At 51.5% G+C, this 57,671-nt stretch carries 40 protein-coding genes, 1 tRNA gene, 1 pseudogene and 1 riboswitch (1 of these 43 only partly in view); of the genes and pseudogenes, 19 read left to right on the top strand and 23 right to left on the bottom strand.

The window, feature by feature from the left end; translation table 11 throughout:
* The 4 genes from GEI7105_RS0125840 to GEI7105_RS40650 form a co-directional block, all read right to left on the bottom strand.
* A protein-coding gene (locus GEI7105_RS0125840) for a hybrid sensor histidine kinase/response regulator (RefSeq protein ID WP_017663266.1) crosses the window boundary here: on the bottom strand, nucleotides 1–3,200 show its 5' portion. The gene continues 2,821 nt to the left of window position 1, outside the view; the window shows 3,200 of its 6,021 coding nt (coding positions 1–3,200); its start codon is at nucleotides 3,198–3,200; its stop codon lies beyond the left edge, outside the window.
* A gap of 50 nt (nucleotides 3,201–3,250) precedes the next feature.
* Complete coding sequence (locus tag GEI7105_RS0125835; RefSeq protein WP_245555502.1) at nucleotides 3,251–9,271, bottom strand: hybrid sensor histidine kinase/response regulator; 6,021 nt, start codon at nucleotides 9,269–9,271, stop codon at nucleotides 3,251–3,253.
* A complete protein-coding gene (locus GEI7105_RS0125830) occupies nucleotides 9,268–15,273 on the bottom strand; it encodes a hybrid sensor histidine kinase/response regulator (protein WP_017663264.1) in 6,006 nt (2,001 codons plus the stop codon). Before GEI7105_RS0125830 ends, GEI7105_RS0125835 begins: the two co-directional genes overlap by 4 nt.
* Before the next feature lie 102 nt (nucleotides 15,274–15,375).
* The gene (locus tag GEI7105_RS40650) at nucleotides 15,376–15,501 is read right to left on the bottom strand and encodes a hypothetical protein (protein ID WP_281167041.1); all 126 of its coding nucleotides are present in this window, start codon (nucleotides 15,499–15,501) and stop codon (nucleotides 15,376–15,378) included.
* An 885-nt stretch (nucleotides 15,502–16,386) separates the two neighbouring features.
* Between GEI7105_RS40650 and GEI7105_RS0125825 the strand changes: the two genes are divergently transcribed.
* Nucleotides 16,387–16,962 carry a DUF924 family protein gene (locus GEI7105_RS0125825; RefSeq protein ID WP_017663263.1) on the top strand — a complete coding sequence of 192 codons (576 nt, stop codon included), beginning with the start codon at nucleotides 16,387–16,389 and terminating at the stop codon, nucleotides 16,960–16,962.
* Here GEI7105_RS0125825 and GEI7105_RS0125820 read toward each other — a convergent pair.
* On the bottom strand, nucleotides 16,959–17,594 hold the full coding sequence (locus GEI7105_RS0125820; RefSeq protein ID WP_017663262.1) for a chorismate lyase: 636 nt from the start codon (nucleotides 17,592–17,594) through the stop codon (nucleotides 16,959–16,961). The genes GEI7105_RS0125825 and GEI7105_RS0125820 overlap by 4 nt on opposite strands.
* A gap of 238 nt (nucleotides 17,595–17,832) precedes the next feature.
* On the opposite strand from GEI7105_RS0125820, the gene GEI7105_RS33985 reads away from it, so the two are divergent.
* From GEI7105_RS33985 to GEI7105_RS0125805, 3 genes are all read left to right on the top strand, one after another.
* Nucleotides 17,833–19,404 (top strand): CheR family methyltransferase, encoded by a 1,572-nt coding sequence (locus GEI7105_RS33985; RefSeq protein ID WP_017663261.1) that lies wholly within the window; start codon nucleotides 17,833–17,835, stop codon nucleotides 19,402–19,404.
* A gap of 21 nt (nucleotides 19,405–19,425) precedes the next feature.
* Nucleotides 19,426–20,499 carry a chemotaxis protein CheW gene (locus GEI7105_RS0125810; protein WP_017663260.1) on the top strand — a complete coding sequence of 358 codons (1,074 nt, stop codon included), beginning with the start codon at nucleotides 19,426–19,428 and terminating at the stop codon, nucleotides 20,497–20,499.
* 153 nt (nucleotides 20,500–20,652) lie between these two features.
* A complete protein-coding gene (locus tag GEI7105_RS0125805) occupies nucleotides 20,653–21,291 on the top strand; it encodes an L-threonylcarbamoyladenylate synthase (RefSeq protein WP_017663259.1) in 639 nt (212 codons plus the stop codon).
* Between the two features lie 94 nt (nucleotides 21,292–21,385).
* On the opposite strand, the gene GEI7105_RS0125800 is transcribed toward GEI7105_RS0125805, so the two are convergent.
* The 5 genes from GEI7105_RS0125800 to speB all read right to left on the bottom strand — a co-directional run bounded on the left by GEI7105_RS0125800 (nucleotide 21,386) and on the right by speB (nucleotide 25,772).
* Entirely contained in the window at nucleotides 21,386–22,513 is a 1,128-nt protein-coding gene (locus tag GEI7105_RS0125800; protein ID WP_026097972.1) for a geranylgeranyl reductase family protein, read from the bottom strand.
* 110 nt (nucleotides 22,514–22,623) lie between these two features.
* The gene (gene frr / locus GEI7105_RS0125795; RefSeq protein ID WP_017663257.1) at nucleotides 22,624–23,169 is read right to left on the bottom strand and encodes a ribosome recycling factor; all 546 of its coding nucleotides are present in this window, start codon (nucleotides 23,167–23,169) and stop codon (nucleotides 22,624–22,626) included.
* The gene (gene pyrH, locus GEI7105_RS0125790; RefSeq protein ID WP_026097970.1) at nucleotides 23,159–23,887 is read right to left on the bottom strand and encodes a UMP kinase; all 729 of its coding nucleotides are present in this window, start codon (nucleotides 23,885–23,887) and stop codon (nucleotides 23,159–23,161) included. Before pyrH ends, frr begins: the two co-directional genes overlap by 11 nt.
* Nucleotides 23,888–24,241: 354 nt before the next feature.
* The gene (locus tag GEI7105_RS0125785; RefSeq protein ID WP_017663255.1) at nucleotides 24,242–24,787 is read right to left on the bottom strand and encodes a thioredoxin family protein; all 546 of its coding nucleotides are present in this window, start codon (nucleotides 24,785–24,787) and stop codon (nucleotides 24,242–24,244) included.
* A gap of 10 nt (nucleotides 24,788–24,797) precedes the next feature.
* Nucleotides 24,798–25,772, bottom strand: a complete 975-nt coding sequence (speB, locus tag GEI7105_RS32535; RefSeq protein ID WP_017663254.1) for an agmatinase — start codon at nucleotides 25,770–25,772, stop codon at nucleotides 24,798–24,800.
* A 332-nt stretch (nucleotides 25,773–26,104) separates the two neighbouring features.
* Between speB and GEI7105_RS0125775 the strand changes: the two genes are divergently transcribed.
* The 7 genes from GEI7105_RS0125775 to GEI7105_RS0125745 all read left to right on the top strand — a co-directional run bounded on the left by GEI7105_RS0125775 (nucleotide 26,105) and on the right by GEI7105_RS0125745 (nucleotide 35,543).
* A complete protein-coding gene (locus tag GEI7105_RS0125775; protein ID WP_051044239.1) occupies nucleotides 26,105–27,520 on the top strand; it encodes a PP2C family protein-serine/threonine phosphatase in 1,416 nt (471 codons plus the stop codon).
* Nucleotides 27,521–27,578: 58 nt separating this feature from the next.
* Nucleotides 27,579–28,970 carry an argininosuccinate lyase gene (argH, locus tag GEI7105_RS0125770; protein ID WP_017663251.1) on the top strand — a complete coding sequence of 464 codons (1,392 nt, stop codon included), beginning with the start codon at nucleotides 27,579–27,581 and terminating at the stop codon, nucleotides 28,968–28,970.
* A gap of 10 nt (nucleotides 28,971–28,980) precedes the next feature.
* Nucleotides 28,981–29,352: a hypothetical protein gene (locus GEI7105_RS0125765; protein ID WP_017663250.1), complete on the top strand. Its 372-nt coding sequence runs from the start codon at nucleotides 28,981–28,983 to the stop codon at nucleotides 29,350–29,352.
* A gap of 126 nt (nucleotides 29,353–29,478) precedes the next feature.
* Nucleotides 29,479–33,162: a HEAT repeat domain-containing protein gene (locus tag GEI7105_RS0125760; RefSeq protein WP_017663249.1), complete on the top strand. Its 3,684-nt coding sequence runs from the start codon at nucleotides 29,479–29,481 to the stop codon at nucleotides 33,160–33,162.
* A 126-nt stretch (nucleotides 33,163–33,288) separates the two neighbouring features.
* The gene (ygfZ, locus tag GEI7105_RS0125755; protein WP_017663248.1) at nucleotides 33,289–34,356 is read left to right on the top strand and encodes a CAF17-like 4Fe-4S cluster assembly/insertion protein YgfZ; all 1,068 of its coding nucleotides are present in this window, start codon (nucleotides 33,289–33,291) and stop codon (nucleotides 34,354–34,356) included.
* Nucleotides 34,357–34,419: 63 nt separating this feature from the next.
* A complete protein-coding gene (gene cofG, locus GEI7105_RS0125750) occupies nucleotides 34,420–35,430 on the top strand; it encodes a 7,8-didemethyl-8-hydroxy-5-deazariboflavin synthase subunit CofG (RefSeq protein WP_017663247.1) in 1,011 nt (336 codons plus the stop codon).
* A 41-nt stretch (nucleotides 35,431–35,471) separates the two neighbouring features.
* Nucleotides 35,472–35,543, top strand: a tRNA-Cys gene (locus GEI7105_RS0125745).
* 9 nt (nucleotides 35,544–35,552) lie between these two features.
* Here GEI7105_RS0125745 and GEI7105_RS0125740 read toward each other — a convergent pair.
* A complete protein-coding gene (locus GEI7105_RS0125740) occupies nucleotides 35,553–36,614 on the bottom strand; it encodes a glycosyltransferase family 4 protein (protein WP_017663246.1) in 1,062 nt (353 codons plus the stop codon).
* 172 nt (nucleotides 36,615–36,786) lie between these two features.
* Complete coding sequence (gene glyA, locus GEI7105_RS0125735; RefSeq protein WP_017663245.1) at nucleotides 36,787–38,070, bottom strand: serine hydroxymethyltransferase; 1,284 nt, start codon at nucleotides 38,068–38,070, stop codon at nucleotides 36,787–36,789.
* A 367-nt stretch (nucleotides 38,071–38,437) separates the two neighbouring features.
* On the opposite strand from glyA, the gene GEI7105_RS0125730 reads away from it, so the two are divergent.
* The gene (locus GEI7105_RS0125730) at nucleotides 38,438–38,635 is read left to right on the top strand and encodes a hypothetical protein (RefSeq protein ID WP_017663244.1); all 198 of its coding nucleotides are present in this window, start codon (nucleotides 38,438–38,440) and stop codon (nucleotides 38,633–38,635) included.
* Between the two features lie 125 nt (nucleotides 38,636–38,760).
* Here the strand turns inward: GEI7105_RS0125730 and GEI7105_RS0125725 are convergent, their stop codons facing one another.
* Entirely contained in the window at nucleotides 38,761–39,951 is a 1,191-nt protein-coding gene (locus GEI7105_RS0125725; protein WP_026097967.1) for an RNA-guided endonuclease InsQ/TnpB family protein, read from the bottom strand.
* Between the two features lie 723 nt (nucleotides 39,952–40,674).
* Here GEI7105_RS0125725 and GEI7105_RS0125720 point away from each other — a divergent pair.
* Complete coding sequence (locus GEI7105_RS0125720) at nucleotides 40,675–42,288, top strand: NAD(P)H-quinone oxidoreductase subunit 4 (protein ID WP_017663242.1); 1,614 nt, start codon at nucleotides 40,675–40,677, stop codon at nucleotides 42,286–42,288.
* A gap of 107 nt (nucleotides 42,289–42,395) precedes the next feature.
* On the opposite strand, the gene GEI7105_RS0125715 is transcribed toward GEI7105_RS0125720, so the two are convergent.
* From GEI7105_RS0125715 to GEI7105_RS0125680, 8 genes are all read right to left on the bottom strand, one after another.
* Nucleotides 42,396–42,809: a DUF1636 domain-containing protein gene (locus tag GEI7105_RS0125715; protein ID WP_017663241.1), complete on the bottom strand. Its 414-nt coding sequence runs from the start codon at nucleotides 42,807–42,809 to the stop codon at nucleotides 42,396–42,398.
* A gap of 22 nt (nucleotides 42,810–42,831) precedes the next feature.
* Nucleotides 42,832–42,974: riboswitch (cobalamin riboswitch) on the bottom strand.
* Nucleotides 42,975–43,062: 88 nt separating this feature from the next.
* Nucleotides 43,063–44,247 carry a transposase gene (locus GEI7105_RS32530; protein ID WP_071591958.1) on the bottom strand — a complete coding sequence of 395 codons (1,185 nt, stop codon included), beginning with the start codon at nucleotides 44,245–44,247 and terminating at the stop codon, nucleotides 43,063–43,065.
* A gap of 119 nt (nucleotides 44,248–44,366) precedes the next feature.
* Complete coding sequence (locus GEI7105_RS0125705) at nucleotides 44,367–46,034, bottom strand: serine/threonine phosphatase (protein ID WP_017663240.1); 1,668 nt, start codon at nucleotides 46,032–46,034, stop codon at nucleotides 44,367–44,369.
* Nucleotides 46,035–46,055: 21 nt separating this feature from the next.
* Nucleotides 46,056–46,688 carry a pseudouridine synthase gene (locus GEI7105_RS32525; RefSeq protein ID WP_071592160.1) on the bottom strand — a complete coding sequence of 211 codons (633 nt, stop codon included), beginning with the start codon at nucleotides 46,686–46,688 and terminating at the stop codon, nucleotides 46,056–46,058.
* 132 nt (nucleotides 46,689–46,820) lie between these two features.
* Nucleotides 46,821–47,177, bottom strand: coding sequence for a DUF760 domain-containing protein (locus GEI7105_RS0125695; protein ID WP_026097966.1), 357 nt, complete (start codon nucleotides 47,175–47,177; stop codon nucleotides 46,821–46,823).
* 387 nt (nucleotides 47,178–47,564) lie between these two features.
* A complete protein-coding gene (locus GEI7105_RS39155; protein WP_017663236.1) occupies nucleotides 47,565–47,717 on the bottom strand; it encodes a hypothetical protein in 153 nt (50 codons plus the stop codon).
* A 292-nt stretch (nucleotides 47,718–48,009) separates the two neighbouring features.
* On the bottom strand, nucleotides 48,010–48,606 hold the full coding sequence (locus GEI7105_RS0125685) for a DUF4178 domain-containing protein (RefSeq protein ID WP_017663235.1): 597 nt from the start codon (nucleotides 48,604–48,606) through the stop codon (nucleotides 48,010–48,012).
* Nucleotides 48,607–48,831: 225 nt separating this feature from the next.
* Nucleotides 48,832–50,373, bottom strand: coding sequence for a polyamine aminopropyltransferase (locus tag GEI7105_RS0125680; RefSeq protein ID WP_017663234.1), 1,542 nt, complete (start codon nucleotides 50,371–50,373; stop codon nucleotides 48,832–48,834).
* Between the two features lie 171 nt (nucleotides 50,374–50,544).
* Here GEI7105_RS0125680 and pedR point away from each other — a divergent pair, with 171 nt between their 5' ends.
* The 3 genes from pedR to hisS all read left to right on the top strand — a co-directional run bounded on the left by pedR (nucleotide 50,545) and on the right by hisS (nucleotide 52,835).
* Nucleotides 50,545–50,880: a photosynthetic electron transport-dependent transcriptional regulator PedR gene (gene pedR, locus GEI7105_RS32520; protein ID WP_017663232.1), complete on the top strand. Its 336-nt coding sequence runs from the start codon at nucleotides 50,545–50,547 to the stop codon at nucleotides 50,878–50,880.
* Between the two features lie 362 nt (nucleotides 50,881–51,242).
* Entirely contained in the window at nucleotides 51,243–51,518 is a 276-nt protein-coding gene (locus tag GEI7105_RS0125655) for a hypothetical protein (RefSeq protein ID WP_017663230.1), read from the top strand.
* A gap of 48 nt (nucleotides 51,519–51,566) precedes the next feature.
* Complete coding sequence (gene hisS, locus GEI7105_RS0125650; protein WP_017663229.1) at nucleotides 51,567–52,835, top strand: histidine--tRNA ligase; 1,269 nt, start codon at nucleotides 51,567–51,569, stop codon at nucleotides 52,833–52,835.
* A 140-nt stretch (nucleotides 52,836–52,975) separates the two neighbouring features.
* Here the strand turns inward: hisS and GEI7105_RS0125645 are convergent, their stop codons facing one another.
* Nucleotides 52,976–54,598 carry a hypothetical protein gene (locus tag GEI7105_RS0125645; RefSeq protein ID WP_017663228.1) on the bottom strand — a complete coding sequence of 541 codons (1,623 nt, stop codon included), beginning with the start codon at nucleotides 54,596–54,598 and terminating at the stop codon, nucleotides 52,976–52,978.
* A 117-nt stretch (nucleotides 54,599–54,715) separates the two neighbouring features.
* Between GEI7105_RS0125645 and GEI7105_RS32515 the strand changes: the two genes are divergently transcribed.
* On the top strand, nucleotides 54,716–56,410 hold the full coding sequence (locus GEI7105_RS32515; protein ID WP_017663227.1) for an ArnT family glycosyltransferase: 1,695 nt from the start codon (nucleotides 54,716–54,718) through the stop codon (nucleotides 56,408–56,410).
* A gap of 49 nt (nucleotides 56,411–56,459) precedes the next feature.
* On the opposite strand, the gene GEI7105_RS32510 is transcribed toward GEI7105_RS32515, so the two are convergent.
* Nucleotides 56,460–56,951, bottom strand: a complete 492-nt coding sequence (locus GEI7105_RS32510) for a hypothetical protein (protein WP_017663226.1) — start codon at nucleotides 56,949–56,951, stop codon at nucleotides 56,460–56,462.
* A gap of 194 nt (nucleotides 56,952–57,145) precedes the next feature.
* Here GEI7105_RS32510 and GEI7105_RS0125630 point away from each other — a divergent pair, with 194 nt between their 5' ends.
* Together GEI7105_RS0125630 and GEI7105_RS0125625 are read left to right on the top strand one after the other, a co-directional pair.
* Nucleotides 57,146–57,427, top strand: coding sequence for an SWIM zinc finger family protein (locus tag GEI7105_RS0125630; RefSeq protein WP_017663225.1), 282 nt, complete (start codon nucleotides 57,146–57,148; stop codon nucleotides 57,425–57,427).
* Between the two features lie 67 nt (nucleotides 57,428–57,494).
* Nucleotides 57,495–57,671, top strand: a pseudogene (locus GEI7105_RS0125625) (IS701 family transposase); the annotation flags it as partial.

The raw sequence follows: 57,671 nt of genomic DNA, 5'->3' as shown, positions 1-57,671 counted from the left end.
TTTTCGACGATCGCCCAATATTTGTCGAGATCGGCGAGGATCGTGTCTAAGTTCTCTCCTTGAAAGAGTCGATTGTAGATATTAGCGCCTAGATTATATCCGGCATATTGAATTTCTCCAGAATCCATCCCCGCTAAGAAACCTTCATAGTTTTTCTGAGCGGCACCTTGGATGGGTTTAGCCCAAACCTGAATCCAACCTCCAAGTAAAAAACAAACGCTCGATCGCTGAAATTTGCTATTGGGCTTATAGCTGAGTTGTAGGGCGAGATTTGCAAACTCCATTCCTCGTTGGTACTCACCTTTTGTTAAAGTCGACCAAAAGAAACCATAAGCCGTATAACTCACAATAGATTCTGGGATATTTCCATGCTCGATAGACAAATGTACATTTCTCGACGCGATAAAACCGTAGAGATCGACATCTGAGGCAATGTAGGCCGCAGGTAATATATTGGCAAACAACTCGATCGTGACTTTGACTTCCGGATCGGTCACTTCAGGTAAATCTAGCAAAGAGATAATCGGACGATCTCGTAATATCTTTTCGATTTCCTCAGCCTCTTCTCGAATAAGGGTTTTGAGATCGTCTCGCTCGATTTGAATCCCGAGATCTCGCAAGCCAACATACCCAACTTGAATAGCTTGGCTGTACAAACCTTGCATCGTGTATTGAATTGCTTTGAGAACGTAAGATTTCGCGCGATCGACGGCTGAGTTCGCAAAAGAAAGTAAGATGTCGATCGTCTGGTCTAACGCAACAAAATCTGCGATCGTGAGCTGAGTTTTCGCTAACTCAACATGAAATTGAAACGTCAGATCGTAGTCTGTCGTCCAACAGTTTTGACCGAGCAAGTCAATGCCGATCTGAAAATAGCTTTTTGCAGCATCACAAGCAGTCGCCTGCTTAGCTTTCTGTCCGGCATTTAAATTCAGGTCAACGAGCTGTTCGATCTCAGCTTCTTCTTCAATTGCCGTGCGCCCGATATTGAGTTGATTGACAATATCGAAAAGGCGATCGCTTTGCTCTTGAGGCGATAAATTCGATAAAAGTTTACGACCGATCGCATAGTGAGTAGCGGGTTTCTTCGTATCGGCGATCGAAGCATAAGCGGCTTGTTGAACGCGATCGTGCAAAAACTTATAGCCCACTGAGATGTTCTCAGTCAACATTTTGTCTTCGCGATCGGTGCTTTGAAAAAACTTGTAGGTTTCGCTTTGAGGCAAAATCAACTCTTCTTGCAATGCCTCCCACAAACAATTTGCCACTTCAGCCTGAGACTGTTCGCTAGCAATGGCTAACGTTCCCAAATCGAACTGGTTGCCGATACAGGCTGCCAGCTTCAAGATCTGTTGAGTTTTGGCAGGTAGCTTCTGCAACCGCTTCGCCATAAACTCCACGACGTTGTTGGTTAACGCCAACTCCCGAACTTGTGCCAGATCGCACTGCCAGTAACCCAAATCGCGATCGAAGGTAATCCATCCATCTTCATGTAGTCCCTTGAGAAACTGAACTGCAAAAAATGGATTTCCCTGATTCTTCTCGTACACCAATTCGGTTAAAGGTAAGGCAAGTTCTAACTCGCAGCTCAGCGTTTCCGCCACTAAATAATTGAGATCGATTTGACTTAAAGGGTCGAGAGCGATCGTTTCAATGTTGACACCGGATTCAGCAATACGATCTAACGTCAACTGTAAGGGATGAGTCGCAAAAACTTCGTTATCTCGATACGCCCCCAACAACAACAAATAGCCTCGATCTCGGTCGTCCATCAGCACTTGCATCAACTTCAGCGAAGCTGAATCTGCCCATTGAAGGTCGTCCAAAAAGATGACTAAGGGGTGGTCTTTTGTACTAAAAACTCTAATAAATTTTTGAAACAAAAGATTAAAGCGATTTTGGGCGGCACTTCCCGACAGTGCCGGTACGCTAGGCTGTTTGCCAATAAGGATTTCCAACTCGGGAATCACATCGATGACGATCTGCGCGTTGTCTCCCAAAGCCTTGAGAATTTCAGCCTTCCAAGCCTTCAGTTGCTCGTCGCTTTCGCTTAACAACTGCTCCATTAAATTTCGGAACGCTTGGACGAACGCAGAAAACGGAACGTTCCGGTTGAACTGGTCGAATTTTCCTTTAATAAAACATCCCCGTCGGGCGACAATGGGTTTGTGAACTTCGTTGATGACGGCGGTTTTACCGATACCCGAGAAACCCGACACCAACATTAGCTCAGTTTGACCTCGTGCGACTTGCTCGAATACATTGAGGAGGGTTCGCACTTCGGCTTCTCGTCCGTAGAGCTTTTCGGGGACGGCGAAGCGATCGCACACATCTCGCTCTCCCAACTCAAAGGGTTCGATCGCTCCGGTTTCCTCCCACTGTTGCCAACATCGCTCGAGATCGTATTTCAACCCCAACGCGCTCTGATAGCGCTCCTCAGCGTTCTTGGCCATCAACTTGAGAACGATCGCCCGCACTGCCTCGGGAACCGAACTCCCGTCAGGAAACTTAGCCTCGCGAGCGATGTGACAATGCACTAACTCCATCGGATCGTTGGTAAGAAAGGGGAGCTGTCCCGTCAGCAGTTCGTAAAAGGTAACGCCGAGAGAATAGAAGTCGCTGCGGTAGTCCAGACTCCGGTTCATGCGTCCGGTTTGCTCTGGAGAAATGTAAGCGAGGGTGCCTTCGAGAACGTTGGGATTCTTTAAAACTTGGCTTTCTTTGGGTAACAAAGACGCGATCGAAAAATCGATCAGTTTGACTTGCTTGGTGTTGGGGCAAATGAGGATGTTGGCCGGTTTGATGTCTTTATGAATCACCCGATTTCGATACAGTCCCTCGAGAATCTGTGCCAAAGCTATGGCAACGGGCAAAAATTCCCCCAGACTCAAAGGTTGCTGGGCTGTATAGTCCGACAAGGAAATCGCCCCTTCGTCGGGCATCACCAAAATGCAACTGTTGCGGTAATTTTCCAACGCCAGAGGCTCGACCACACCGGGACAATCGAGGTTTTTGGCAATGGTGTACTGGTTGCGGAAATTGACCAGTTCGTGAAAGCCGGGATACTCGCTGTCGAGCAGTTTGAGAATCACCGTGCGATCGTCGGCCGTTCGTCGCCCCCGATAAACTTGCGTTCGAGAGCTAGAATGCAACAGTTCTAAATTCTCGTAGCCAGGTAAAAGGGTCGTGTTTTCAGTCATCGTTCGTTTTCTGGGTCAATTGCAATATCTGTTGTAAAACAAGTTTTGTTTTAAGACAGATATTGTTGGATAAACGTTAAAATAGCTCGGTCTTCAAAGCCGCGAGCCAAGTCTTGAAGTTTTCGGGCAAACAGACGGTATTGAGGATCGAGCTGCTCGAAATAGGCCGCGCGATCGCGAATTCGCTTCATATTGCCCATCCTCGCGAAGTCGTACAGCACCTCGATTTCCGACGGTGGCGGCGGCACGATCGGTCCGCTGACCGCCTCCTCGGACGGTTCGGTTTCCGCATCGATCGCTTCGTACACCCATTCGAGTTGCAACTGCTCCCCGAGAGCCGCCAACAACAACTCGGCGTCGATGGGTTTGGCCACGAAGGCATCGCAACGAGAAATTCGACTCTGTCCGTCGCGGTCGAGCAGACTGGCAGAAATCGCGATAATTGGGATCTCCTGAAGTTCGCTGTGACGGCGAATCTCTTGTATCGCTTCAAACCCACTCATCACCGGCATAATTAAATCGGTGATAATGGCATCGGGTCGATGCTGGAGAGCTAACTGCAATTCTTGTTGGCCGTCTTCGGCCAAAATCATCTCAAACCCTAACGGCTCCAGTAGATTCAACAACACCAAGCGACTCTCGAGTTTGTCGTCGGCGGCTAAAATACGGCGTCGTCGTCCTTGGTAGCCGACGATCCGTCCGACCCGAGATGAAGTAACTGAAGTCTTTGCCTGACTCGCTTCAAAGCTGACCTCGAACCAGAAGGTCGAACCCTCCCCAGGTCGGCTGCTCACCTGGAGCTGTCCTCCCATCAAGTCTACCAGTTGGCGGGAAATGGCTAAGCCTAACCCCGTTCCGGCCGCTCGACGCGTCGTATCTCCCACCTGCTCGAAGGGTTGGAAGATTTTTTCGAGTTGGTCGTCGCTCATCCCCACTCCCGTATCGACGATCTCAAAGCGAAGGGTGGCGATCGCCTCTCGGCGGGCAATTGGAGAAACTCGTAGTGTCACTTGTCCGGAGTCGGTAAATTTAACGGCATTTCCCAGCAGGTTGATGAGAACTTGACGCAGGCGTTTTTCGTCGGCGTGAATCCCCACGGGTAAGTTAGGAGCAGCATCGCAGTCAAAGTAAATATCTTTTTCGATCGCTCGCATCCGAATAATTCCGGCGACACTGTCGAGAAACGTCGAGAGGTTCACTGCCGACGGATACAGTTCCATCTTGCGAGCTTCGATTTTCGAGAGGTCGAGGATATCGTTAATCAACGTCAGCAAATGCCGACCACTTTGGCGGATGACGTTTAATCCTTCGCTAAAGCGAGGAGCGAGGTTGCGTTCTCGTTGGAGGATTTGCGCGTAGCCGAGGATGCCGTTGAGGGGGGTTCGTAACTCGTGGCTCATGTTGGAGAGAAACTCGCTTTTGGCCGCGTTGGCCGCATCGGCCGCTTCTTTGGCCTGTTGGAGTTCGGCGGTGCGTTCTTCAACTTTTTGTTCGAGGGTGTGAGAGTAGTCTTCCAGTTGTTGGTTGGCACGTTCTAAGTTGCGGTAGAGAGTGGCGTTTTCAATGGCGATCGCGACTTGAGCGGTAAGGAGTTTCAGAACTTCTTGCAGGCGAGGGGGAAAAGCGGCAACGGTTCGATCGTTTTCTAAGTAGAGAATACCTAAAAAGCTCTCATGTTTGAGAATGGGCAGACACAAAATACTTTTGGGTTGGTTTTTTTGAATGTAGCGATCGCTGCTCCAGCGTTCCTCTTGTGTAATATTGTCGTAGGTTAAGGCTTCGCAGAGATGGCGAACGTAACGAATCAGAGAAACGGGAACTTCAGTGCTGGTTTCGAGGGGATGTTGAGCAAACTGTTGTTGTTCTTTTAAAGTCGCCAGGGCTTCAACGCACCAGTGAGAATCAGTCGGTAACATTAAGGCGCATTTCGTCGCTCCGGCATTTTCCATTAAAACGCCAGTGAGTTTAGCAATGAGTCGATCGCGTTGTAGTTCGCTTGAGATGATGTGGCAAGTTTTGAGGAGACTGGCTGCATCGAGACCTTCGGAAGTGGTGCTACTGCTTGAAAGGTGAGATAGAGTACTTTGAGGAAAAAGTGGCGCGATGGTTTCTTGGGAAGCCAGCGGAGCATCTCGGCGATTAATAACGGGTTGGAGTAGTTGAGGATATTGGGCTAACAGTCGCTCGGTTTTAGCGGTGGCTCCCCATCGTTCGTAACCCGAGTACGCTTCTTGCATATAACTGGCGGCACTTTTCAGATTTCCTCGATCGAGGTAAAAGAGAGCGGCACGTTCGCTCGCTAGGGCTGCTTCGTGGATATAGTCGTTCGTAGTGGCCTCGGCAATGGCTCGGTCGAACAGTGCGATCGCTTCGAGGTCTTCACCTAAAATTCGATGTCGTTCTGCCTCGACTAGAGCAAATTTATGGGAATAGTTGCTGGGGGCGCAATCAGCCCAAACTTTCATTTTGTCTTGGTTTTGCTTGATTTTGTCTCGGTTTTTCAGGCGATCGTCCGAGTCGAGATTTGCATCGATCGCCAGTCGCGCTAAAGAATCGTAGAAATGAAAGACGGGAACGGCGAGGGCGGCGGTAACAGTTTCTAAATAGTCGGCGGCAGATTCAGAATAGCGGATGGCTAAATCGAATTCTCCAAATAGATAGGATAGAATAAGTTTGTTTAAATAAAAATAATGGAGTCCGTATCCATTTTTGTTTTCTAAATAAGTGGGCAGTAACTGCCTTTCATCGACCGCTTCTCCCACCAAACAACTAGGAGTGTCACTCTGAGCGATTAAATTTAAAGCTGTCTGTCGCGTCACTGCAATTAAATTGACTCCCATTTTTTGATGGAGTCGCTCGAGGTCTTGGCTCCACAGACTCATTTCCGGTTCGAGAGCCGTGAGTTCTTTTCCGATAAACAGTGAATACTGACAGATTTTAAACGCCGTGTAGCCGGCCCATTCAAACTCACCTGATTTCATGCCACATTGATATGCCCAACGCATCGGCTCGATCGTACTTTTGGCATGGTCTTTCCAATGAAAAACAAACCCTTCGAGAATGTCTAAGGTTCGAGCGTGAATTGCTTTTTGGTTAAACTTGTCAAGTAATGTTAACGAAAGTTCACCAAATTGATAACCTAACTCAATGTCACCGACAATCCCACAGAGAATTTCGCCGTAAATTGCATAAGCTAAAGCCGACCAAGGAGAATTTCCATATCGAATTGACAACTTCACTTGTTCTAAAACGAGTAGTGGCATCAGATCGGGAAAAGACAGATAAACTGGAGGAAATAAGGTCGATAAAAGGCTCATGGCGGCGAGTTTTACCGGATCGGTCATTTCTGAAAAATCGAGTGCAGCCAACGGTTTTTTTCCAATAGAACTCGCCATCACTGTTTCGAGTTCGCGTTGCAGATCTGAGGGTTTGGGGATTTTAGGAAACACAATTCCTAAAATTTCGAGAGCGTGCAATCCGACTTCAATTCCTTCGTCGATACGATTTTGTGACGTGTAAGCTGTTATCTTGATTTCGTAAATTTTGATGTTTTCGACAATATTTTTAGAATTTTGTAAAACGCGATCGCCCAAAACCTCCATTTCCTCTAAGTTGCCGTTGAGATATGCTATCTCTGCTGCCAATTTATAAAGCGATAACGTAAGGGCGTATTGCCGAGACCAACCCTCAAAGCTGAGCAGTTCTATCCCTATATTCAAGTACGATTGTGCGGCGGCATAAGCGGTAGCAAGTTTGGCTTTCTGTGCGGCTTTCAAGTTAAGCTGAGCGAGATAATCCCGTTCGACTTGTGTGGTTAATAATCTGTAACCAATATTCAACTGGCTGACGATGGAGAAGATCGTTTCTTCTTGCTTTTCCGATGGGGTTTTTTCAAGGAGCCGTCGCCCGATTTTGAAGTGAGTTGCTTGTTTTTGCTCTTCTAGAATAAGTGAATAAGCAGCCTGCTGAACGCGATCGTGTAAAAAACGATAGGTCACAGAGCCAACTGAAATACTATCAGTTTTACTGAAATCGATCGATGTTTTATCTGTCTCTAAATGATGAAAAAACTTATAAGATTCGCTCACTGGCAAAATCAAACCCGCTTGAAGTGCCACCCAAATTCGATCGGCGATCGCTTCTTCAGATACTTCACAAATTACCGATAACGTTTCGATTTCAAATTGGCTACCAATACAAGCTGCTAACTTTAACACATCTCGAGTTGTTTCGGGTAGCTTTTGCAAACTCTTGACAATGTATTCCACCACATTATCGGTAAGCGTTACTTCTCGTACGCGAGAAAGATCGCATTCCCAATGTCCCAAAGTCGAATTAAAAACGATGAGTTGCTCTTCGTAAAGTGTTGTAAGAAACTGGATGACAAAAAAGGGATTTCCTTGGGTTTTGAGTTCCACTAACTCCGTCAGCGGTCGAGCAGATTTTTTGTCACAGCACAACGTTTCTGCAATCAAGCGATCGATTCTATCTCGTTTTAAAGGTTGCAGAGAAACTGTAGAAACAATTGCTTGATGCTCCTTAATTTTTTTAAGGCTCAACATTAATGGATGAGTTGGAATAATTTCATTGTCGCGATACGCTCCCAGTAACAACAAATACCCCGTGCGATTTTCGATCGCCAACACTTCAATTAAAGCGAGCGAGGCTAAATCGACCCACTGTAAATCGTCTAAAAAAATGACTAGAGGATGCTCGGAGGTGGTGAAAACCTCAATAAATTTTTGAAAAAGTAAATTGAAGCGATTTTGAGCGGCATTACCCGACAGTTCGGGGACGGACGGTTGCGGTCCGATAATGTGTTCTAACTCGGGAATGACTTCGATGAGGACTCGACCGCTTTCTCCGACGGCGTCGAGAATTTTGGCTTTCCAGGCGGCCAGTTCTTCGTCCGATTCACAAAGCAGTTGCTCCATTAAATCTCGAAAAGCTTGTACGAAGGCGCTCAGAGGAATATTACGGTTGAATTGGTCGAATTTGCCTTTAATGAAATACCCCCGTCGGGCGACGATGGGTTTGTGAACTTCGTTAATCACGGCGGTTTTGCCAATCCCCGAAAAACCCGCCACCAACATCATTTCTGTGACACCGCCAGCCACGCGATCGAACGCCTCGAGTAACGATCGCACTTCGGCTTCTCGTCCGTAGAGCTTTTCGGGAATGGTAAAGCGATCGCACACATCTCGCTCTCCCAACTCAAAGGGTTCGATCGCTCCGGTTTCCTGCCACTGTTGCCAACATCGCTCGAGGTCGTATTTCAACCCCAACGCACTCTGATAGCGGTCTTCAGCGTTCTTGGCCATCAACTTGAGAACGATCGCCCGCACCGCCTCGGGAACCGAACTCCCGTCAGGAAACTTAGCCTCGCGAGCGATGTGACAATGCACTAACTCCATCGGATCGCTGGCAATAAAGGGGAGCTGTCCCGTCAGCAGCTCGTAAAAGGTAACGCCGAGGGAATAGAAATCGCTGCGGTAATCGATGCTGCGATTCATGCGTCCGGTTTGTTCGGGGGAAATATAAGCGAGGGTACCTTCGAGAACGTTCGGGTCGATCGGTTGTTGTTGTTCTTTGGGTAATTGGGAGGCGATCGAAAAATCGATCAGTTTCACTTGCTTGGTGTCGGGGTGAATGAGAATATTTGCCGGTTTGATGTCTTTATGAATCACCCGACTTCGATACAGTCCCTCGAGAATCTGTGCCAAAGCTATGGCAACGGGCAAAAATTCCCCCAGACTTAAAGGCCGGTCGGCGGCATAGTGGGCTAGAGAAATCGCCCCTTCGTCGGGCATCACCAAAATGCAACTGTTGCGGTAGTTCTCCAGCGCCAGAGGCTCGACCACACCGGGACAATCGAGGTTTTTGGCAATGGCGTACTGGTTGCGGAAATTGACCAGTTCGCGGAAACTGGGATACTCGGCATCGAGCAGTTTGAGAATCACCGCTCGACCGTCGATCGCTCGCCGTCCCCGATAAACCAAGGTTCGAGAGCTAGAGTGCAACAGTTCGAGGTGACTGTAGCCAGGAAGAAGGGTCGTGTTTTCAGTCATCATTTCGGTTCTCCAGTTTCCACGGATCGAGATTGCGCGATGAAGGCTAAAAGCGCTCGGTCTTCAAAGCCACGAGCCAAGTCTTGAAGTTTTCGGGCAAACGGACGATATTGAGGATCGAGCTGCTCGAGATAGACCGCGCGATCGCGAATTCGCTTCATATTGCCCATCCTCGCGAAGTCGTACAGCACCTCGATTTCCGACGGTGGCGGCGGCACGATCGGTCCGCTAACCGCCTCCTCGGACGGTTCGGTTTCCACCTCGATCGCTTCGTACACCCATTCGAGTTGCAACTGCTCCCCGAGAGCCGCCAACAACAACTCGGCATCGATGGGTTTGGCCACGAAGGCATCGCAACGGGAAATTCGACTCTGTCCGTCGCGGTCGAGCAGACTGGCAGAAATCGCGATAATCGGGATCTCCTGAAGTTCGCTGTGACGACGAAGCTCCTGTATCGCTTCAAACCCACTCATCACCGGCATGATTAAATCGGTGATAATGGCGTCGGGTCGATGCTGGAGAGCTAACTGCAATTCTTGTTGGCCGTCTTCGGCCAAAATCATCTCGAACCCTAACGGCTCCAGTAGATTCAACAACACCAAGCGACTCTCGAGTTTGTCGTCGGCGGCTAAAATACGGCGTCGTCGTCCTTGGTAGCCGACAATGCGATCGCCGCTCGCCGATCGGGTGACGTTACGGTTGTCCTGCTTCGCTTCAAAGCTGACCTCGAACCAGAAGGTCGAACCCTCCCCAAGTCGGCTGCTCACCTGGAGTTGTCCCCCCATCAACTCCACCAGTTGGCGGGAAATGGCTAAGCCTAACCCCGTTCCGGCCGCTCGACGCGTCGTATCTCCCACCTGCTCGAAGGGTTGGAAGATTTTTTCGAGTTGGTCGTCGCTCATCCCCACTCCCGTATCGACGATCTCAAAGCGAAGGGTGGCGATCGCCTCTCGGCGGGCAATTTGAGAAACTCGTAGCGTCACTTGTCCGGAGTCGGTAAATTTAACGGCATTTCCCAGCAGGTTGATGAGAACTTGACGCAGGCGTTTTTCGTCGGTTTGAATCCCCACGGGTAAGTTAGGAGCAGCATCGCAGTCAAAGTAGATATCTTTTTCGATCGCTCGCATTTGAATGATGCCCACGACACTGTTGAGAAACGCCGAGAGGTTCACCGCCGACGGATACAGTTCCATCTTGCGAGCTTCGATTTTCGAGAGGTCGAGGATATCGTTAATCAACGTCAGCAAGTGCCGACCGCTTTGGCGGATGACGTTTAATCCTTCGCTAAAGCGAGGCGTGAGGTTGCGTTCCCGTTGGAGGATTTGCGCGTAGCCGAGGATGCCGTTGAGGGGGGTTCGTAACTCGTGGCTCATGTTGGAGAGAAACTCGCTTTTGGCCGCGTTGGCCGCGTCGGCCGCTTCTTTGGCCTGTTGGAGTTCGGCGGTGCGTTCTTCAACTTTTTGTTCGAGGGTGTGAGAATAGCTCTCTAGCTGTTGGTTCGCTTCTTCTAGATTGTGATAGAGCAGGGCGTTTTCGATGGAAATCGCCGCTTGCGAGCAGAAGAGGTTCAGAAGCTGTAGGCGATCGCCGGTAAAGGCATCTGTGGTAAGTCGGTTTTCCAGGTACAACACCCCGATACACTTGCCGCGATCGAGCAGCGGCATAGAGAGAATGCTTTTGGGGGGATGCCGAACGAGATAGGAATCGGTGGAAAATTTGGTTTCGGCGATCGTGTCCTGAAGGATCAGAGGATCTTGGGTTCGCCAGACGGTATTGACGATGCTAACGGGAACTTCTCGTTCCGGTTCGAGTGTGAGGGATTCTCCGAGAGAGGCGACTCGAATGGTTGGGTCGGCCTCGGTATAAGATGCCAGAGCGACCAATGCTAGGGTGTTTCGATGGGGCAGGAGTAACGCACTCTTGGAGGCTCCGGCATTTTCCATCACCACTTGCATCAATTGGGAAAGCAATCGTTCGAGTTGAATTTCCCCGGAAATGGCTTGGGAGGCTTTGATGGCGGAGGCTAAGTCTAGCGAACTGGTGGTACTGCTGGAGGTGACGGCTCCGGTAGGGGTGGAAATTGAGGTCGTAGTGGTACGCGATCGCGGGTTCGACTGTTGGAGTAAAGGTGCCAGCAGTTGAGGGTAACGGGTTTCTAAGTCTTCGACTTTGGCTTTAGACCCCCAGCGGGCATAACTGTAATAGGCATCGCTCATGTAGCTGGCCGCCACTTTGTCTTTGCCCCAGTCGAGGTAAAATTTGGCTGCCAGTTCGTTAGCCAGGGCTTCTTCTTGGATGTATTCGTTGGCTTTCGCACCGGCGATCGCGCGATCGTACAGCTCGATCGCCTCGGCTTTGTACCCTAAAACTCGACATTTTTCCGCTTCGACTAAATCGACTTTATGTTGATAGTTCGTTGGAGCGTAGTTTACCCAGTGTTGTAGTTTTCTTTGGTTTCGCTCGACCTTCTGCAATCCTTCGTCAGTGTTGGTAGAAACTTCACCCAGCGAGGCGATCGCGCTCAAGGACTCGTAAAAATAAAAGATGGGTTCGCCGATGGTTCCCGTACCGCCCATCAAATATTGCTGGCACTCGGCAGCGCGATCGCGAGCCGATTCGACTTCTCCGAATATGTAGCTCAGCATCAGTTTAGATAAATAGAAGAAATACAAGGCTGTGAATTCGCGAGATTCTAGCAGTTTTGGTAAAAATTCTGCTTCTTGAAGACCTTCTCCTGCTAAATAACTGGGACGTTCTGTCGCGTCCAGTAAATTTAAAGTCGATTGCCAATAAATGCGACACCAATTGACTGTTGTAAGCTGGTTGAATTGCATCAACGCTTGACAGTAAGATTTTATTTCTAGCTCTAAAGTAGAGAGAGAATGACCGCACCAAAACGAATGACAGCACAAAGTTCCAGCACTATATCCGACAAATTCTAGATTGCCGACTTCTAGTCCTAGCCTGTAAACCTCTTGGAGTAGCGGCAGCGTTTTTTTAATGTGAGATTTTCGATGTAAAATAACAAATCCAACGACAAATGCAGCCAGAGGTTTGACTGCATTTTTCTCTAGAGTAGAAACTAATTGAAGAGCGAGTTGGCCGAACTGCACGCCCGTCTCTACATCTTTCAAGCGATTACAAGCCAGAAATCCATATCCTGCATATCCATGAGTCGATTCGGGGACGTTTCCATATTGAATGGAGATTTCTACTGACAAACAAGCTAGAACTGTATATAAAGAAGGTTCTGACATATAAGCCGCAGGCATGATATGACTAATTATTTGGACGATCGCAATTTTTTCACGATCTGTCATAAGGGGAAGACGAGCTAAGTCTTCAATTTTTCGATCTTCCAACTGTGTTTTGACTTCCGCAACTTTTTGCCGAAGATCGCTAGCTGTTGCATTTTTTGGGAACGTAATACCGAACTGTTCTAAAACTTCTAGAGCAACGGCAATCGCTTGTGGCGGTTTGTTTTGAGAGGTATACGCCTGAATTTTGATGCGGTAAACGGCAATGCGATCGAGGATCGATTCAGTGCGATCGATAACCGTTTCGATAAATTGATTCATTGCCTCGAATTCGCCACACAGTAATGCAAATTCTGCGGCGAATTCGTGCAACTCTAAACTGATATCGTACTGCCGCAACCAAGCATCTTCTTGGAGTAATAAAATTCCGGTTCGAGCATAGCTGTAACCCGCTCGATAAGCCGTAGAACTGCGGGCTTTACGGCTAGCAACGAGATTGAGTCGTGCGAGTTCGTCTCGTTGTCTGAGATCGTTCATTAACGCAACGCCGTAGTTGAGTTGGCTGACGAGTTCAAAAATTTGCTCTTCTCGGGCGTCTGGCGGTATCCTGTTGAGTAAACGTCGACCGATATGGTAGTGAGTGGTTTGTTTTTGAGAATCGGGAATGAGAGAATAGGCTGCTTGTTGGACGCGATCGTGTAGAAAGCGATAGCTGACGGTTGATGACTGGGTAGTGGTATTGTTGAAATCTTTTTGGAAAAAGTTATAAGCTTTGCCGATCGGCAGAACGAGTCCTTCTTGTACAGCCGGCCAAATTTCCGTAACGATTTCCTCTTCGTCCTTGTTACAAACAACTGATAAGGCTTCTAAATCGAAGCGATCGCCCAAGCAAGCTGCTAGCTTCAAACTTTCTCGTGCGGGTTCTGGTAGTTTTTGCAATCGCTCTACCATCAATGTTTCAATATTATCAGTCAGTGCTGCATCGCAAATTTGGGCGAGATCGCATTCCCAAAATCCGATCGCTGCATTAAATATAATCAGTTTATCTTCATATAATTTATTTAAAAAATGAATACAAAAGAACGGATTGCCTTGAGTCTTTTGATAAACCAACTCGCTTAAAGGCTGTGCGAGTTCTTGACTGCAATTAAGCGTTTCGGCAACCAAGCGATCGATATGATGTCGAGCTAAAGGCGGCAGTGCGATCGTGGAAACGATGGCTTTGTTTTTCTCCAACTCCGCTACACTCAACATTAAAGGATGGGCGGGAGAGACTTCGTTATCCCGATAAGCTCCCAGCAATAGTAAGTAACCGCTCCGATTTTCACCGAGCAACACTTTCATAAGGTCGATCGACGCCGAGTCTATCCATTGCAAGTCGTCTAAAAACATCACGAGAGGATGTTCGGGCGTCGTGAAAACCGCCATAAATTTCGACAAGAGCAAGTTAAAGCGGTTTTGAGCGGCGTTGCCAGACAGTTCGGGGACGGTCGGTTGCGGACCGATAATCTGTTCTAATTCGGGAATCACATCGATGAGAACTCGACCGTTATCTCCGACAGCCTCGAGAATCTCGACCTTCCAGACGGCCAGTTGGGCTTCTGAGTCGCCGAGCAGTTGTTCGATTAAGTCTCGAAAGGCTCGTACGAACCCTGAAAACGGAATGTTGCGATCGAGCTGGTCGAACTTTCCTCGGACGAAATACCCCCGGCGAGCCACGATGGGTTTGTGGATTTCGTTGACGACCGCAGTTTTACCGATGCCCGAGAAACCCGACACCAGCATGAGTTCGGTTCGGCCTTGGGAAACTCGCTCGAAGGCATCGAGCAAGGCTTGGACTTCGACTTCTCGTCCGTAGAGCTTTTCGGGAACGGCGAAGCGATCGCAGAGATCTCGCTTGCCTAACTCAAAGGGTTCGATCGCCCCTTTGTCTTCCCACTGTTGCCGACATCGCTCGAGATCGTATTTCAATCCCAACGCACTCTGATAGCGATCTTCGGCGTTCTTGGCCATCAATTTGAGAACGATCGACTGTATCGCCTCGGGGACGGGACTGCCGAGCGGAAACTTGACCCCGCGAGCGATGTGACAATGCACTAACTCCATCGGATCGGTGGCGATAAAGGGAAGTTGTCCGGTTAGGAGTTGGAAAAACGTAACGCCGAGGGAGTAGAAGTCGCTGCGGTAATCGAGACTCCGGTTTGTCCGTCCGGTTTGTTCTGGGGAAATGTAGGCCAGCGTTCCTTCGAGAACGTTGGGATTGGTGAGCTGTTGTTGTTCTTTGGGAAGTAGGGAGGCGATCGAGAAGTCGATCGGTTTCACCCTCCCGGTGTTGGGGCAAACGAGGATGTTGGCTGGCTTGATGTCTTTGTGGATGATTCGCTGCTGAGCGAGAAAATGCAGGGCTTCTGCTAGTTGAATGGCGATCGACAGAAAGTCGCTTGAGGAACGTGACGACTGTTGCCAGTAGTTAGACAAAGGAATCGCTCCCTCGTCGGGCATTATCAGAGCGTAACCGTTGCCGTAGCGTTCGAGGGCTAGGGGGCGAACGATATAGGGAGAGACGAGAGAGCGGGTAATGACGTACTGGTTGCGGAACCGGACTAATTCGTTAAAGTTGGGGTTGGGGTTGCGTAAGACTTTGATGATGACGGGTCGGCTGTCTTGAGTCCGTTGTCCGCGATAGACCAGGGTGTGGTTCCCGGTATAGATAAGGTCGATTTCTCGATAGCCAGCTAAGTTAAGCATTCGCGTTACCAAATAATCTGTCAAATTGAGTATGAGTTTGCGCTCGTTCGGGAACAGAGCCGAAAACTCTCGAAGAAGCCTGAATTCTTAGAAGAGGTAGCGTCAAGGATGAAGGCTGGGTGAAGTTGGTGTGGCGATCGAAGAGCGATCGCGCAGGTGGGTGAGGGAGAGAGGAGCGATCGCTATCGAGGCTAAACGGCTCTCTGTTGAGGCAATTGAGAGATACATCTCGATCTGTAAAAGGATCTCTCGTTTTAAGCATCATGCGAAAAATTCAGTCCGGCGACTGACACAAAATGTAAACTTCATTTAAATCAATAATTCTTGACATATTAAAGAACGTGGATCGGGTGCGTCTCACTTTTGCCAAAACAGGAGTTTGGGGTAGGTTGGGTTGAGCGAAGCCGAAACCCAACAGCCGCTCGGAAAGCGTCGATCGGTGCGTAGCACTATCGATTACGAAAGCTCGTATCCGATGAATTTACCTTTTGGAGATGCACCTAAGTAGATTGCCTTCGAGCTGACTGTCAGTTGTGTACGATCTGTCACTCCTAAGTTCTTAATAGCATTAAATAAAAGATCTCTGCAATACAGTAGCTCTGCGAACTAAGTTGTTTGACCGACATAAACCATGAAAAGTTATGCTGCAAGGTCACAATGTATGTTTGTTTAGTTGTGTTACAAATTCACAAAACGCGATACTTGTATTTTTACAGAGTTTAAACTAAAGTATTATATGTACGATCGCTATTGGCTTGTAAGTAAATTTGCGGATGCACGGCTCCGCAAATTTACAATCCTGTAAAATTTTAAATCAACGATCGCGATCGAGAAATTACAAAAAATCGAAAAATATCCGATCGAAAAATCTGAATATTATCTCACGCAATACTTTTTTATATTCCTATCCAAATCACTGTATCTGATGTGGTAAAGACTTCTTAAAACCCAGATTATTGGAAACGGATTTCGTATGAATTTTCAATAATTAAAACACCAAAAAACGCAGATTTTTCGTTCCCTATTCCCTATTCCCCGTTCCCTATTCCCTATTCCCAATCTTGTTACACAACTAATTTAGAGTTTTTATATTTTTTAAAATTTAAAATCACGATGAAAACTTGGCAAGATGTGATTCAGTTTTGGTTTGGAAAATTCGAGAGTTCCGAATACGGAAAACCGCGAAAACAATGGTTTGTTAAAGATCGTGCGTTTGACGATCGCGTGCGATCGCAGTTTCTCGACACTTATTCCCGAGCGGCATCTGGCGATCTCGACAGTTGGCAAGCCGAACCCCTCAGTTGTTTGGCATTAGCGATCGCCCTCGACCAATTTCCTAGAAATCTATTTCGCAATACGCCGCGAGCCTTTGCCACTGACGATAAAGCCTTGCACGTCGCCGAAACAGCCATCGATCGCCAGTTCGACCGACAAGTGCTTCCCGTCCAACGTTGGTTTTTCTATCTACCCTTCGAGCATTCAGAAAATCTCGAACATCAACACCAATCCGTGCGCCTGTTCGAGACCTTAAAAGACGATCCCGACAGTGCCAGCACCCTCGATTACGCCGACCAACACCGAAACGTCATCGAAAAATTCGGGCGTTTTCCCCACCGAAACGAGATTTTAGGTCGCGAAAGTACCCCAGCAGAACGAGAATTTCTGCAACAGCCCGGATCGTCGTTTTAGCCGTTGCGATCTCGGTCGTCTTCTGTCCCTCGAACCGACCCGAGATACCTTTGTAAATAGGGCGAAAAAACCTCGTAAATGAGCGTCAGCGGTTTACCGTGATGCCAAAACAGATAGTGACGACCCCAAAACGGCCCGGCTTCCTCAAATGCCTCTTCCAACGCAGGCGATCGACCGTAGTAAAGACCGCGAATGTCGCGATATAACTCCGCATGAATGCGCGAGAGATTTTCCCAAATCGGCAGCGATCGATTTTGTAAATAGTCGTCGATGTGGCTGGCTTCCCACCACGACGCTGCATAGGCGAGACGTTGACCCGACGCCGTTCTCAACCAAACCTGTCGTCGCAGTCGCGGCGTCGGAATCTCTTGAATTAAAGACGGCGCTCCGTCGGTGTCGGTGCCGATGGCGGACATATCGGTCACATCGACTTCGGTGGGTTCTCCCGTTAGCAACTTCAGGTGACGCGTCGGAGAGCCGTCTCCGAGCAGTAGGATTTGCCAAGCCGGTGCGAGTTGCTCGTGGGGTAAGCCGTCTCGAACAGCAGTTTCGTCGCCTTGCCACAGGGGATCGAGGGCGTGCCAGGCGAGGGATTGAGTGACGCGGTCGGGATGTCTAAACGTCGCAGTCAATGGTCTTAACAGAACTTAACCAACTCTCTTATCATAGCGCCGATCCCCGTTCTCCCTAGCTCCGGCTTCGATCTGAGCTAGGCTATAGACATCCTGTCAAAAACGATCCCGATGGTAGGGTTGGGCGATCGCGGCTCGAGAAGTCCTTGGAAACGCCGAGCGACAGAGAAGGGCAGCCGATCTCGTTCGCGCAAGCCGGACGGAGTCCGTTTGCATTCAGTTCGCCCTGTTTAAGCTGATGTTCGATTCCGATCTCGTCCGAAAGTTCGTCCGACTCATTTCGCAGCAAACAGGTTTGTGCGTTCGTCCTCAAGACGAAAACGGACTGCTCGCGAAGCTGCAAGCTCGTATGAAAGCACTGGGGATATCTTCCCTAGACTCTTACTATCAACTCCTCGATGCCGGACGTTCGGATGCTGTCGTCGCACCGAGCGATCGCCTCCGTAGCGAACGGGAATGGCGAGAACTCGTCAAACTCTTGGTCGTGACGGAAAGTTATTTTTTTCGCGATCGCGGTCAGTTCGACCTCCTGCGGACTCGCATCCTACCAGAACTTATCGTCAAAAACCGCAACCTCGCCGCCCAAAAAGCCAACGGCGCGAAACCCACCCTCAAAATTTGGAGTGCGGCTTGTGCTTCGGGAGAAGAAGCCTATTCGCTAGCAATTTTACTGCGGGAACTCCTACAGGATTTATACGACTGGAACCTCGTTATTTTTGGCACCGACATTAACGAGTCGGTGTTAGAGCGCGCTCGACAGGGCGAATACAACGCCTGGTCGTTCCGCCAAGTCGAACCTCGCATTCAACAGCAATATTTCCAAACTCGCCACGATCGCTATCAGATCGATCCTCGCGTGCGTCGGATGGTGCAGTTCCATCGACTCAATCTCGTTCGTCACGAGTTGCCCGATGCCGATCTCGCCCTCGCAGAGATCGACCTCATTCTCTGTCGCAACGTTTTCATTTATTTCGATCGCACCTCGATCGACCGCGTTCTACAAAAGTTTCACCGTACCCTCGCCCCTGGAGGATATCTCATCGCCGCGCACGCCGAACTGCAAGGACAAGCGACCCAGCCCTTTCATACTCAACTGTTTCCCCAGTCTGTGGTGTACCAGCGGTGCGATCGCCTCGCCGGAGACAGTATCGCTCGTGGCGATCGCGTCAGCATCCTCGAACGGTCGTCCGTTCCATCTCAAACCCGCGATCGGCCCTCTTCTCCAACGGTTCCCGCCGTTACCTCTCGAGCGGAACTCTCCCCCTCCCGTCCGAGCGTTAAACTGCGGCGCGATCGCCCCGATCGACCCTCCCCTCGCGAACTCTCCCCGGCTTGGACTCAAGCGCTCGCCTGCTACCAACACCAGGACTACGCCGACGCGATCGCCCGCGCCGAAATCGTCCTGTCTGACGAACCGCAGCATCTCGACGCCTACACCCTCATCGCCCGCGCCTATGCCAACCTCGGCGATTACCAAAAAGCCACTTATTACTGTATGCAAGCCCTTGGAATCGATTCTCTGGCCGTCGAACCGTACTATCTTTTGGCACACTTGGGCGAACTACAAGGCAAACCCGAACGGGCCAAAAGCTTTTTGAAAAAGATCGTGTATATCGACCCCCACGCGGCGATCGCCTATCTAGAACTGGCACAACTGTATCGAGCCGAAGGCGACCGACATCGCGCTCGTAAAATGCAAAGTACGGCTGTCGAAATTTTGCAAACACTCCCCCCCCAAACGGTGGTCGATGCCGAACGACACTTGACCGCCGGAGAGTTGTTACAACACGTTCGCGGCCAGTCCCGGTAATCCTTTGCAGCCGATCGCATCATGGAGACTTATCACTATCTACTGTTCGATCTCAACGAGACTCGCTACGGACTCGACGCTCGCGTCGTCCGAGAAGTCTTTTTTCTACCCGAAGTGACTCCCATCGCCGAAGCGCCCCCCGATATCGTCGGCGTTCTCAACCTGCGGGGCGCGATCGTGCCGGTGATGGATCTCAACTTTCGCCTCGGCCGGACGTTCCGTCAACGTCACGGCGTTCTCCGACGGGACTACCGACTCAGCGATAGCGTCGCGATCGTCGAATGGAAAGGCTTTCGTCTGGGAATGGTGGTCGATCGCGTGCGCGAAGTCGTCGCAGTCGAGACCCGAGACGTTACCTCTGACTTGTCTTACGGTCGAGAAAACTTTCCCGAACAGCGTTTCATTAAGGGAGTCGCCCAAGTCGAAACCGATCTCGTCGCCCTCCTCGATTGCGAAGCCTTGGTCAGAGACACCCGCGATCGCGCTGCGGACGCGCGAGATACGCCCGAAGCCGAAGAAGAGGAAGACATCTCGACCTCAGAAGCCCCTGACCTGTCGGTATTTTGCCCCAACGCCACCCCCGAAGAGCGGGAGATTTTCCGCCAACGAGCGGCTCAATTGCGGATGGTCACAGAGGCTCCAGACGTACAGAACGTCGTGTCTCTGGCAGTCGTCGGCCTGCACGAAGAGTATTTCGGCATCGATTTACAGATGGTGCGCGAGTTTGCCACCGTCGGCAAGGTGACGCCGGTTCCCTGCTGTCCCCCTCGCATCGTGGGGAATATGAACTTACGGGGCGAAATTTTAACTCTCGTCGCCGTTGACGAACTGCTAAACCTGCCGAACGTCGAGCGTCAGGCAAAGAAAGCGGTCGTCGTCCAAGTGGACGATATCGTCGCGGGAGTCGCGGTCGATGAAGTGTTCGATGTCGTTCGCGTCAATCCCGTTACGATGTCGGCGATCCCGACGGCGGCGCGACGGACTGGTGATGAATATTTACGGGGAACCGCTCCTTATCGGGGTAAAGCTCTAACGGTTTTAGATATGCACAAGATTCTCACCAAGGGAGAACTCGTCGTCAACGAAGAACCTTAGTCGAGAGGGGGAGAGGGGGAGAGGGGGAGAAACTATTAACTGTTCCCTGTTCCCCGTTCCCTGTTTTCACTGGTGACTGGTGACTGCCTGGTAGCATAAACGGTATCGAGGACAACAGATTGTTTTCGAGATTATTGCTAACGAGGTTGTCGGATGTCCGCTCGAAACCCGAAACTTAGTGTCCGTTTAATTCCCGAAATTTTGCACCGACTCCAAGGGGGAGAGGTCGTCCTTTTACCGACTGCGACGACTTACGCCCTGGTCGGTAATGCCTCAGACATGGGTGCGATCGCTCGGATTCGCCAACTCAAACAGCAATCGTCTTCCGAGCCTTTGGCGTTGTTCGCTCGCTTGGATACGATCGATCGCTTTGCTCGCCCCAATGCCGACGCCAGAGCGTTAATCGCAAAATTTCCCTATCCCGTGACTTTGGTTTTACCCAAAACGGATGAAGCCCCCGAAGGCGTCACGGCAGGCTTCGACTCGCTCCTCGTTTGCTGTCCCGACGAATTCATCTATCAGCTTGTCGGCGAAAGTCCGTTTCCCCTCGCCTGCGCCTCTGCTAGCATCTCGTCTGACCTAAAAGCGACGAACTGTCGGGCAGCCGTACAACTGTTTGGCGATCGCGTGTCCTTTATCGTCGATGGCGGTTCGTCCAAGTACGGTCGAGGTGGAACGATGGTCGATTGCACCCTCGATCGTCCGACTATCCTCAAATACGGCCCGGTGTCCGTTGACGATTTGCGTCCCATCGTTCCGAATGTGGAACTTCCATCCCATATGCGGAAGTGACGATCGCGCTGGCAGCAGTGAGGTGAGGGAACGAGGGAGATACTGTTTACCCGTTTGCGGTTTTCCCTCTTCCCTCTTCACCGACGAAGTTTCCTTACCGTCCCATGAGACCGCCGCTGAGTTTGCGGATGGCTCGGTCGGCTACGTCGGAATAACGAAGTTCGCCGCAGAGGATTTTCAGCATGATCTGGGTGGCGATGGGTTGTTTGATGGCGACTTTGTAGGCGAGACCGGGAAAGCGGTAGAGGGCGCCGGCCAGCCGCGACGCCCAGGTCATGTCAGCCCCCCAACTGTCGCGAACGGTTTGCGTGTAGCCTTCGAGTGCGTCGGTATCGCCAGACAAGGCGCGATCGATCGCTTCGGCGGCTTTGAGTCCGCTAAACATCGATGGGCGGATGCCTTCGGCGGTGAGGGGATCGACGAATCCCGCTGCTTCCCCGGCGAGCAGGGCATTTTGGCTGTGGAGCTGACGATCGCCGTCCCACAACAAGACCGCTCCTTCGGTAATTTGGCGGTTTTCGGCGGGAAGTCCGACGCGATCGGCGTATTCCGAGAGGGTTTTCGAGAGGTTTTTGCCGTTCCCCCCGATAAACGTACTCGTGGAAACTGACACGCCGTCTGCTTTAGGAAACTGCCAGATAAAGCCGTTTTTCACCTGTCCGAAGGCGAAATCGATGGGAGCTTCCGCCGAAGGTTCCATCGTCACTTCTAACGTGGCTGCCGATCGCGTTTTCGGGGTTTTGAGCTTGAGCCATTCAGCACAGACACCGTTCGAGCCGTCTGCCGCGATGAGATAGCGACCGGCGACCGGCTCGGTGTCCGTTTCGACCCACACGCGATCGCTCTCGAAGCGAATTCCCGTTACCGTCGTCCCGTCCCGCAGTCGGGCCCCTTGAGACTTAGCCTGCGCGATTAAGAAATCGTCGAAGCGATCGCGCCGAACCATCCACATCGGCTCGTGAGTTTCGAGTTCGACGACGACCGGGTCGTCGTACTTCCAGGTGTAACGAACCGTCTTCACCTTCCGCGAAATGGCAGGGGAGAAATCGAAGTCGAACCACTGCGCCACCGCCGGAGACACGCCCCCGGCACAAGGGCGATATCTCGGCTGAGGCTGCTTGTCGAGGACGAGTACCGATCGCCCCTGTTTGGCGAGGTGATAGGCGGCCGAACCGCCAGCGGGCCCTGCACCGATAACGATGCAATCGTAGAGTTCGGTCATCGAGTGTTTTTCTTGAAATCCGTCAAAGTTCAATTAGTCTGGCAATTACGCGCAAACCCTGACGGACGCAACCCTAGCACAGATTTTCAGACCTGCCTACTCAGACCGACTTACACGGTAGTAATATCTTTCTCTTTAGCCGCCAAGAGTTTGTCGATTTTCTCCGTGTATTTGTCCGTGAGTTTTTGAATCTCGTCTTGCAAGTCGCGGGACTCGTCTTCGGAGATGTCGCTGTTTTTTTCCTGTTTCCGCGCGTCGTCGACGGCGTCGCGGCGAATGTTACGAATTGAGACTTTGCCCTCTTCGGCGTATTTCGACGCCATTTTGACGAATTCCTGACGGCGCTCGCTCGTCAGCGGCGGAACGTTCAATCGAATGACTTTTCCGTCGTTGTTCGGCACCAACCCGATATCCGAGGTGGAAATCGCCTTTTCTACCACAGCCAAGCTGCTGGGGTCGAAGGGTTGAATCATAATCGTACTGGCGTCTGGGGTACTGATGCTGGCGAGGCTCTTTAGGGGGGTGGGGGTGTTGTAGTAGTCCACCATGACGCGATCGAGCAGCGAAGCGTTGGCGCGGCCGGTGCGAACGGTATTGAACGCCCGTTGCGTTGCCTCAACCGCTTTCTGCATTCGATCTTCTACATCAGTTAACATCGCAAGATCCTCCTACAATCGTTCCAACGGGTTCGCCCGTCAGGGCGCGACGGATGTTCCCGTGTTTGGATAGGTTAAACACTATGATAGGGATATTGTTCTCTTTACATAAAGCGATCGCCGTACTGTCCATCACCCGCAAGTCGTTCGATAAGACGTGGGCGTACGTCAAACTTTGGTAGAGGTGAGCGTCGGGATCGACCGTGGGATCGCGATCGTAGATGCCATCGACTTTTGTGGCTTTGAAGATCGCTTCGGCATCGATTTCGGCCGCCCGCAGTGCAGCTGTGGTGTCGGTGGTAAAGAAGGGATTGCCCGAACCCGCGCCGAACACCACGACGCGACCTTTTTCGAGATGGCGCATGGCGCGGCGGCGAATGTAGGGTTCTGCCACTTCCTGCATGGCGATCGCGGTTTGTACGCGGGTCGGAACGCCAATTTGTTCGAGGGCGTCTTGTAGGGTCATCGCGTTCATCACCGTCGCGATCATGCCGATGTAATCGGCGGTGGCGCGATCCATTCCCGCCGAGGCTGCTTTGATGCCGCGAAAGATGTTTCCGCCTCCAACGACGATCGCCACTTCTATGCCTTCTGCCACGACGTTGGCGACTTCCTGAGCGATGTCTTGAACCACCACGGGATCGATACCATATCCCAGGTTGCCCATTAATGCTTCACCGCTTAACTTGAGTAGTATTCGTCGGTAAGGCGTTCCCATGTCCTACTTCCCCTAGTGAACCGCCTCCAACTATACCAGGTCGCGGTGTTGAGAGGAGGAAGAGAGGCGAACCGTCACCAGCCTTTTACAGTGAGCAGTGAGCAGTGAACAGTGAGCAGTGAAGACAGCCACCAGTCACCAGTCACCAGTGAAGACAGGGAACAGGGAACAGGGAACAGGGAACAGGGAACAGGGAACAGGGAACAGGGAACAGGGAACAGGGAACAGGGAACAGGGAACAGGGAACAGGGAACAGGGAACAGGGAACAGGGAACAGGGAACAGTTAATAGTTTCTCCCTCTCCCTCTCTCCCCCTCTCCCCCTCTCCCTCTCTCCCCCTCTCCCCCTCTCTTTCTAGCGACGCCAGACGATGGGACAGCCAACGGGTGGGGTACTGACGGGATCGATGGGTTGGTTTTGTAGGAGGCGATCGAGAGCTGTTTGAAGATAGGGGTTGGCGATCGCCTGTGGGTTGTCGGGGTTGTCGTCGATGCAACCGTGATAGCGGACGACTCCGTTGCGATCGACGAGAAAGGCTTCAGGGGTGACGCTGGCTCCGAAACTTTGAGCCACTTCTTGAGTCACGTCTCGCAAATAGGGAAAGTTCAGTCGAGTGTCTTCGACGAGGGCTTTCATGTCATCAAAGCGATCGCCCTGGCTTTGTTCGGAATCGTTGGCGTTGATGCCGATGAGGGTCACTCGGCGATCGCGATAGTCGGTTTGGAGTTGTTTGAGGCGCTCGAAATAGGTGCGGCTGTGGGGACAAGTGTTTCCTAAAAAGACCACGACGACGGCCGGGTGGGTGTCGAGATAGCGGGCGAGATGGTGCACCTCGCCTCGGGTTCCGGGAAGCTCGAAGTCGGGGGCGTAATTCCCGACGGCTGTTCCTGTGACGCTCATAGACGTTTTTTCAACCTGTCTTGCGCTCGAACGGTTCCCCCGAACTTTGGTTCGGAGGGTTTGGCGTAGAAGTTAACGGCGTTTTCTCGATGGATGCACCCTGTCGGGATCGCGCAATTTCGCGATACCCCACTATTTTATAGGTCAATTTTGCTGCCGTAAATTCCGATACCACGGAGTCGGCGACGGGACATAGTTCCATGATATCGGCGCCGATGAGGGTGCGATCGCGACACAGGCGACGTAAAAACTCGAGGGTGGCGTGCCAGCCGAGACCTCCAGGTTGCGGCGTTCCCACTCCCGGTACTAAACTCGGATCGAGTCCGTCGAGATCGACGGTGAGAAACACCTTTTCGGTGCCAATGCAGTCGATCGCGCGATCGATCCAGTTGGGATCGCCTGCGATGTCGTCGTCCCAAAATACTGGAATGTTTCGCGCTCGGATCAGTTCGGCTTCTTCGCGGCAGATACTGCGAATGCCGATGGGTAGGGAGGGACAGCCGAGTTCTAATACCCGGTGCATGACGCAGGCGTGGTTGTAACGAGAGCCTTCGTATTCGGCACGTAAATCCCCGTGAGCGTCGATTTGCACGACAGTAAAGGGATCGTCCCCCAATGCTTGACGGTATCCTGCCACGACGCCTGCGGTGATGCTGTGTTCGCCGCCGATGCTGACGACGAATTTACCATCGTTGGTGCAGCGGGCGATCGCCTCTCGGACTGCCGCGAGCATTTCGACTTCAGAGACCGCTCCCTGGCGAGTATCGGCGACGGGAGCGTGGGTGTGAATGCCCACCTCGAAACAGGTTTCGCGTTCCAATTCCACATCGTAATATTCCAACTGATCTGAAGCCGCTAACAACGCTGCCGGACCGTATTGACATCCGATGCGATATGTGGTAGTGGCTTCGTAGGGAATCGGTAAAATCACGACTCGGGCGTTATCGTAACCCACATCGACTTCTTCACCGATAAACGGAAGCATTTGAGATCGAGGTATAGACTGAGGCACAGTTTCGTTGGGTCTCCACGCTAGACGCCAATCTATTATCGAGGAAGTCGCAACGTTCGGAAGCGGCGATCGCGCGGCGGTTGCCAACTGCCAAAGTTTATTGCTAATTTCGTCCAAACACCGTACACTTTTGCGATACTAACCCTAAATCCGCATTGTTGTCGTCCCGTTCGAGTTCCGTACTGGGATTTCGTTCTTCGAGCGAAATGTCTCGAGTTGCGGCGCACCGGATACCCCGAAAATTTTGTTAAAAAATTCTGTTAAAAGGATTTGGCGAACCTGTCGAGAAGGCAGCTCGCTGTGATATGTCACCCGAGCGAACCGATTTAAATCCCTTACCTGCTGTGTCTGTGTCGTTACAGCCTGCCACACCGAACGAGCCGACTCCACCTTCCGAGCCGACTCCCATGTTTGCACTCAAAGCGTTAGTGGCGCGATTGCACCGGGAACAAAACAAAACACAAGATTTGTTAAGTTCTCTGGGGTTCGCGCTGCGAAGTTTTAACAATCTCAATCAATTTCTCGAACTGATTCCTTTAGTCGCCAGTCGCGTAACCGATGCTGAAGGAGGTGCGCTGATCCTATTCAAACCCGACGGTCAGATCCGCCTGCAACGGTTACACTGCCAAGAAGGCCAGTCCTGTACGGATATGCGCCGCGCCATCGAGACGGTAACGCGACAGCTAGAACCCGAAGGTGCGACGCCGGGAGAACTCGACGAACGAGTGGCTCAGTATTTAGGAGAAGAGTTGCGCTTGTTCGGAACGCCGATTTCGATTCAAGATAAGGAACGGGGACGGCTGTACGTTTTTAGTTGCGATCCCAATTACCGATGGACGGAAACGCGGCGTAAGTTGGTGCAACTGGTGGCCGATCAAACGGCGGTGGCGATCGTCAACGACGAACTGGCGGCGGAGTTGCGACAGAAACAACGGCTCGATCGCGAGTTGGAAATCGGAGCGGAAATTCAGTTGCGCTTGCTTCCGAGTCAATGTCCCGAGATTCAGGGAATTCGACTGGCGGCGCGATGTCAAACGGCCAACCGCGTCGGCGGGGATTATTACGATTTTATTCCCACGAGTCACGATTTGGTGCGATCGCCTCGCTCGGAAGCGTCGGGACGAGGCCGCTGGGGGATCGCGATCGGTGACGTGATGGGGAAAGGGGTTCCGGCTGGGTTGATCATGACCCTGACGCGGGGAATGTTGCGATCGGAGGCGTTGAACCAACATTCTCCCGCGCGGATTCTACAACATCTCAACCGTGCCATGTACGCGGATTTGGAAAATTCCCACCGTTTCGTCACGTTATTCTATTCGGAGTACGACCCGAAAACGGAAACGTTGTCTTACAGCAACGCCGCTCACAATCCACCGTTACTGTGGATGTCGAAAACGGACGAAATGTCTCGGTTAGATACCTGGGGAATGTTAGTGGGGTTGGATGCGGAAACGGAGTACGAAGAAGACAGCGTCGTGTTAGAAGACGGCGATACGATTTTGTTTTATACGGATGGCTTTACTGAAGCCTCAAACCAACACGGCGATCGCTTCGATGAAGAAAATTTAGTGGAGGCGTTTCACACCATCTGTCAGCGTCACCAAACCCCAGAAGAGATCTTAAATTATATGTTCGATCGCGTCCACGAGTTTATCGGCCCTCACAAGTCCAACGACGACGATATGACGCTAGTTGTGTTACAAAAAACCGAACCGTCATAATCGTTTTTCTTTTTTCCTTCTTTGTGTCTGTTTTTTAACCGTTTAATTCCTCGTTCTTATGACTAACCCAAATACGTGGAGCCAACGATTTGAAACTGCTCTCGATCCGGCGATCGCTCGTTTTAACGCCAGTATCGGTTTCGATATCGAACTGATCGAGTACGATTTGACGGGATCGATCGCCCACGCCAAAATGTTGGCAAAAACAGGAATTATTTCGGAAGAAGAGAAAGAAAAATTGATTTCGGGACTCGAAGAAATTCGCAAAGAATACCGAAACGGTGAATTCAACCCCGGAATCGATGCCGAAGACGTACATTTCGCTGTCGAGCGAAGATTAACAGAAATCGTCGGCGATGCTGGAAAAAAACTCCACACCGCGCGATCGCGCAACGATCAAGTGGGAACCGATACCCGGCTGTACCTGCGGGATAAAATTACGAAAATTCGCCAATATTTGCGAGATTTTCAAACCGTTTTAATCAACTTAGCCGAGAAGCACGTCGAGACGCCCATTCCCGGCTATACACACCTACAACGCGCTCAGCCTCTCAGTCTCGCCCATCACCTCCTCGCCTATTTCGAGATGTTTCAGCGAGATTGGGAACGATTGGGGGAAATCTACCAGCGAGTCAACGTTTCGCCGTTAGGATGCGGGGCGTTAGCCGGAACGACATTTCCTATCGATCGCCACTATACCGCCGAACTCCTGGGATTCGATCGCCCCTACGCAAACAGCTTAGATGGCGTGAGCGATCGCGACTTCGCCATCGAATTCCTCAACGCCGCCAGTTTAATTATGGTGCATTTGAGTCGCCTTTCTGAAGAAGTGATTCTCTGGGCGTCGCAAGAATTCAATTTCGTTCAGTTAAAAGATAACTGTTCGACAGGTTCGAGCATTATGCCCCAGAAAAAAAACCCCGACATTCCCGAACTGGTTCGCGGAAAAACCGGGCGCGTCTTCGGACATTTGCAGGGAATGTTAGTGTTAATGAAATCCCTGCCCTTGGCGTACAACAAGGATTTACAGGAAGATAAAGAAGCCCTCTTCGACGCCGTAAAAACTGTCAGCGGTTGCTTAGAATCCATGACGATTCTGTTTCGCGAGGGGTTAGAATTTCGCCGCCAACGCCTTGAAGAAGCCGTCACCGAAGATTTCTCCAATGCCACCGATGTCGCCGATTACTTGGCGGCGAAAGGGGTTCCCTTCCGCGAAGCTTATAACCTAGTTGGAAAAGTGGTTCGTACCTGTTTGGCGTCGGATAAGTTACTCAAAGACTTGACGCTAGAAGAATGGCAAGACTTGCATCCAAAATTCGAGGCTGATATTTACGATGCGATCGCACCGCAACAGGTGATTTCTGCCCGAAACAGCTTTGGCGGAACTGGGTTTGACAGAGTTCGCGAGGCGTTAAACGTTGCACGAGAGATGGTGAAAGACGATCTATAAAACGTTTGTTATGAAACCCAAATTCACCAACCAACTGGCATGGCATCAAGCACAAGCATTGATGCAACCTGCCTTAATTCGCATTCTCGACAATTTACGAAAACTTCTCGAACGATCGTCGTGGAAGGGAACCTATCACGAAACTCAAGTTCCAATTCCGGGGTATCAATTGCGATTAGAACGCAACGGTTCCGAGAAAACTATCGATATTTGGGAACTCTGCTATCGAGTGTGTTTTCTCGACTACCAACCCACTCACACCCCCAGCGAAACCCAGGAAGTCGAAATCGATACCAGCCTGTTTGACGGAAACGAAATTGACTGGGAACGTCTCGACGAAAAAGCCAAAGCGATCGCCCGAGGCGTGTTTGGGGAAGAGTAAGGACAAGCAGTTATTTCTGTCTTCACTGGGGACTTAAACCTGGCGATCGCGGTTTTTCAGATCTTCTCTTCCCTCTAAAATAGAAACAGAAACATCGATTTTTCGAGATCTAACAGGAGAAGTGCCGTGACGGACTGGCAAAGCTACCTGAATTCCATCGAACGGGAGTTCGATCGCTGGTGGGAGCGTGACGCGCTCGTGGATTTAGCCAGGCGCGATCGAGAGGCACAACCGTCACAAGAGTCTTGGCTGAATCTCGAGTTGAAAGTGCAAGCCTCCGGTCGCAGTCCAAAAGCTCGGTTGCTCGATTTGTCAGAGGCATTGCGAACCTACGCTCTCGATCGCGTTTTGCTGTGCGGTGCGCCGGGATCGGGAAAGTCCACGGCACTCGTGCGCCTGTTGCTGGAGTTAGCTGAAACTGCGCGGGAGAATACCGACTCGACGGTCAAAATTCCCGTATTGGTGAAGTTACGGCTGTATCGCGAGTCTGTCATCGATTTGCTGCTGGGAGAATTGGCGCGACATGGCCTATCTCTGTCAGTGGAGGAACTGACGCAGCAGTTGCAAGCGGGGCGGTTTTTCCTGCTGTTCGACGACGTGGAGGCGTTACCAACGGAAGCAGCGCAACAGGATTTGTGGGAATTTCTCGATCGATATCACACCATGCCGACGGTGTTGGCGATGCAGGATTTCCCGACTCAGAGAGAGTTTGGCATCGAGAAAAAGCTGACGGTACAACGGCTCAGAACGTCCCAGGCGAGCGATTTTATTGAGGAATATTTTCCTGAAATTGCGGCGCAGTTGTTGCCCCAATTGTACGGGCGATCGCAGGAGTTCGCCGAAACGCCGCTGCAATTGCAAATGCTCTGTGTCGCATTCGATCGACTCCGCGCCGTTCCCGAAAATCTCGGGCAGATGTTGCGAGCTTTCGCACGTTACGATGACGAACAAACAGACGAGTCGGAGCGGGAAGCTGGGAATCGACTGTTGAAGCAGTTGGCATCTCAAAGCCTCGAAGGAGATGGACTGACGGCGCGAACGAGGGTGATGTCTCGCCAGCAAGTTTTGATTGGATTCGCGGAATGTTTCAGAGAAGTGGGAGTTTCGGAATCCCAGGAAGCAGCGACATCTTGGCTGAATCGTTTTTTACGCCATCGCCTGTTACGAGAACCGGTAGATGGACAAATTGAGTTTCGCCATTCACTGTTACAGTCGTATTTCGCCGCCGAAGTCTTGTTAGAGCGGTTGCCGCATTTGAGCGATGAGGTGCTGACGCGGGATTATCTCAATTTTCTCAAATGGACGGAGCCAATGGTGCTGGCGTTGGGATTGCTGGAGGATGAGGCGCTGGCGGTGCGAGTAGTGTGGTTGGCGTTCGTGCAGGTAGATTGGATGTTGGGGGCGCGGTTAGCGGGAGCGGTTCGGGAGCCGTTTCAAGCGCAAATCGTGAGATCGATCGCCGAGTGGGAATGTTCGTCAGAGGGTTCGATCGAGCTGCTGAAAACAACAAAATCGGTTGCTGCGGTTCCCTTTCTACAAGATTACCTCAACAGTCAATCTTTAAATGTAAGCGGACGTGCGGCTTTAGCTTTAGGAGAGATTAGCTCGAACGCTTCTATTTTGGCTCTCAATGAAGCTCTAACTACAAGAAACTGGGATTTGTACGCAAAAGTTACTGAAGCCTTGCAAAAGATCGCACGTCAAGCGGGTGAGACCGAAACACAAACCCTTCTCGATATACTGACAGACTCAACAAGGGTTTGTAAAGAATCAGTACTCGAGCAAATTGAAAGCAATGCAGCGATTCCTACTCTTCTTGATGCAGCACTCAGTGCAGGAGCAAGTCCGACTGCTATTCGGGTTCGTTTAATGGCTCTTAAAGTCTTAGAGAAAATAGGAAGTCGGGCTGCTGTCAATGCCCTGATGCAAATTTTCTGTATCAAAATTCAAGAATATCCCGAGCAACCACACACCTACAATGTTATCTCATCCGTTATATCAGCGTTAGGTAAAATTGGCAGTCATGCTGCTGTACACGCTCTATGTGAAATTTTACATCATGAGAAGCTTCCCAGAGGCTTTCGCGATTGTATCATACAAGAATTAGGAAACACAAAATCTAAATCAGCTATTCCTATGCTTTTAGATTTACTCGATCGTAACATTAATAAATTTTATGTTGCTGAAGCCTTAAAAAAAATTGGTAGTGATGCTGCTGTTCCCGGAATTGTAGAAATTCTCCATCGCTCTATTTTTCCTTGGTTGGATAAAAAATTAACTTTACATCAAGCTAAAGAACTCTTGTTTCATGGAACTTCACCTACTTTGACTTGGGAGATCGTGGTTACTTTAGGAAAAATAGGTAATGACTATGCGCTTCCTTTTCTTCTTAGAATTCTCAACGAACGGAATCTGCTAGAAAGATTAAATAGTCTCGATACTTCTGTGTCCGATCCAGATAGTATTTATGTCAAGGACTTTCTTCAAGTCTGCTTCTCAAAAAACAAGCTACTTAAAGAAGTTGTTTCTACACTAGGTAAAATTGGTAGTGATGTGGCGATACCCGATCTTATTAATTCGCTCGATGATGAGGATGCAGGCTTTCGTAAAGCTGTTATCAATGCCTTGGCGAAGATTGGCAGTCAAGAAGCCGTGAATACTTTGATCGATATCTACAATGATAGAAGTTCAGAGGATCGCCAAGTTGCAATCAAAGCATTAAAAGAAGTCAAAAACGAAGCAGCGGTTAACGCTCTCATTAAAGTTTTAAGCCATAAAGATTATCAAGCGTGTAGCTGCGCTGCTGTAGCATTAGGGGAAATTGGCAGTGACTTGGCTGTAGAGGCTCTAATTAGCGTCCTCAATAATAAAGAATCGAAAATACACCGTGGTTCTGTTATTTCTGCACTTCGTGAAATTGGCAGCGATACAGCTTTTTCTGCTTTACTGAAGGCTGTCGATGATGAGAATTTGCAAATCAGTCGGATCGCAATTAGTTCACTTCGGAAAATGCACCTTGATAAAATAAGCACTGATACAGCGATCGATGCTCTTCTCCAAGAAAAGAATCCTGTTAAACATGAAGTTCTTCTCCAAATATCAGCAAAAATGGGAGACAATCGAGCCGTTCCTGCACTGCTTGACGCACTCGATCGAGCTTTTAAAGAGAAACAATATTCTTTATGTCAATATTGGATTGAAATATTGGGAAACATAGGAGACAATCGAGCAGTTCCTTTTCTTGTTAACTTTCTCAACTGCGATGAACTTCAAAACATTAAATATTATCCTGAAATTATTAAAATCTTGGGAAAAATTGGTGATGATCGTGCTATTCCTAGTATTCTTCACACACTTTATAATGAAGAAGCTTACTTAGATCCTGATGGTGAAGCGTTATATGATTTGCGTTGCGATGTTTTGGAAGCTGCAATTAACGCGCTCGAAAAAATTGGTGGTGATGCTGCTGTAGAGGCTCTCATCGATTTATTCAAAGATGAAGAAGACTTATCGAGAGATAAAGGCTTTTATGCCCGAGATCGAGTGGCTGAGGCGTTAGGAAATGTTGGAGGTGACGCAGCAGCTAGCGTTTTGACTTATTCACTAGAGGAAGAAGACTTCGAGATATTTGAAAGTGCTTCTAACGCGCTTAGAAAATGTGCGAAAGGATACCATCTTCCGGAAATTAACCAGCATACCGATCTCCTTTTCTCGAACAGTAGCTTGTTCGAGATGTTGGCGGCCATTCAACAACGCTGTGGATACTATCGCCACGAACTCTTTCTCGAAAAACAGGCTCTTCTCCAATAATTCAGAACACTTCAGAACGATCGAGCTAAAGACAGGGGGCAGTTTACCGCATTTTCCTTGTCTCCCCTGTCTCCTTCCGATTAAGCTAATAAAACCAATCCGTATTCAATTCGGCTACGACTTATCATGAATCAGGCTTTACGGGAGATCCAAACCGCATTAGGAGCGAAATTCGGCGAAATTGCGCCGGGAGTCGAGGCGCCTTTGAGTTTCGGAAACGACGCCGACGCCCTCAACGCCGCGAGAACCGGTGTCGCACTGTACGATCGCACCGCTTGGGGACGCTTACAACTGACACAGGGCGATCGCCTGCGTTTCGTTCACAACCAAAGTACCAACGAATTCAACTCGCGCCAACCCGGTGAAGCGTGCGATACCGTCTTCCTCACCAACACCGCGAGAACCCTCGATCTCGCCACCGCCTACATCACCGACGACGCCCTATTACTCCTCGTTTCCCCCAGTCGTCGCGAAACTCTCATGAAACTGCTCGATCGCTACATCTTCCCCGCCGATAAAGTCGAATTGAGCGATCGCACCGACGACACCGCCTGTTTTACCCTCATTGGCGAAGAGAGTCGATCGCTCCTCGAAAAACTGGGTATCTCCGACGACATTTCCCCCGGAACCCACCGCCTCGTCACCCTCAACACCCACGAACTCCGCATCGCCGCCGGAAGCGGCTTATCTCTCCCTGGCTACACTCTCATCTGCAACGCCGACGCCGCCGCCGAACTTTGGAAAACGCTGTACGACACCGGTGCGACTCCCCTCGGTGAAACCCTCTGGAACCGCCTTCGCATCGAACAGGGACGCCCCGCCCCCGACGCCGAACTCACCGACGATTACAATCCTTTAGAAGCGGGATTGTGGCATACCATCTCCTTTGACAAAGGCTGTTACATCGGACAAGAAACGATCGCCCGCCTCAACACCTACAAAGGCGTCAAACAGCAACTTTGGGGATTGCGTCTGAATTCCGCCGCCGAACCCGGAACGCCAATTACCTTAGAAGATTCAAAAATCGGCAAACTCACCAGTATCGTTTCAACAGAAGACGGGTACGTGGGTTTAGGCTACATCCGAACCAAAGCCGGAGGAAAAGGCTTATCCGTCACCGTTGGCGATGCGATCGCCGATGTCGTAGACGTTCCCTTTCTCTCCCGAGGATATCTAGCCGAGGCGATCGGGTGATGAGATAAAGACACTGTAACCCGATCGCCGTTTTCACAGTTTGCTGTTCGCTGTTGGCTGAAAATGTCTTTCTCCCCCTCTCCCCCTCTCCCCCTCTCCCCCTCTCAAATTCCCCTCACCTACAGCCCCGCTTATACCCTCGTTCCCACCTACGAATGCTTCAATCGTTGCAGCTACTGCAACTTTCGCGTGGAACCGGGAGGCGACGAGTGGATGAGTCTAGAACGGGGAAAAGAGATTTTAACCTCACTTCGCGGAAGCGGGGCGATCGAACTGCTGATTCTCAGCGGCGAAGTTCACCCCAACCATCCCCGGCGAAAAACCTGGTTTGAACGAATTTACGACTTGTGCGAATTAGGCTTATCGCTGGGATTTCTCCCCCATACCAACGTCGGACCTCTGACACTTGAGGAAATGGCGAGGTTGAAAACCGTCAACGTCTCGATGGGGTTGATGTTGGAACAAGTCACCCCCACACTCCTCGACACCGTTCACCGCAACGCCCCCAGCAAACGCCCCGAATTGCGAATTCAGCAACTCGAACAGGCGGGAACCCTCAAAATCCCCTTTACCACCGGATTACTGCTGGGAATTGGCGAAACGCCCCAAGATTGGCGAGATACCTTAGCGGAAATCGCCCGGATTCAGCGTCGCTGGGGACATATTCAAGAAGTCATTTTGCAGCCTCACAGCATTGGAACCCAGCAAGCAGAGGCGGGAACGGCATTTGAGGCGGCGCAACTTCCCCAGGTGGTGGCGTTGGCGAGAGAGATTTTACCCGACGAGGTGACGATTCAAATTCCGCCGAATTTGGTGCAAACTCCCGAAATTCTCCTAGATTGTCTCGAGGCGGGGGCGCGAGATTTGGGCGGAATCGGACCGCGAGACGAAGTGAACCCAGATTATCCTCACTCCCACGATCGCACCTTGCGGAAGATTCTAGACCCCGCCAAGTGGCGGTTACAGCGGCGACTTCCGATTTATCCGCAGTTCGACGAGTGGCTGTCGCCGAGGTTGCGGGTACAAGTGGAGAGGTGGCGATCGCATCTCGCCGATCCAATTTTTTCGATTTGACACTCCATGCAAATGTGCTATAATGATAGGGTTATCGTCTTGGGGACATAGCCAAGCGGTAAGGCAGGAGACTGCAAATCTCCCATCCCCCGGTTCGAATCCGGGTGTCCCCTTTTTGTTCTTTATCTCGCGTGTTGTCGGGCTTTCCAGACAGCATATCCGAGTAACGACGTTGCGCCTAACGCATAGGCTTGTCCGCTGGGGAGTCCCGCGAACGCCAACGCCAAACCGCCCACCCACAGCGTCAACGCATAAATAAACAGTACTGTGAGACGGTGAGACAACCCCGCATCGAGCAAGCGGTGGTGGAGGTGTCGCTTGTCTGCGGCGAAGGGCGAAATTCCGTTGCGAACGCGATCGACGATGACCGCCGACATATCGAAAATGGGAACCGCCAGAATAATATACGGTAGCAATACCGCCGTGACTGCCGTGGTTTTTACCAATCCGATCGCGCCGACTCCCGCCAGCGTAAAACCGAGATAGTACGCTCCCCCGTCTCCCATAAAAATCTGGGCGGGATTGAAATTATAGCGAAGAAATCCCAACGCTCCACCAGCTAAGGCGGCGGCGATTAAGGCGGCGGCGGGTTGCTGCATAAACAAACTCACCACCAGCATGACGACCGCTGCAATTCCCGAGACGCCCGCAGCTAAGCCGTCTAAGCCGTCGATCCAGTTGATCGCGTTCGTCATGCCCACCAACCAGATTACCGTGACGGGCAAACTCACCACATCGGCGAGTTCTACAACGCCCATGAAGGGGATCGACAAAAACTCGATGCGAACGCCGCAAATCGACCAGACTAAACTGGAAACGAGGACTTGCAGTAACAGACGGGTGACGGGGGAGAGGCTGAACAAGTCGTCCGCCAAGCCGATGAGGAAAAAGAATAAGCCGCCGATGGTAACGCCCCAAATTTCGTATTCTGTGGCGGGATCGAGAATTTGTCCGTCTGTATCGATAAATCCCCCGAGTCTCCAAACGAGGAGCAGGGCGATGAGGGTTCCGAGGAAAATCGAAACGCCGCCCAAACGAACCATCGGGCGATCGTGAACTTTGCGATCGCCGGGGAGATCGACTCGCCCGCTTCGCACTCCGATCGCTTTGACGATGGGCGTTGTAACGAGAACGACAGCGGCCGAGACTAGGAATGCGAGAACGTGATACAGATGTTGGGGCATCTGAAATGTTGGGGGGACGAGATCGCGCTTTAGTGTACCGCGATCGAGGCAGATCGCGCTATAAAAAAATAGACTTCAAAATTCGGACGTGGGCGTTTTCGCGGCGAATTCGCGACAAAAAAAGGGCAGCCCGCAAGACTGCCCGACAACTCTGTTATCGCGAGAATCTAGGTTACGCTAGAGCCGCAACCGGAATCCGTAAATGTGGATACAACGGGAATCGCTCGCATAAGGTAGCGACCCGCTGGCGGCACTGTTGGGCGATCGCGTCGTCTTCGGGGTTCGACAGGCGATCGGCGATAATGTTCGCGATTTCGGTAAATTCTTCGCTGCCCATGCCCCGAGTGGTCATCGCGGGCGATCCCAGACGCAGGCCGCTCGTCACGAACGGCGATTCGGGATCGAAGGGAACGGTGTTTTTGTTGGCAGTAATGTGGATGTCGCTAACGAGGGCGTCGGCCTTCTTACCCGTCATGCCGATCGATCTCAAGTCTAGCAACATTAAATGGTTGTCGGTGCCATCTGAAACGATTTTTAACCCGCGATTTTGCAGTTGCGCGGCCATCGCTTTGGCGTTTTCGATGACTCGGGCGGAATAGGTTTTGAATTCGGGTTTCAGGGCTTCGCCAAAGGCCACGGCTTTTCCGGCGATGACGTGTTCGAGAGGACCGCCTTGGCTTCCGGGGAATACCGCTTTGTCGAATTTTTTACCCAAATCGGCGTCGCGAGTCAAAATCAAACCGCCGCGAGGTCCGCGCAGGGTTTTGTGGGTGGTGGTGGTGACGACATCGCAGTAGGGGATGGGGTTGGGATGATGTCCGGTGGCGACTAACCCGGCGATGTGGGCGATGTCGGCGAGGAGGTACGCTCCCACTTCGTCCGCAATTTCACGGAATTTATCGAAGTGAATGGTGCGCGGGTACGCCGAGTAACCGCAGATGATGAGTTTGGGGCGGTGTTCTAAGGCTAGTTCGCGAATGCGATCGTAATCGAGTTGTTCGGTTTCCTGGCTGACGCCGTAGTGTTGGACGTTAAACCATTTCCCCGAAACGTTGACGGGGGAACCGTGGGTGAGGTGTCCGCCGTGCGACAAGTCCATCCCCATGATGGTGTCGCCGGGTTTGAGGAGAGCGAGGAAAACGGCGAAGTTGGCTTGGGCGCCGGAGTGGGGTTGAACGCTGGCGTGGGCGGCGCCGAAGAGTTCTTTCGCGCGATCGATGGCCAGTTGTTCGATACCGTCGATGAATTCGCAACCGCCGTAGTAGCGTTTTTTCGGGAGTCCTTCGGCGTATTTGTTCGTCAGTACCGATCCCTGGGCGGCGAGAACGGCGGCCGAGGTGAAGTTTTCGCTGGCAATGAGTTCGAGGTGATCCCGTTGGCGTTGGAGTTCGCGTCCGATGAGATCGGAGACAGCGGGATCGGTGGTAGCGAGGAAGTCTAAGTTCGTCTGAGTCATAGTTTAGGGTATCTGACGGTTGGGCAGAGGAAGGTCGGACGGACGAGACAGTGCGATCGAGACAGTGCGATCGAGACAAAAATTCGGGGTTGAGATCTTGCAGAGAACCAGTTTGGAGCGATCGAAACTCTCCAACCTTCTCAACGCCTCCAAATTTCTTATCTTACCGCGTTTGGGCGTCGCGGGGAAGAAGGGGAGCAATGGAGAAAAGGAAGAAACTGTTCCCTGTTCCCGATTCCCTGTTCCCGATTCCCTATCAACCATCAACTGTCTTCACTGGTGACTGGTGACTGGCGACTGGTGACTGAAACACTGCGTCTACAATGGAAATAGGGCAATTTAGGCAATTCTTGGAGGTGTTGCAGAAATGCTAGTCGTTCTGATGGAGGATCGAGTGCTTCCCCCCTGTCAAGTGTGCCAAGGTTGTTTGCTCGCCGATCGCAACGGACAACCTCGTTGGCATCACGGAAAACTCGATTGCGGACACGCTGTCGGGAAGCTCACTGATAAACATCCCAACCGATACGAGTGCGTGATGGGATTTTCGATCGCCAATATTAACTAATCGATACTAATCGATCGAACTGTGGCGATCGCCCGGATACGGGAACGCTCCGCTCGGGTTATTTTGCTTTTGAAAATTCTCAGTTATTGACACTCCCCAGCCTGAAGGCGTGGGGATTCTTGGGTCTATGGGGAGCCTACGCTTAACCCCTCGCCAAACATCTTGACCGTCTGCCCGACGGCTGCAAGTCCACGTTGTACGACCACCTGCGCGGCGGCTATATCTCTATCTGTGGTATATCCACACTCAGGACAGCGATGTACGCGAACTGAAAGCTCTTTTTTACCTGTATTCGTACCACAACTGGGACAAATTTGGCTGGTTCCCTTCGCGTCCACTTCCGCATAGAAGACGCCGCGTTTCCAGCACACCCACTTCAGGATTCTCAAAAACTCACCGTGAGCTGCATCGAGAGTATGCTTTGAGAACACCCCTCTCGCCCAAGCTTTGAAGTTGAGTTTCTCTGCAAACACCATCCCCACGTCGTCGCAGAGACGGTGAGCCAGCTTATAGAAGAAATCCTGACGACAGTTGCGGATGTATTCGTGCAGTTTGGCAACCTTATGGTGAGCTTTACGCCAGTTATTTGACCCTTTAGCCTTTTGAGACACTCTCTGTTGCAGCAATTTCAGCTTGCTCTGGAGGTCTACAAAGAATCGGGGTCTTGGTACTAACTCACCGGTGGAGGTGGCCAGATAGTTGCTCAATCCTACGTCAATTCCCAAGGCTTCCCCGTGGGGTAGGATGTCAGGAACTTCAAGATCGCACTGAAGGGTTAGCATCACGTACCAGCCGGAAGCACGTTTGACCACTTGGGCTTGTTTGACAACGAAGCCTTCGGGAATCGGTCGTGAGAGTCGCATTTTCACCCAACCCACCCCAGGGAGTTTGACGCGGTTTCCCCGAACGGGGTCTTTTCCCAATTGTGGAAACAGCAGAGAACGAAATCTCCCCGGTTTCTTGAATCTGGGGAATCCGTGTCCTCTCTCCCACATTGAGACAAAGGCTTTTTCTAAACGTCGTAGCACTTGCTGCAACATCTGAGCGTGAGCCAAAGCTAACTCAGGATAGACTTTTCGAGCTTGGGTTAAGGCTTTGCATTGGCTTGAAAAGCTGGGTCGGGGCGCGTCGGGGGACATGACGTACTCACCTCGAAGAGAGCATCGGTCGATGGGACAGGCTCTCGACTTGTACCAGTCTTTGCGCTCTGCCAAAGCATAGTTCCAGACCCGACGAGAGGTTTCTAACCATTCGTCATAGGTCTGTTGCTGCTGTTGGGTGGGCGCAAGCTTGTACTGATACGTGAGGTTAATCATCACCTAAAAACGGCATAACCTATTTTTGGACTAGCAAAGATTGTTGAAATATGCAATCAAAAAGTCGCCCTAGAAGGCTTGCCCTGCTCGCACTGCTTGCACTGCTTGCACTGCTTGCACTGAGCTTGTCGAAGTGAGCTTGTCGAAGTGAGCTTGTCGAAGTGAGCCAAGTCGAAGGCTTGCCCTGCTCGCACTGAGCTTGTCGAAGTGAGCCAAGTCGAAGGGGGCGAGGCTCTAACCCCAAAATTTTCGGTAGACAGCTCGAGGTAGAAACCTCAACCTCGATTTTCCAATCACTGTTCGATCGCAGCTCGCCGATCGAAAGCTGTAGAAAACGCCCCCGCTCGATCGCCCGTTTGTCACGAACGGGAGGGGGCGTGTTTTAACCGTTATATCTGGATATTTCGACCAACACGATCGAACCGAAACCCCGATCGAGCCTCGAGGCGTCCAGTTGAGAACAAGCGTTCTTTACGAGCTTACACAGTAAATCTGGTATCGACAACGATAGGGTCCCGTATTTATACGGGTGTCAGATGCAAGTGACATTTTCAGGAGAGCGCTCGAAGTGCTTTCTCCTGCGGTACTCGTTCGCCTTCCCGCAATAAGAAAATTTTATTTTCTGTATAATGTTTTAATATATTGAAAAAAAAGTTTGCATAACTTCATAAGAGTCCATACAATGGAGTTCAAGACATAAGTATATATGCTCACTTTAGATCGATGACACAGTTTCCTTGGCTCACCGCCATCCTCCTCCTGCCCCTCGTGGCGGTTGCAGCCGTCCCGATTTTGCCAGATAAAGGTGGTAAAACGCTACGTTGGTACACCTTGGGCGTGGGACTCGTCGATTTCGCCCTAATGCTCTATGCTTTCGGACGATTTTACGACTTTGGCGACCCGAGTTTCCAGCTTGTCGAGCGAGTATCTTGGATTCCCCAACTCGGTTTGAACTGGTCGCTGGCAGTAGACGGACTCTCCGTTCCCCTGATCGTTCTCACCGGACTCGTAAACGTCTTGGCGATCGCCGCAGCTTGGAACGTCGATCGTAAACCTCGTCTTTTCTATAGTTTAATGCTCGTCTTGCTGAGCGCTCAAATCGGAGTGTTCGCCGCACGAGATACGTTACTGTTCTTCCTCATGTGGGAAGTCGAACTCGTTCCGGTGTACCTCCTCGTCTCCATTTGGGGCGGCGCCAAGCGTCTGTACGCAGCTACCAAATTTATTCTCTATACCGCACTAGCTTCTATCTTTATCCTCGTCGCCGCGCTAGCCATGGCCTTCTACGGCGACACCGTTACCTTCGACATGGCAGAACTGGGGGCCAAGCACTTCCCCATCGCCTTCCAAATCTTCACCTATACGGGGCTGCTGATCGCTTTCGGCGTCAAACTTCCCATCTTTCCCCTGCACACCTGGCTTCCCGATACCCACGGCGAAGCGTCCGCTCCCGTCTCCATGATTCTGGCTGGCGTCCTGCTGAAAATGGGCGGCTACGCACTCATCCGTCTCAACGTGGAAATGTTGCCCGACGCCCACATCTACTTCGCCCCGGCCTTAGTCGTGTTAGGTGTCGTCAACATCGTCTACGGGGCGCTGACAGCCTTTGCCCAAGACAACCTCAAGCGTCGCCTCGCCTATTCCTCCATTTCTCACATGGGCTTCGTCCTCATCGGTATCGCGTCCTTTACGGACGTGGGGATGAACGGGGCTGTGCTGCAAATGTTGTCTCACGGACTCATTGCGGCGATGCTCTTCTTCCTCGCCGGTGTCACCTACGAACGCACGCACACGCTTTCGATGGAGAAAATGGGTGGTTTAGCGAAAACGATGCCGAAAACCTTTGCTCTGTTCACGGCTGGCGCGATGGCCTCGCTGGCACTGCCCGGTATGAGCGGTTTCATCGGCGAACTGACGGTATTTATCGGTATCTCCTCGAGCGACGCTTACAGCAACACGTTCAAATTGGTGGTGGTACTGCTGTCAGCCGTAGGCTTGATCGCAACGCCGATTTACTTGCTCTCGATGCTGCGCCGCGTGTTTTACGGTAGCGAAACGGGAATCGAAGTCGATTCTTGGTTAGACGCCAAACCTCGGGAAATCGCCATCACCGCTTGTTTGTTGCTGCCGATTATCGGAATTGGCTTCTATCCGAAAATCGCCACGCAAACTTACGATGTCAAAACCACTGAAGTCGCCGCTGAAGTCCGAAATGCTTTACCGGTCTTCGCACAGCGACGCCAACAGAACCAATTGTTCTCGGGTGGTTTGTTCGCTCCAGAAACGGCCAACTCTCAAGGGTTGTTGAGTGTCACCGACTTAGGGAAAGGCGCGTAACTCGCGGATCTCGGTTTTTAAATCTTTCTCTCGATGAAAGAATTGCCTCTCTCGGTCTTGAGGGAGGCATTTTTTAGTGGACGATCGCCCGTCGCCCTTTTGTCGAATCAGCCCTGTGGGGCGACGGGCGGAATTTTGGCAATAATCCGTTTTTTGAGGAGTTTGGGACGTTCCGACCAACGCAACAAGCCTTCGGGAGACTCGCAATAGCGATCGACGAATTCCAAGACGGAAGCGGAAATGCTGTCGAGTCCGCTGTCGTCGGTGGTTAAGTCGCCGAAGAGATAGGTGTATTTTCCCGAAGCCGAAAGAGATACCGTACAACCGCGATCGCAAGCGTCCATACATTCGACGGGACACAAGGACAATCGGTCTTTTAACGGAGAACTGTCGGCGATCGCTCGCAACCGTTCGAGGAGTTTTTCACCGCCGCTTTTTCCGATGCGCCGGCCGTCTTCCCAAGCGATACCGCAGGTCGTGCAAACGAACAGCGTCGGATCTGCTGTCGAAAAATCCGTCATCTGTACCTCGCAGATGTGATGTTTATGTCGATTGCAAGCGGCGGGCATCCTGACTCAGAGGTTTAGACCTCAACACAGTTGCGGGACAGCGTCGGACTTTCACCGAACTTTCCCCCTTGCGTTTGACGGCTGTTCCCCGCCAAAACCGCTCGATCCGTCGATCCTATCACACAGTTTCCACGCCCTTATTCCCCTTGTCCCCTTGTCCCCCTCTTCCCCTCTTCCCCTCTCCTGATAAGGCTATGACTTTTACTTAGGAGGTATCGAAAGCCAAAGAAGCCCCAGGATAGGGAGAAGTACGGTGGCGTCCCCAACTCAAGGGAAGTCCTTGAAAGAGGCGGACGACAAAAGAGATACAGCCAAGGCGCCAACAAGAAAGAGTTCTCGGTCTGAGGGTCGCGGCGGCCAGACCGGTCGAGTCAGAGTCAGTCCGAGGGGAAGTCGAAGGCTTTTGGGAGTCTTCCCGACAAGCCCCTTCGGTGATGAGCCAAAGTAAAGCCACAGACATGGCCAGCCAAAGACACTCAGCCCGGTGAGGATGAGTCAAACGGGTGCGTTGCCAATTAAAGCCATCACTCTTGAGATCGCGATAAGCCGCTTCAGTCCAAGAGCGAAAGCCATAAAAGGCAGCCGAAGCCGATTGAGGTGAGGCGTCACTCAGCAACAGCCAAGGGTCTTTGTAATCCTCGTCCCATCGGGCTAACAGGGTACAATCGAGAGGATTTTGGCGAAAGCAGCGTACCGGTTGACTAAAACTCTCACCAACTCGAACCACTTGCTCGAGAGGTTGCCAGTCGGCGAGAGTTTCCCCCGAGCGCACTTGGTAATAGCCTTGTGAGTTAATACGTAACAAAGGATGCCATCCCAGAGCCACAATTTCCTCATACAGCCAACAAGCATAGAGTCCTCGATCGGCCAAAACCCAAACCCTGACCGACTCGGGAACCACTCCGCTCAAGCGACGGAGCAAGTCTTGCCACAGGGGCTTCCAGGGGTGTTTCTGGGAAGCTTTCACGATTTTCCAGGCCACGGGAATGCCACTGCCGCGATAGAGTACGTTGAGTGACAAGACGATAAATTTTTGACCGATATGGGTCGCATCTAAGGCCAGGAACAGGTCGTCGCTCTCTCCTAATAGCTCTAAGACCCACTTCAGCAGCGGCGCGAAACAACTGGCTACATCTAGCTCAGCATATTTACGACCGTAAGCTTGGCGTTTTTCTTTGTACCACTGTTGTAGTCTTTGACGTACGTTGGTGAATTTTTCCCCGTTGACTTGGGCAATACACTCTGACACTTGAGTCAGACTTGAAGAGCGACTCATCATCATGCCAAAGCTCCAGGTGGCTAGCCCTGATACTTGTGGCAAGGAAAGATTCGGAAAATGACGACTGACTTCTTGCGACCACTGTTTGAGGTAAGCTGAGTTGTATTTCATGGCTTCTCCTAAACGAGTCTACGGCTTTCTCTTTGTCGGCTCTTTCTCTCTCTCTTACAATCATAGCCTTGTCAGCTCCCCCTCTCCCCCTCTTCCCCTCTCCCCCTCTCCCCCTCTCCTCACGGCGATCGCAGGCTGACGCGAACTAAAACAGCAGTGATGTTATCGCGTCCGTTGCGGTCGTTGGCTAGGTCGATGAGTTTTTCTGCGGCCGCGTCGAGGTTGCTGGGTTCTCTCAGAAACGGTTTTAGGTGCGTTTCCCAATGGGCTTCGACGAGGTTGTTATCGGTCAAGCCGTCAGAGGCTAACAAAAATAACGTATTTTCCGACAGGTTCAAGAAACGCACGTCCGGGCGCACGGCGGCGTTATCTCGCGGACCGAGGGCTTGGGTCAGTTGGTAAGCTTCTGGACGGCTGTAGGCGTCTGCTGGGTCGATCCCTTGTCGAATGGCTTGCTGTCCGACCTCGTGGTCGGTGGTGAGTAGTTGCAGTCCCCCCCGAACGGTGAGGCGGTAGAGGCGAGAGTCTCCCACGTGGGCGACGGCGGCGCGATCGCCATCGACGAGGAGCATCACGAGAGTCGTTCCCATGCGTCCGCTTCCATGACGGCTTTGTTCGTCGTTGAGGTCGTAGATGGCTTGGTTGGCGCGATCGATGGCATCTCGAATAGCAGTTTCGCTAGGGAGTCCGTCGTTCCACTGACGGGATAGGGTCTCGATAACGGTTTCCGAAGCGATCGCGCTGGCAACGTCGCCGCCGTCATGGCCGCCCATCCCATCGCACAGAACGTACAACCCACGCGAGGTTAGCGTGCGATCGGCAGGGGTTTCTCGCCAATCTCGCTGTATCCAGATCGCGAACGTATCTTCGTTGCGGGGACGATGGCGTCCGATGTCGGTTTTTCCACCGTGAGCGAGATAGACGACGGGGGGAATGGGAACGGTGAGGGTTGCGTCGTCTTCCTCTACGATCTCCAAGTCCTCCCAGGCGGTAGGTTCGGTCTCGTCTCGTTCGAGAGCGTCGATGAGGCGGTCGAGGCGATCGCCGATCGCGTCGGAATCGGCGAGGACTCCTCGCTCTACCTGTTGCAAGAATTCCCCTAAATCTGGCGGCGGCGGTTCGGACAGAGGCTGAAATAGGGTCGTCCAGGTTTTCCCGAGGGTTTTTAGCGTCGGGGGGCGATCGCTCGGGTCTGCATACAGTCGTTGCAGACAGATAGCGCGATCGCTGTCGAGGTGGAGGTTGTGCAGTTGTGTCAAACTATTTCGACAAGAGATCGCCGTTAAAATCGACCACAAATCGAGCATTTGATACATCCAATAAAGGCGTTGCAGCGGCGAAACCGTTCGCCAACAATCGAGGGGACGGGACAGATGCGAGCGGTCTTCGAGCAGAACGACTGTATAGTCGTCGCCTTCCCAGGTATCGTGAAGTCGCGGAAAGGCGGAATTCGCCTGACAGCGGGGATCGCAGTACGGCCGCGCCAACTTAGGAACGTGACTGTCCGCGCTGTAAGAACTGACGCTAGAGTTGAAATAAGGGGGGAGCTGGGGTTGGAGGTCGTAGGCGCGAGTTTCGATGTCGCCGTACTCGTTGAGTTTTCCCAGATCGAAGAAACGATAGCGTTGTTTGGGATCGAGATAGGGAGGAAGGGTCGAGGCGGTAAACTTCGTCGAGACGATGGCGGCGAACCAAACCGGTTTGTGTGAGGGAATCGACGCCCCACATTGCGAGCAATATTGGCGACCTTCGGGATTGAGGGTGTGACAGTGGGGGCAAACCAACATGGCGACGGCGATCGAAAGCTATTAATTATATCGTGCGCGATTTCGATCGCCCGAACGGGACGCGACGGCGGACAACCCACACCGCTTTTGGAGTTGGCTGACTTCAGCGAGACTGAGATCTCGCCACTGTCCCGGTTGCAGAGCGTCTAGCGTTAGGTTTTCGACGGCGACGCGCACCAAGCGTAACGTCGGATGTCCCACAGCGGCGGTCATGCGTCGGACTTGGCGGTTTCGCCCTTCTGTGAGGCTCATTTCCAGCCAGCAGGTAGGAACGTTTTTACGGAAGCGAATCGGGGGATGTCTCGGCGGTAAGTCGGGGGCGATCGCCAACCGTCGAACGCGGGCGGGTCGCGTGCGGTACTGACGGATCGTGACGCCGTCGCGCAGGCGCTGTAAGCTGGCTTCGTCGGGAACCCGTTCGACTTGTACCCAGTACGCGCGGCTCTTACCAAATTTCGGATCGAGGAGTCGGTGCTTGAGCGATCCGTCGTCAGTCAGCAGCAACAGACCTTCGCTATCGCGATCGAGTCGCCCGACGGGGTACACCGATGGAACGTCGATGTACTCTTTGAGGGTACGCCGAGGGGCGTCGCTGTTATCGGTAAACTGACACAGCACGTCGTAAGGTTTGTAAAACAGAAGATATCGATACAAGAGAGGGGATCTCGAATTAGAAAGAAGACAGTCGCGCGTCGCGACGAAAGTGATGCTGAGTTCGTTTGCTTTGAGGTGTCGGCGTTCGTGGGTGGGGGAAGACGCCAAACGGGTCTTCGCTCTGCGGAACGGTCAATCCTCTGTGTCTTCCGAACGGGGTGATGGCGATCGACGAACAGACTGCTCGAAATTGAGACGTTGTTCGACATTGCGTAGAAAGTAACCGCTAATCATCGCCGAGGCTAGCAGCCGTCCCAGATTTTCGCGACTCGTCGTGACGCTGACGCCAAAGTGTTCGGGAGGTAGGCTTCCGAGCAAGCCGACAATGTTTCGTTCCATGACTCGAACAACTTCAGTCGAGCCGGGTTTGGATAGATGCGACACCACTTCTGGCTCGAGCGATCGGACGTACTCCCACAGCAGGTTTTGCGATTCGTCATCGCTATCGATAAATTCGGAATTGGGGTTGCGATCGAATGGGTTTGTCAAGATGACCTCCTCGCAGCCGAGACTGCTGCCTCGCTACTTTCGTCCTCTATCGCTAGTTTGCCACACTTTCCCCTGCGATCGAAAATTGGATGGCTGAGTTCTGTCTTCGTTACCGTCGAAATCTTTGTGGTTTTGGATCGATCTGTTTCGTTTTTTAGATCGATTTTCCATCGAGTGAATCGTCTTTTTTTGCTTATTACTTCGACAATCCTAGGTGAAGTTAAAACACTGTGACGTTTCTAAATATTAATATCTTTAATTTTCGATCGCCGTGTTGTTAAATTATAAATTTATTTAAAAAAATAGTTATCTCAAAAAACAGCCAACTCTCTTATATCTGAGGTTGGCTTCTCGAGGTTTGATGGCAACAATTCGATTGAAATCAATTTAAATAGCACCCATTACGATCGCAAACGTTACGAGACAAAATGCAACGGCTACAACGGCTGCAATAGTGAAGTAAGGGGCGTGGTTGACGTTTTTAAGGTAGTGGTTGACTTGTTGGTCTTCCGGTTCTGGATGCCAAATCATCGGTTTCATCGTCCGATCTCCGTAAAATCTGCTATACTTATTTTGTTTTAACCTAGTCATTTTTACGGAGAAATACCACTATTCAAATCAATCTTAATTTTTCTTCTTAAAAATTCATGTAGTTTTCTAAAAACATAAGTATAAATACTGAGTAAAATAATTTGTTGAGACTTGGGGTGCGACTTTTTGTTTCCGCGACTGAAAATAGCAGCGATCGCCCTCCAGTAATCGAGAAGAACGGCGATCGTGAAGAACGGCGATCGAACACGAGGGAGTGGAGCCAGCGACCTCGCAGCAAGTCTCACATCGAGCGATAAACACTTCCACCGCCACCGGGAAGTAACGACAGTTGCGAAGGACGAATACTGTAACCGACGCTCACTTCAATATCGCCGTCCCAATTCTCAACAGACAAGACGCGATCGCCGTCGCCTTCGTAATCGTAGTACCGACAGGATTCGGCTTTACGCTTCTGAATCGTCCCCATGCGACTCATATTCGCTTTTCCCGATTCCACACGAGTAAACGTTTCGCCGCCGTATTCGAGGGTTTTCGGCGGTTTCCCCGAAATTTCGAGGTCGTCCGCGATCGATTCCAACCAAGACACCTCGATGGTGTCGTCTTCGGAGACCGAAAGCCAGCGAATGTCATCGCCGTCTTGAACCATATATTCCAACCAAACAAAGCCGTCGTCATCGTAAGTCAGTTTTCCCTCCACCACCCAATCGCGATCTTCAAACTGAACGATATCGCCGATTTGCAACGTAAATAGGGTTCGATTCAGCGGTGGAAGTTCTTCCACGACGGGACGTTGAGAGGCGAGGCGTTTCTGATTGGTCACGAAGTAAATCGCTACACCAACCACGACGATAACAGCAATCCAGAAGAGAAAAACCATAGTGTTTTAGAGGGAGAAAGGGAGAGGGGGAGAGGGGGAGAAAGGGAGAGGGGGAGAGGGGGAGAAAGGGAGAGGGGGAGAGGGGGAGAAAGGGAGAGGGGGAGAGGGGGAGAAAGGGAGAGGGGGAGAGGGGGAGAAACTGTTATCTGTTAACTGTCTTCACTGGTGACTGGTGACTGGTGACTGGTGACTGTTCCCCGTTCCCCGTTCCCTATCAACGATCGATTAATACATTTGCCAGCGTCCTTCAGTTTGATATTGAACGATTTTAGGATGGACGAGTCGGTTAATTTCAACGTTGTCTAGGGAAATGTCGGCGGGAAGGTGGAACAACCCCGGTAGGATGTCGGGAGTCAGAAAGCGAGTCGCGATGGGAAGGCGGAGTGTTGCGGGATCGAATTCGGTTTGGGTGGCGAGGACGAATCCCCAAGGTCCGAAACTGGGTACGTCGATGGTGTAGGGATGGGAGGAGAAGCCCGCTGCGTTGAGGGTGGCGGCGATACAGGCGAAGGCTTTGGTGGCGAAGAAGGGACTCGAGGCTTGGGTGACGAGGACGCCGTTGGGAGTCAGGCGCGATCGCAGTCTCAGGTAAAATCCATGAGAGTACAGTTTGGCGATCGCCTCGCGATCGGGATCGGGAAAGTCGGCGACGATAACGTCGAAGGTTTCCGACAAGCTGGGGGCGACGGAAAAGGCGTCGCCGTAACGGACTTCAACGCGAGGGTCGGAAAAGGAATTCTCGTTCGATCGCGCTAAAAAGGGATGTTGGCTGGCCAGTTTGACCACTTTGGGATCGAGTTCGAGTAACACCACTTTCTCGACGGCGTCCCATTTCAACACTTCCCGCAAGGCTAACCCGTCTCCGGCCCCCATGACTAACACCCGTCGGGGGGTTCCACTCGCACTCATGGCTGGGTGAACGAGGGCTTCGTGATAGCGGTATTCATCTACCGTCGAAAACTGAAGTTCGCCGTCGAGATAGAGTCTCACGTCGCGATTCCAGCGGGTGAGGACGATGCGTTGGTATTGAGTTTGAACGCGAGCCACGACGGGAGCATCGTACAATCGACTTTCGAGGCGATCGCCGAGGGGAACGGTTAGCGGGGCGATCGCCCACAAAGCCGCGCAAGTCGCGAGTCCGACGAGTCCCCAACGTTTCATTTCAGGGAACGATCGCCCGATGAGAAACACCATCAACGCCGGAAACGACCCGAGAATCGCGGCGGTGGGAAACAGTCCGAATATCGGAAGCAGCAATACGGGAAACGCCAGCGACCCCACCAACGCCCCGGCGTAATCTAAAGCTAACACTCCAGCCAGAGCGTCTTTCACGCCGCGATCGCTCTCCATCATCCGCGTCAGCAGGGGAACTTCCAACCCCGCCAAAATTCCCAAAATCACCGTGACGAGAATCAGTCCCAACCACAGAGAACGGTTGACAACGAAGAGGACGAACAGCAATAACGGTAGAAACGCCGAAGCGGGAGCGATGGCCAGTTCCACTTGAACGAACCGTTCGAGGAGTTGGGTCTTCAGGGGTTTTCCCGGCGTGTCCTCCACGGCGACGAACTGACTCAGATAAGACCCCAACCCCATCGCGGCGAGAAATCCTCCCACCGCGACGCCAAACGAAAGGGCTTGATTTCCCACCAGGTAGCTGGCGAGGGTTCCGAGTAACAACTCGATCGCCAGCCCGCAGGCGGAGGACACGGCGGCCGCTGCGAGGAGAACGTTCCGCTGTCGTCGAGTCAATGTCCACAATTGCATCATGTTTTAGATTTGAGTCTGCGCGATTTTTCGTACCCCCTCGCCCTCAACGCGAGCGATCGTTTGTTCGAACGAGAGATTTCTAGAGTTTAAAACCCCGTTTCGGCGTGAGTTTTCGCGCAAAATTGCCTAAAATGGTAATAAGTAGATATACACGGATAAGTAAAGGTTATGTCCGGAACTGAATCCCACGCCCTACCGCTCTTGTCAGATCGAGAGTTACAGGTTATCGAATTGGTTGCTTCGGGATTAACCAATCAAGAAGTTGCCGATAGTTTAGAGATTAGCAAACGCACCGTCGATAACCATATTAGTAATATTTTGAGTAAAACGGAAACGGAGAATCGAGTAGCTTTGGTCAGATGGGCATTGCGTTGGGGCAAAGTCTGTTTAGACGATGTGAATTGCTGCACGCTCCCTCAACCGAGTTTTGCTTCTCACTCGAACCGTCCGCTCGAACAGGTTGGAGAACCGGTCGATAGTGTCGAACCGGAAGTGGCCTCTTAAGGGTGTTATTCGTTCGATTTATTCGATTTAAACCTCGGGTGTCTCGTCGCATCGAAGCCCCTCGATCTCAAATTTGATTCTCGTCCAAGGCGTCGATCTAGAATTTGAGCGATCTTTTTCAGGTTTCGGGGCGTCTCTTTTTTGAGTGCTACCCTTGACGAATATTGTTGAATTGAAATAAATCGGAAAAACAGGGTATAAAAATTTATATCCTGCTGAGATTGTCGTTTGTCTGCAAGTTTGAGGTTTGGGTGTAACGTCAAATTGTAGCAGACCGTGTCACCGCGAAATCCCCTCGATCGCGAAGGGTGAAATCGTGAATTTTTTGAGATCGCAAAATTCGTGTTAAAGGATAGGATGTCATGACCGATCGCTCTCGTCAGTATTTTTCTATTTCCACGTTGCCCCTGACCGTTTATCGCGAAGTCGTCGCCCATTTACGGCAAATCGACGGGGTCGATGCGGGGTTGTTACCGCAAACGGCGACGGATTTCGATTACTATCGCAGTCAAATCGGCGGATTGTGGATCGAAACGGCGACAGAGGCCGACGCTACCTGTCGATCGACCCTCGAACGGGTGTTAGCCTATTATGGCGATCGCTTCGGGCCTTGGCAGGCCATCGAAGTCGAATCTTAAAGATGGGTTGTCGAGATTTAACGAAATTTTTAGAGTTACGGTCGATCGATGTCTAAACTGCAAGCAATTCGCGGAACGCGGGATATTCTTCCCGAGGAATCCACTGACTGGCAAACTGTTGAAGAGACGGCGAGAGAGATTCTCCAACAAGCCGCCTATCGCGAAATTCGGACGCCCATTTTCGAGCAAACGGAACTGTTCGAGCGGGGAATTGGGGAAGCGACGGACGTGGTAGGAAAAGAAATGTATACTTTCGTCGATCGTGGCGATCGCTCGATTACCCTGCGTCCCGAGGGAACCGCTGGAGTGGTTCGCTCTTACATCGAACATAACCTCTACGCCGCTGGAGGCGTTCAGCGTCTTTGGTATTTGGGGCCGATGTTCCGCTACGAGCGTCCTCAAGCTGGACGCCAGCGTCAGTTTCACCAAATCGGCGTCGAGGTGTTGGGAACTGACGATCCTCGAGCCGACGCTGAAGTCATCGCGATCGCCACGGATATTTTCAAAACCCTGGGGCTGAAAAACCTGCATTTGGCGATTAACTCCGTCGGACGGGGCGACGATCGCGAAACGTACCGTCAAGCGTTAGTGGAGTACTTTACTCCCTACAAAGACGATCTCGATAAAGACTCTCAAGACCGTCTGACGCGCAATCCCCTGCGAATTCTCGACAGTAAAGACCCGAAAACCGGCGAGATCGCGAAAAACGCCCCCAGTATCCTCGACTATCTCAGCGACGACTCGAAACGGCACTTCGATCGCGTGTGCGCGTTACTTTCACAGTTGGGAATTGCTTACGAACTGACGCCGACTTTGGTACGGGGACTCGATTACTACACTCACACCGCCTTTGAAATCCAATCCGACGATCTCGGCTCTCAGGCGACCGTCTGTGGCGGCGGCCGTTACGACGGTTTAGTCGAACAACTCGGCGGAAAACCTACAGCAGCGGTGGGTTGGGCGATCGGATTGGAGCGGTTGATTTACCTGTTGCAGCAGCTCGGGAAAACGAGCGATCGCGCCCTCGATTTTTATCTCGTGTCTCGTGGCGATCGCGCCGAATCGACGGCTGTACTGCTCGCTCAACAGTTACGCCGAACGGGATTCAGCGTCGAAATGGACTTGAGCGGAAGTGCCTTTGGGAAACAGTTCAAACGAGCCGATCGCAGCGGTGCAGCGGCCTGTTTGGTTCTCGGCGACGCGGAAGCTGAAGCGGGAACCGTCAACCTCAAATGGTTGAAAACGGGAGAACAAGAAACCTGGACGCGATCGGATTTGCTGGCGAAAGCTGACGAGTTACGGGAGAAGTTGCGTTAGAGGTCGAGAGGGGGAGAGGGGGAGAGGGGGAGAAGGGGAGAGGGGGAGAAGGGGAGAGGGGGAGAAGGGGAGAAGGGGAGAAACTGCTCACTGTTAACTGTTCTCACTGTTGACTGTTCACTGTAAAAGGTGGCTGTCAATCAGTCGTTACGGAAATCCTGAATTTCCAAGGTGCGGCGATCGCGCGATCGCTGGACTTGTACGTCGCTGCTGCTTTGGTCGCCAGTATTCTTGACGTTAATCACTTTCTTGAGCAAGTCGTACCAGAAGGCCGATCCCATCGAAATCGCAACGCCACTGATGAACCATCCAAAAGCCCGACGCAGATAGGGCATCGGGTTGGGGATGCTGCGGTTAGTCCGGGGAATTGCTACCATCGTCGCTTTTTCGGGGGGAATTTGTTGTTGTTGGATATTTTCAGACCATCCGAGGGGGAGCGAGAGATCGTTGAGGGCGTCGCGGACGTTATTTTTCAGAGCGTCTGGACTGGGTTGTCGTTCGGCTTGCGTTTTGGCGTATTCGTTGACGGTTTCTCGCAACGTGGAATTTTTTGAGAGATGGTCGACCATAAACAACGTATCGGCGTTGGTGGTGATGGCCACCAGAAAACCGATGGCGATCGCGATTCCTCTGGCGTTACGACGATAAACCCCTTTAGCCCGAGCCATCGAATTATCGAACCAGCGTTCGATTTCTGCCTGTAAGTCTTGAACTTCCTCTTCGACATTATTTTTCGTCGTTTTAATGCGGGAAGTGAGGGCGTTGAGACTGCGTTGGACGGGTTCGGGCAGATCGGGTAAACTCTCGATAATTTGTGCGAACTTCTGATAGGCGGGGCTGTCTTTGTCGCGAACGGCGTTTTCGAGTTCTTGATAGAGTCTAGGTTTTTCGCGAACCAGTTCCACGAGTTCGTTTAAACTGGGTTTTAAGGCCGCGAGAACCGCAGGTTTTTCAGTGGTACTGTAATATTTGTCTTTAATAAATTTCAGTTCGTGAACGAAAAAGTTTTTAACGTTCTCGGGTTCTTGAATGAATTCGCTACAATACGCAAAATACGCACCGAACGTATTTTCCATGCGATCGATCGTAGCTGAAAGCGGAGTAATGCTGTTAGAAAAATCCTCTCGCGCCCGATTCCATTCTCGCGTAGATTGGCGCAAACGCTCGGTTGCCAACCGTCGAGATTCGGGATCGCTGAGATAGCGAATTTGTTTGAGAACTTCGGCAGTTTGCCGTTGTTGAAACTTTTCTAACCGCGACAAACTGACCAGTTTACCGACTTCTGACATTTGAAACGTTTCAACAATCGTCGATGCAAACGCTTCGGCAGGAATGTACGACGGTGCGCTCGGTTGTTTGGAAAAGGGATTCGTCAGAGGTGTCGCCTTACGTCCGAACAAGCGATTGAGTCCTTGATAAATCCACGATGCTACTCGATAAATGAAATTAATAACTTTATTAAAAATATCTCGATTGAACGTTGCAAGTTTACCCTTTGCCTCTTGGTTTAGCGTATTAATTAAAGGATGGGAGTACAATCGTTCTGTCAGTTTCCCGACTTCTTCAGAAAGGCGATCTGTTTCTCTATAGCGATTGGTTTTTCCGCCGCCTTCTAATAAAGTTTGAATCGACTGACGCAAATGTTCGGCACGCCATTGGAAAACTGTGGTCAGCAGTTCTTGTATCTCTGAGGCTAATAAGCTTAAAATGAGATAGATAAAAATAATACCAATAGCAATATCGACAACAAGTGGTAAATTCATCAGTTATGCCTCGATCGAACGGAATCTCGGGAGAACGCGAACAAACTGAACATAGTGTAAAGCCTAATTTCCCGATCGCTTCGCTTTGTTAACAAATTTGTCTCGATTTCTCTGGCTATGATGCGTCCGCAATTTCAAAAAAGGGCGTGGGGTTTTACCCCTCGTTCGATCGATCGCGCGACCGATCGCGCTTGGGCATTGGCGTTACTCCTAGCCGCCTCGATCCTGTTTGGCCTTCACCTCGGCGACGTACCGTTACGGGATTGGGACGAAGGTATCGTCGCTCAAGTCGCTCGCGAAATTTGGCGATATCCTCAATCCTGGCTGTATCCCACGCTGCACGGAGCGCCCTACACAAACAAACCCCCGTTAATGCACGGTTTTATCGCCCTGGCGTATCACTTCGGCGGCGTCAATGAAGCGATGGCGAGACTTCCGGGTGCCGTGCTGAGTGCGGTGTCGGTTCCGTTGGTATATGGCATCGGACGGGAACTGTGGCCTCGGCGATCGATGGCAGTGTTTTCAGCGTTCGTGTATCTCACCTGGCTTCCGGTGGTGCGTCACGGACGTTTAGCGATGTTGGACGGGGCGATTTTGTGTTTTTGGACGTTGCTGGTGTGGTGGGTGTTGCGATCGCGCCGGGATTTGCGTTACACCCTGGGCGTCGGCTTTGCTTTCGGTGCCATTTGTCTGACGAAAGGGGTCATGTTGGGGCTACTACTCGGGGCGATCGTGGTGGCGTTTCTGCGATGGGACACGCCCCGCTTGCTTCAGAGTCCCTGGCTGTGGGGTGGGGTCGTGTTGGGAACCGTTCCCGCCGCCGCCTGGTACGTCGCTCAGATCCATTTGTACGGCACCTCGTTTGTCGAAGGCAATTTGCTGTTTCAGTCCGCCGAACGGGTGTGGACTTCTGTAGAAAATAACGGCGGTCCTCCCTGGTATTACCTCGGCGAACTGCTGAAATACGGGTTTCCCTGGTTGGCGATCGTTCCCTACGGCCTCAAACTGGCGTGGGGCGATCGCGTCCTGAGTTGGTCGAAATTGCTGCTGGTCTGGGGCAGCGTTTACTTCGTCGCCGTGTCCCTCATGGGAACGAAGCTCCCTTGGTATCTGTTGCCGCTGTATCCAGCATTGGCTCTGCTGTGTGGGGTGGCTATCGATCGATTTTGGCGCGAGTCGGCGGTGACGGGGATGTTAGACGAAGCGCCGAAACCCTATCCCAAACTGTGGTTGGGAACCTTCACATTGTTAGCCGTGGGGGGATGGGGGGGCAGTGCCGTTTTCGCACAGCAGTATTTCGCTGAAGCCACCACCGTAGACGCGAACCTAGTCGTAGCGGCGATCGCTGTCGCGACGACCATGACGTTGGCGGCGGTGTTGACTTGGCGGCGAGACGCCCAGGTGATGCTGGTTTTGGTGTGGGGATTGTATTTGTCCCTGCTGCTGTTCGTCACCTCCTCACAGTGGGTGTGGGAGTTGAACGAAGATTATCCCGTCAAGCCGGTGGCGGCGATGGTGCGTCAGGGAACCGATGCCCGTTCGATTTATACCTCCCATCCCTACAGTCGTCCCTCGTTAGATTTTTACACCGATCGCCCCATCGTCCGTGCTGACCTCGAGGAATTACAGCAACGGTGGAATCAAAGCGAGGAAACTTGTCTGTTGCTGGATATCGAGGCGTTAAAGGCGCTTTCGCTCCCGAACGCGGACTATCGCGGTTGGGCAGAAGGATGGCATTTACTCTGTCACCCGGAAATTATCGAGTCCGATCGCGTTGTCGATCGGGGAAAGACGAGGGAGTCGGCGAGTTAGATGAGTCCTTTATTCCAGAAAAATTCCAATTTTTCTAACGTTTTCGGGTTTATTCCAGCGATTCGATGGAGTCGGGGAAGGGCAGCACTTCAGGAATTGCAGAATTAGAAGACTCCCCCGCGTGCAGGGACAACAGGGTGACGCCGAGGGCAACGGCACCGAGAGCGGCGAACCACTTGAGCGCTCCCACATCTCGCAAGATTCGGGAAAACGGACGACTCTGGCGGCGTAGAATCTGTCCGAAGTCGAGACGACTGAGAGAAAACGGATCGCGGACGAAATGACCGCTCCAGCAAATTACGAGGCGTGTTTGGCAGGACGGACAAGTATATAAGCCATTAAACAGTTGCCCTGCGTGAATTTTATCGGTATGGTGACAAATCGGACAGGTAATTGAGTGAGTGTTAGAAGTGGGAGCGCTCATAGCCGATGCCGCGATAGACTGTACGACCAAACTATCGATCGAGACGAGGTTAAATGCTTCGATGTGCCGAAAGTGGCTGCGGTCTCGATCGGCATTTTTGGGAAATCCTATTTTCACTGTAATACGAATTTTCGTGTTGGTGCGATTGCCGACTCCGATTGTAAAAATTGCAGTAGACGGGCTGTAGGGTCGCTAACATCGCGATTTGAGGATTTTTTCTCAAAAACTCCTTTATAAAATTTAAAGTTTCGATCGGGGGGATCGGCATTTATACTCGAACACATCGAGAAAATACGATCGACAGGTTTTCAATGTCATCGGGTTGGACGATCGAGCGGGTTGCCAGCTTCGCCACCGACGAAAAATCTCAGAAAGCGGCGCAATCCCTTGCCAAACCGCATCAGTGGAAGATTTGTGGGCGGAGCGATCGCGCGGTGTGGGGAGAATGTCTCGGACGCGGAAAAACCCCCTATCGCACCCAAGTCGATTTGAACGAACCGGCGTTTCGGTGCAGTTGCCCCAGTCGCAAGGTTCCCTGCAAACACGCTTTGGGATTGTTGTTCCTCTTTGCCGAACATCCTAGCGGGACTTAAACGGTAAAAAAGGTAAAATAAAAGCAAAACCCTTGACTGACAAGGATTTAAGGTGGAGAGTGTCCCCATGAGAGAGACCACCCCAGCCGCTATGCCACCCTGCTTTGAGAAGTGGTGCAAGCGTTTCGACCCCGACTTCAAAACCCAAGCACAAAAAAAGGGGTTTAGACACTATTTGGGAGGATTACTCGGGGAAAGCCAGCGAAAAAACATAACTCAGATGGCAAACGACTCGGTGGGAGTG

Origin of the sequence: Baaleninema simplex PCC 7105, from assembly GCF_000332355.1 — a bacterium.
GTDB lineage: Bacteria > Cyanobacteriota > Cyanobacteriia > Cyanobacteriales > Geitlerinemataceae > Baaleninema > Baaleninema simplex.
Note: the sequence above shows the minus strand (reverse complement) of the source record. Positions and strands in the feature narration are given on the sequence as shown.

Coding starts and splice junctions, on each gene's coding strand:
- GEI7105_RS0125835 (WP_245555502.1), bottom strand. CDS start 9,271: ATGATGACTGAAAACACGACCCTTCTTCCTGGCTACAGTCACCTCGAA.
- GEI7105_RS0125830 (WP_017663264.1), bottom strand. CDS start 15,273: ATGCTTAACTTAGCTGGCTATCGAGAAATCGACCTTATCTATACCGGG.
- GEI7105_RS40650 (WP_281167041.1), bottom strand. CDS start 15,501: ATGTATCTCTCAATTGCCTCAACAGAGAGCCGTTTAGCCTCGATAGCG.
- GEI7105_RS0125825 (WP_017663263.1), top strand. CDS start 16,387: ATGAAAACTTGGCAAGATGTGATTCAGTTTTGGTTTGGAAAATTCGAG.
- GEI7105_RS33985 (WP_017663261.1), top strand. CDS start 17,833: ATGTTCGATTCCGATCTCGTCCGAAAGTTCGTCCGACTCATTTCGCAG.
- GEI7105_RS0125810 (WP_017663260.1), top strand. CDS start 19,426: ATGGAGACTTATCACTATCTACTGTTCGATCTCAACGAGACTCGCTAC.
- GEI7105_RS0125805 (WP_017663259.1), top strand. CDS start 20,653: ATGTCCGCTCGAAACCCGAAACTTAGTGTCCGTTTAATTCCCGAAATT.
- GEI7105_RS0125800 (WP_026097972.1), bottom strand. CDS start 22,513: ATGACCGAACTCTACGATTGCATCGTTATCGGTGCAGGGCCCGCTGGC.
- frr (WP_017663257.1), bottom strand. CDS start 23,169: ATGTTAACTGATGTAGAAGATCGAATGCAGAAAGCGGTTGAGGCAACG.
- pyrH (WP_026097970.1), bottom strand. CDS start 23,887: ATGGGAACGCCTTACCGACGAATACTACTCAAGTTAAGCGGTGAAGCA.
- GEI7105_RS0125785 (WP_017663255.1), bottom strand. CDS start 24,787: ATGAGCGTCACAGGAACAGCCGTCGGGAATTACGCCCCCGACTTCGAG.
- speB (WP_017663254.1), bottom strand. CDS start 25,772: ATGCTTCCGTTTATCGGTGAAGAAGTCGATGTGGGTTACGATAACGCC.
- GEI7105_RS0125775 (WP_051044239.1), top strand. CDS start 26,105: ATGTCACCCGAGCGAACCGATTTAAATCCCTTACCTGCTGTGTCTGTG.
- argH (WP_017663251.1), top strand. CDS start 27,579: ATGACTAACCCAAATACGTGGAGCCAACGATTTGAAACTGCTCTCGAT.
- GEI7105_RS0125765 (WP_017663250.1), top strand. CDS start 28,981: ATGAAACCCAAATTCACCAACCAACTGGCATGGCATCAAGCACAAGCA.
- ygfZ (WP_017663248.1), top strand. CDS start 33,289: ATGAATCAGGCTTTACGGGAGATCCAAACCGCATTAGGAGCGAAATTC.
- cofG (WP_017663247.1), top strand. CDS start 34,420: ATGTCTTTCTCCCCCTCTCCCCCTCTCCCCCTCTCCCCCTCTCAAATT.
- GEI7105_RS0125740 (WP_017663246.1), bottom strand. CDS start 36,614: ATGCCCCAACATCTGTATCACGTTCTCGCATTCCTAGTCTCGGCCGCT.
- glyA (WP_017663245.1), bottom strand. CDS start 38,070: ATGACTCAGACGAACTTAGACTTCCTCGCTACCACCGATCCCGCTGTC.
- GEI7105_RS0125730 (WP_017663244.1), top strand. CDS start 38,438: ATGCTAGTCGTTCTGATGGAGGATCGAGTGCTTCCCCCCTGTCAAGTG.
- GEI7105_RS0125725 (WP_026097967.1), bottom strand. CDS start 39,951: ATGATTAACCTCACGTATCAGTACAAGCTTGCGCCCACCCAACAGCAG.
- GEI7105_RS0125720 (WP_017663242.1), top strand. CDS start 40,675: ATGACACAGTTTCCTTGGCTCACCGCCATCCTCCTCCTGCCCCTCGTG.
- GEI7105_RS0125715 (WP_017663241.1), bottom strand. CDS start 42,809: ATGACGGATTTTTCGACAGCAGATCCGACGCTGTTCGTTTGCACGACC.
- GEI7105_RS32530 (WP_071591958.1), bottom strand. CDS start 44,247: ATGAAATACAACTCAGCTTACCTCAAACAGTGGTCGCAAGAAGTCAGT.
- GEI7105_RS0125705 (WP_017663240.1), bottom strand. CDS start 46,034: ATGTTGGTTTGCCCCCACTGTCACACCCTCAATCCCGAAGGTCGCCAA.
- GEI7105_RS39155 (WP_017663236.1), bottom strand. CDS start 47,717: ATGAAACCGATGATTTGGCATCCAGAACCGGAAGACCAACAAGTCAAC.
- GEI7105_RS0125685 (WP_017663235.1), bottom strand. CDS start 48,606: ATGGTTTTTCTCTTCTGGATTGCTGTTATCGTCGTGGTTGGTGTAGCG.
- GEI7105_RS0125680 (WP_017663234.1), bottom strand. CDS start 50,373: ATGCAATTGTGGACATTGACTCGACGACAGCGGAACGTTCTCCTCGCA.
- pedR (WP_017663232.1), top strand. CDS start 50,545: ATGTCCGGAACTGAATCCCACGCCCTACCGCTCTTGTCAGATCGAGAG.
- GEI7105_RS0125655 (WP_017663230.1), top strand. CDS start 51,243: ATGACCGATCGCTCTCGTCAGTATTTTTCTATTTCCACGTTGCCCCTG.
- hisS (WP_017663229.1), top strand. CDS start 51,567: ATGTCTAAACTGCAAGCAATTCGCGGAACGCGGGATATTCTTCCCGAG.
- GEI7105_RS0125645 (WP_017663228.1), bottom strand. CDS start 54,598: ATGAATTTACCACTTGTTGTCGATATTGCTATTGGTATTATTTTTATC.
- GEI7105_RS32515 (WP_017663227.1), top strand. CDS start 54,716: ATGATGCGTCCGCAATTTCAAAAAAGGGCGTGGGGTTTTACCCCTCGT.
- GEI7105_RS0125630 (WP_017663225.1), top strand. CDS start 57,146: ATGTCATCGGGTTGGACGATCGAGCGGGTTGCCAGCTTCGCCACCGAC.